Below are 56775 nucleotides of genomic sequence, written 5' to 3'. Positions count from 1 at the left end.
GGCACTGAGATCGAGTGCGTAGGTCGTTGCGTCCGGATGACGGTCGATCATCCGTGCGGCCAACGCCAACGGGTCGATCGGTTCGTCGGCCTCCAGTGCCACGCGGCGGGCGGCGACCACTTTGTCGAACTCGCCGAGTTCGAGCCGCTCGATGAGTGACCGCACCCGCGCGACATGAACGCGGGGGAGGGGGATCTGCGCAGTCATCCGCACCGTCGGCAGATCGGGGAGGCCTTCGGGGGCCTGCCATGGCCCGTCGGTGATGTCGACGGTCTCGGGTTCGGTCAGCGCGGCCGCCCGGTCCGGGTTGAACGGCAGGGCTCCGGCGATCAGATCGGCATTGCCCCGACGCAGAGCCGTCGACGCCGCGGTGACATCGGAGAACAGACGCCGCGTCCCGATGGCGTGTACAGAACGATCGGCGCGCGAGAGTAGGAATCCGTCCATGGTGAGACGACGATATCGCCCGCGCATCGTTGTCGATGTAGTGCGGGGCGATTTCTGTGATGTGAGCGTCAGCGGCCGGGCGGGACGATCAGGACCGGCCGGTGGCTGTGGCGGAGTACGTGATCGGCGACCGAGGACTGCAGCAGCGAACGGAGCCCTGTGGTGCCGCGAGTGCCGGTGACGATGATGTCGACGTCCAACTCGTCGGCGGCCTCGATGATCGCCGACCACACCGCGTTGACGACCTCGACGGTGCGGCCCTCGGCATGCAGGCCGAGCGAGTTGGCGAGTTCGAGGCCTTCCCGGTTGGTCACCTTCGCGTCGGAGAGGGCAACGTCTTCGTTCTCTTCGTCGGGCACCCACTCGGGCTGCATGACACCCGACAGTCCTGACATCCGCGCGGCCTGGCGGACCATCGGCTCCCACGCGGTGACGACGATGGCACGGCACGATTCGAGGAAGCGACCCGCGTATTGCACGGCGCGCTTGGAATTCTCGGATCCGTCGTAGGCGATGAGGATCAGGTCTGCGGCCAACGTGCACTCCTCCAGGTCGTGTACGTGAAAAGCTCTCGTTCGGCGGTGGTTGGCTGCACGATACCCCGGTCAGCGGGTGGTGGGGAGGCCCCTCACACGAGTCGACTACCGTCGAGGATCATGCGGATCCGACACAGCCTCGCCGTCGCGCTCACCTCGGCACTTGCGGTCACGGCCTGCGGTGCAGGCGACACCGCCGACGCTCCGTCAGCGGAGCCGTCCGCGACCCTGGAATCGACGGCAGCCGGGTCGACGACCGCGTCGTCATCGACGGAGGCCGGCCCGGCGACATCATCCGCCCGGCCCGAGGCCTGCGGCGACGAACTGCTCGCGTCACTGTCGCTGCGTCAGAAGCTTGCACAGCTGCTCAACGTCGGTGTCACCGGTGCTGACGATGCACTCGCGATGATCCAGGCAGAACAGATCGGCGGAATTTTCGTTGGCAGCTGGACCGACCCGGCAATGCTCGCCGAGCGCCAGATCCCGGGGGTGGCGGCGCAGAGCCCGCTGCCGCTGATGGTGACGATCGACGAAGAAGGCGGACGCGTGTCGCGGGTCGGGGAACTGCTCGGTCCCGATCCGTCGGCGCGTGTCACCGCGCAGACCATGACTGTCGACGAGACGTATCGGATGGCGCTCGAACGGGGGCAGGAACTGCGTGAGCTCGGCATCACGGTGGACTACGCCCCCGACGTCGACGTGAGCAGTCAGCCCGACAACTCCGTGATCGGCGACCGTTCCTTCTCCGACGACCCGGCCGTGGTGACCGACTACGCCGGGGCGTATGCGCGAGGGCTCCAGGACGCGGGCATCATGCCGGTGCTCAAGCATTTCCCCGGACACGGCTCGGCGTCGGGTGATTCGCACACCGGTGCCGTGACCACTCCACCGCTCGATGAACTCGTCGCGAAAGATCTCGTTCCTTATCGGGAACTGGTCTCGCCCGATGTCGCGGTGATGCTCGGCCATCTCGATGTTCCCGGCCTGACCGACGGTCTGCCCGCGAGTATCAGCCCCGCGGCAGTGGAGTTGTTGCGCACGGGCACCGGTTACGGCGGCTCGCCGTTCGACGGCATGATCTTCACCGACGATCTCTCGGGGATGCAGGCGATCACCGACTCCTACCCGATCACCGAGGCGGTCGAGGCCGCATTGGTCGCAGGTGTCGACCAGGCGTTGTGGCTGACCACCGATCAGGTTCCGGCGGTTCTCGACCATCTCGAACAAGCGGTCGCCTCGGGTGATCTGCCTTCGACTCAGGTCGACGAGTCGGTGCGCACGGTCGCGCGTGCCAAGGGTGCGCTCGACTGCTGAACGCTTCGATCGCGCGGTGGATTCCGATTCCCTACCGTAGAGTAAGAAACAGTTCGTCACGTAGGTGTTGGAGGAGTCATGGCCGGCGGTACCAAGCGACTGCCCCGTGCGGTGCGGGAGCAGCAGATGCTCGACGCCGCGGTGGATGTGTTCTCCGAGAACGGTTTTCACGATACGTCGATGGATGCGATCGCGGCGCGCGCAGCGATCTCGAAGCCAATGCTCTACCTCTACTACGGGTCGAAGGACGAACTGTTCGCCGCGTGCATCAGCCGGGAGGGGCAGGCGTTCGTCGAGGCTCTCAAGCCCGCGGGCGACCTGTCGCTGTCGCCGCGCGAACAATTGCGCGTGGCGCTGGAGTCGTTCCTCGGATTCGTCGACGCCCACCGCAACTCGTGGATGGTGCTCTATCGCCAGGCATTCGGACAGCAGGCGTTCGCGGGGCAGGTGCAGAACAGCCGCGACCAGCTGATCGAGCTCACCGCGCATCTCCTCGAATCCAGCACACGCGACCCGGAGCCCGGAACCGACTTCCAGATCATGGCGGTCGCGCTCGTCGGTGCGGGTGAAGCCGTCGCCGATCGTGTCGCAGGTGGTGAGATCGAGGTCGAGAAGGCCGCCGACCTGCTCGAGAACCTCGCGTGGCGCGGTCTCGCAGGAAAGAAGAGGTCCGACCAGCAGGGCTGATCGGACCTCTTCTTTCGGACTGTGTGCCGGGACGCCCCCATCGCGCCCCGGCACACAGAGTCTCAGCGCACCGAAACTCAGCGCAGGGTCGCGGTGAGGTGCGGGTACTGCTTCTTCGGGTGCCGTACCGCCAGATCCCATCCGCCGGTATCTCCGTCATGTTGCGCGTAGACGCTCAGCGACGACGGCAGGAGTACCGGCTTACCGAACCGCACCGAATAGGTGACCTTTCCGGGGATTCGGCCCTCCACTGCCGACAGTGTGGCTGCAGCCGTCCACATACCGTGCGCAATGGACTTCGGAAACCCGAATGCCTTGGCACCCAGCGACGATACGTGGATCGGATTGCGGTCACCCGATACCGACGCGTACTTGTCGATCGTCTTCTGGTCGACGCGCAGCGTGGAGGTGGGAACGGCGGGGATCTCCTCGGCCTTCGGTTCCGGCTTCGGCTCGCCCGAGAGTGACGTGCGCTGCTGGTGCAAGAACGTCGACGTCTGACGCCACACCGTCTCGCGTCCCACATTGACGACAGTGACGAGATCGACGAGCAGGCCCTTGCGATGTTCACGCATGTTCTCGGCGTGCACACGCAGATCGAGAGGCTCGGTCGCCGAGATCGGCCGCATCTGCTCGATCACGTTCTCGGCGTGGACCGAGCCGATCGCGGCGAACGGAAATCCCTTCGACACCATCAGTTTCATCACGAGCGGGAACGTGAGAATGAACGGGTACGTCAGCGGCAGCGTGTCGCCGAAGCGCAGTCCGCACACTTTCGCGTACTCGGCGAGGTTGTCGGGATCGACGCGCAGTCCGCGGAGGACGAGCGTGTCGTCGGGCAACGTGTCGCCGGAGGCTCCCACGACCGGCAGCGCCGACAGCACGGCGCGTCCGTAGACGTCGAGGATCGACGGGCTCGCCGTGAGTTCGATCTCGCTCATCAAGCCCCCAGCATGGACTGGCCGCAGACGCGCACGACCTGCCCGGTGACGGCGCTCGACGCAGGACTCGCGAACCACGCCACGGTCTCCGCGACGTCGACGGTCTCGCCGCCCTGGCTCAGCGAACTCATCAGGCGGCCGCCTTCGCGGGTTGCGAGCGGAATCGCGGCGGTCATCGCGGTCTCGATGAATCCCGGCGCGACAGCGTTGATGGTGATGTTCTTCTTCGCGAGCACGGGGGCGGTGGCCTGGACGAGGCCGATGACGCCCGCCTTCGATGCGCCATAGTTGGTCTGGCCGCGGTTGCCCGCGATGCCTGCGATCGACGACACGTCGATCACGCGACCGCCCTCCGAGAGTGCACCCTTCTCGACGAGGACCTCGGTGATCTTCTGCGGGGCAATGAGATTCACGGCCATCACGGAGTTCCACCTGCTGTCGTCCATGTTGGCGAGCAGCTTGTCGCGAGTGATGCCTGCGTTGTGCACGATGATGTCGGCGCCGCCGTGCCGCTCGAGCAGGTGCGCGGCGAGCTTGTCGCCCGCGTCGGGAGCGGTGACATCGAGTGGGAAGGACGTGCCACCCACACGGTTGGCGGTCTGCGACAGCGCCTCACCGGCAGCCGGGACATCCGCGGCGATGACCGTTGCGCCGTCGCGGGCGAGGACCTCGGCGATCGTTGCGCCGATGCCACGCGCTGCGCCGGTGACGACAGCGACCTTGCCTGCGAGCGGCTTGTCCCACGACTCGGGAGCAGTGGCGTCACCGTCACCGACACGGACGACCTGGCCGTCGACGAACGCAGACTTGGCGGACAGCAGGAATCGGAGTGTCGACTCGACACCGGACAGGCCGGTCGAGGCCTTCGGTGAGACGTAGACGAGTTGGATCGTGGCGCCGCGACGGAGTTCCTTGCCGAGGCTGCGGGTGAAGCCTTCGAGGGCGCGCTGCGCGATCTGCTCGTCGACGGACGCCGCGTCCTCGGGCGTGGTACCGAGAACGACGACACGCCCGCTGGGGGCGAGGCCGCGGATGGCCGGCTGGAAGAACGTGAAGAGCTGTTCGAGACCCGCGGCGTCGCTGATGCCGGTAGCGTCGAACACGAGAGCACCGAACTCGGTGTCGGCAGGGTCGGCGAGCGGGTAGTCGTGCAGCAGCGCGCGGATCGGTTCCACCAGGCGGCCGTTGCCGCCGAGGAGGACGGGCCCCGGCAATGCGGGTTCACCGGGCTGGTAGCGGCGAAGCTTCTCGGGCTGTGGCAGACCGAACTGCTTCGCGAGGAAAGAGCCGGGTGCGGACGAGATGAGCTGGGAATAGAGCTTGGGGGCGCCCTTGGCGTCAGCCACGTTTCCACCTTCTTCGAATTCGGTCGTCGATGCTGTGGTCGACAACTAACTTACTCCTGAGTAAGAATAGTAGCCACAGTACGAGTCCATCCGAATGCGGGAGATGCCAGTGACCACCAATGCCCGATCCACGCAGCTGCGTCCTACCGCTCGTTCCACGCAGCAGCGTCGTGTCGCCGTCCTCGGTGGCAACCGGATCCCGTTCGCGCGTTCCGACCGCAAGTACGCACGCGCCTCCAACCAGGACATGTTCACCGCGACCCTCGACGGTCTCGTCAGCCGATTCAACCTGCAGGGCGAGCGCCTCGGCGCCGTCGTGGGCGGGGCGGTACTCAAGCACAGCCGCGACTTCAACCTGGTCCGGGAGAGCGTGCTCGGCAGTGCCCTGAGCCCCTACACCCCCGCCTGGGACCTGCAGCAGGCATGCGGCACCGGCCTGCAGTCGATCGTCTCGGTCGGCGACGCGATCGCCGCCGGACGCATCGAAGCCGGCATCGGTGGCGGCGTCGACACCACCTCGGACGCCCCGATCGCGGTGAGCAACCCACTGCGCGAATTCCTGCTCTCACTCAACCGCGCACGTACGACCGCAGATCGGGTCAAGCTGCTCGGCAACGTGCGTCCGTCGATGCTCGGCATCGAGATTCCGCGCAACGGCGAGCCGCGCACCGGCCTGTCGATGGGTGAGCACGCTGCCATCACCGCCAAGGAATTCGGTGTCCGTCGTGAAGACCAGGACGAACTCGCCGTCGCGAGCCACCGCAACATGGCCGCCGCCTACGATCGCGGATTCTTCGACGACCTCATCACCCCGTTCCTAGGGCTCACCCGCGACGACAACCTGCGCCCTGATTCGTCGGTCGAGAAGCTGTCGACGTTGAAGCCGGTGTTCGGCAACAAGCTCGGCGACGCCACGATGACGGCGGGTAACTCGACTCCGCTCACCGATGGTGCGTCGGCGGCCCTGCTGTCGACCGAGGAATGGGCGGCCGAGCGCAACCTGCCGGTCCTCGCGTACCTCGTCGACTCCGAGACCGCCGCCGTCGACTACGTGCACGGCGGCGACGGACTGCTCATGGCACCTACCTACGCCATCCCGCGGCTGCTCGAGCGCAACGGCCTCACCTTGCAGGACTTCGATTTCTACGAGATCCACGAGGCCTTCGCGTCGGTGGTCCTCGCCACACTGCAGGCGTTCGAATCGAAGGAGTACTGCACGCAGCGACTCGGCCTCGACGCTCCGCTCGGCTCGATCGACCGCAGCAAGCTCAACGTCAATGGATCCTCACTCGCGGCGGGCCACCCGTTCGCCGCGACCGGCGGCCGTATCGTTGCTGCTCTCGCAAAGATGCTGCACGAGAAGAAGCAGGAGACGGGCAAGCCCGTTCGCGGCCTCATCTCGATCTGTGCTGCCGGTGGCCAGGGCGTGACGGCCATCCTCGAAGCGTGACCGTGCAGGACGCCGGACACATTCGGATTCTTTTCTTCCGATGCGTGTAACGCCTCTGCCGGCGCAGCGATAGAACATACGACCCTGCTGGGCTACCTGACCCCCGACCTGGTAGCCCAGCAGGGTCTTTTGCGCATTCCGCCCGTCGACCGTTCAAGTCCGGGCGTTACCCTGGAGAACCGGTATCCGGCGCGCGGTCTACGAGCGTGCCCTGTCTGAAGGGACATCGGTGAGCGGCAACAACGGGACGAACGAGCCCGAGGCTACACACGACGACGTTCGCCCGACCGAACCGCAATCGCAGGCGGCGTCCTCGGCCGATGCTGCGCCGCCGGTCGATGCTGTCGCAGAGCACGGTGACGCGGCGACACTGGACACGAGCGAAGCGGCGTCGACGGGAGACGTCGAGCCCGGACCGGAAGATCGGACCCCGGAGACGAGTGTCCCCGCCGGCGAAGCCGATTTCGACGGATCCGAGGCGGCAACGACGCCTGTTTTCCGTGCTGCGCCTACCGCACCGGCTGCTGAACCGTCCGATGAATCCGAAGCGTTCGAGCCCACTGAGACTTCTGACGCAGTTGAGGCAGTTGAGGTAGCTGACGCTCCCACCGCGGTCATTCCGGTGACGAAGGTGCCGTCCGAGCAGAACCCGCCTCCCTCGGACGCTCCCACCGAACAGATGTCGCAGATCGAGGTTCCGCCCGCCCCGACCGCCGCGATGCCGCCCGCATCACCCACCGGCGCTACCCCGCCCCCCGCAGGACCGCCGCCGGTCGCGCCTCCGCCCGGGGACGGTCCGGGTGGCCCGTCGGGTCCTGACAAGCCGTGGTCGAACCTCCCGAAGCGCACGATCGCGCTCGCCCTCGGCGGTGTGGCAGCGGTCCTCGTCCTCCTCTACGCCGCGGATGTCGCTATGAGCTCGGGCGAGGTGCCCCGTGGCGTGACCGTGGCCGGTGTCGAGATCGGCGGCGAATCGCTCGACGACGCCGAAACAACTCTTCGCGACGAACTGGGTCCGCGGCTCGACGCTCCGGTGGCGGTGACCGCCGGTGACACCAGCGGTGAGATCGTGCCGTCGGAAGCGGGGCTGGGTATCGATTGGGATGCGACCCTCGCCCGGGTGGGCGAGCAGCCTCTCAATCCGTTCGTACGTCTGGCGTCGTTCTTCGGCAACGACGAAGTCGGTGTGGCCTCCACCCGCGACGACGCTGCTCTCGCCGCGTCGATCGATCTGGTGACCGCCGCCGCAGCGCACGAGCCGCGTGAAGGCAACATCGTGTTCGAGGACGGCACCCCCGTCCCCGTGACCCCGCAGCCCGGCCAGCGTCTCGACGCGGAAGCAGCGTCGGACGTGTTCGCCGAGCGGTGGCCCTTCGGTGATGTGTCGCTACCGGTCGAGAGTGTGGAAGTCACCGTCACCCGTGAGGGCCTCGATCGTGCACTCGCCGAGATCGCGGTGCCCGCGGTCGCATCGGACCTCGTGGTCACCGGACTGGACGGCGCGGTCGCGACATTGCCACGCCAGGACATCGGCGCGGTGCTCTCGTTCGCACCCGACGGTGACGGCGGACTCGATCCGCAGTACCACCCCGAAGCTGCCATCGGGATCCTCGGGCCGCAGCTCGCCGACACGGAGACAGAACCGAAGGACGCACAGATCGTGCTCGACGGCGGTCGTCCCGCAGTTGTTCCGGGCACGAAGGGCAACCTCGTCGATTGGGAGAAGACCCTCGAATCGCTGCCGCAGCTGCTTGCAACGGAGAACGGACGATCCGTCGAAGCCCTGTACAAGTCGGCCGATCCGGAGCTCACCACGGAAGCCGCCGAGAAGCTCGGAATCAACGAGGTGATCGGTGAGTTCAGCTCCGGTGGGTTCGAGTACGCGTCCGGTGTGAACATTCGGATCGCTGCCTCCGAGATCAACGGCGCGCTCGTGAAGCCTGGAGAGACGTTCTCACTCAACGGATACACGGGCCCGCGCGGTGCAGCGGAAGGCTATGTCGAGTCCGGCATCATCGAGGCGGGCCGGCCGGGTAAAGCCGTCGGCGGCGGTATCAGCCAGCTCGCGACGACCCTGTACAACGCGTCGTACTTCGCGGGTATGGAGGACGTCGACCACACCGAGCACAGCTACTACATCTCTCGATATCCGGCTGCGCGTGAAGCGACGGTCTACGAGGGCGCAATCGATCTGGCGTTCCGCAACCCGTCGGAGACGACCGGAGTGCTGATCCAGACGATCTGGACCAACTCCGACATCACGGTGCGCCTGTGGGGCACGAAGACGGTCAACGTGCAGTCCATCACCGGCGATCGCACCAATTACACGTCGCCGAATACGATCACGCTGCCCGCGGGTGAGTCTTGCATCGCCTCCAGTGGTGCGCAGGGATTCACCGTGACGGACACGCGAATCGTCACCGACGTGAACACCGGTGCCCAGATCTCGAACAAGACCCGCACCGTTCGCTACGACCCGGTACCCATCGTCAAGTGTGTGAGCCCGGAGCCGGAACCCGGCGACGAGCCGTCCGGTGGCGACGGTCCGTCGACGCCTTCATCCGCGCCGGGGGACGACACCGCACCGGCACCTGCGCCGGCCGAACCCGAATCCGACACACCGCAGACCGACGCACCGCAGACCGACACACCACAGGCAGGGCAGCCCGCCGCGGCGCGTCCGTCTGCGGGTGATTTCGTGCCGGACTTCTCGGGTTTTCCGGGCGTCGACGACCAGTAGAAGGGCTCGCGGAGAGGCGATCTCGCTGAGCGGGAACTCGCCGTGGGTGCTGTGACAGAGCTCATAGCATCCCTGCAATGACCAATGTGATCAGTACGGATTCCGACACGAGCGAGTTGCTCGGGAATCAGCAGCAGAAGAACCGGGCGCAACGGGTGAGTTCTGCCGACGAGCGTCGTGCACGGATCCAGCGAGTGATCGACATGCTCGTAGCTCGGCACGACGCGATCGTCGACGCGATCGACGAAGACTTCGGCGGCCGGCACCCGGGCTACTCGACCGTCAACGACGTACTCGGATCGCTGACGGCCCTGAAGTACGCCCGCGACCACCTCGAACAGTGGATGCAGCCCGAGCCGCGTGCAATGTTCGCCCCGTACGATCAGCTCGGTGCCACCGCGTCGGTGCAGTACCAGCCGAAGGGCTCCGTGCTGATCATCGGGACCTGGAACGCCCCGGTCTACACGCTCATGAGCCCCCTCGCCGGAGTGCTCGCGGCGGGGAACCGGGCGGTGCTGAAGCCTTCCGAGATCGCACCGCGCACCGCGCAGGTATTGGCCGACGCAGCCGAGGAGTTCCTCGATCCCACCGATATCGCCGTCGTGACCGGTGGTGTGGAGACCGCGCAGGCGCTCACAGCTCTGCCGTTCGACCACATCGTCTTCACGGGTGGCCAGGCTGCAGGTCGATCGGTGCTCGAGAACGCCGCCCGCAACCTGGTGCCGGTCACCTTGGAACTCGGCGGTAAGTCACCGGTGATCGTCGGCCGCTCCGCCGATCTCGCAACGGCAGCGTTTCGCATCGCGATCGGTAAGGCCACCAACGGCGGCCAGATCTGTGTCAGCGCCGACACCGTGTACGTACCGGTCGAGTCTCTCGAAGCATTCGTCGACGCGATTCGTGCGTCGTACGGCGAGTTGCTGCCCACGGCCACGGGTAATCGTGACGTGACGGCAATCGTCGACGATCGGCATGTCGCGCGCATCGACGAGTATGTCCGCGAGGCAACGAAGCTGGGTGCGCGCATCGAGACGGTTCCCGATGAACCGATCGGTACCGCCGATCGTCGCCGTCCACTGCGACTGGTGATCGATCCACCGCTGTCGGCAGCGATCTCACAGGAGGAGATCTTCGGTCCCGCCATGGTGCTCCGCACCTACAGCGACCTCGAGCAGGCGCTCGGACAGATCAATGCCGGGCCGAAGCCTTTGGCCTTGTACTACTTCGGGCAGGACGAGCAGGAACAGCGCGTCGTCGTCGAATCCACCACGTCCGGTGGCGTCACGATCAACGAAGTGATGATGCATCCGGGGCTGCTCGATGCGCCCTTCGGTGGTGTCGGGGCATCCGGCATCGGGCATTACAACGGCCGCGAGGGCTTCCTCGAGTTCAGTCATGCCCGAACGGTGTTCGTGGCATCGGAGCAGGATCCTCGTCGTGAGTGGGGAATGCTTCCCCCGCACGCCGACGGGTACCGCGCGGCAATGTCTGCGCAGGTGACGGCGGAATGAGAACTCGCGGAGCGATCATCCGGCAAGCGCCCGGTACCTACGAGATCGCCGAACTCGATCTGGACGAACCGCGGCGCGGTGAGCTGATGGTCCAGATGGTCGCGGCCGGGTTGTGTCATTCCGACGACCACATCTCCTCCGGCGATCATGCTGTGGGTAGCTACCCGATCTGCGGTGGGCACGAGGGCGCGGGCATCGTCGTGCAGGTCGGGCCCGAGACGTACGGCTGGAGTGAGGGCGACCATGTGGTGTTCTCCTTCCTTGCCGCGTGCGGGCGGTGCCGGTGGTGTGCGAAGGGCTTGCAGAATCTGTGCGATCGCGGCGCCGCGATCATGACCGGAACCCGGCCGGACGATCCGACAAGTTTCCGCATGAGTCTCGACGGCGCGCCCGTCGCGCAGACGTGCGGGCTGTCCACCTTCAGTGAATACACCACTGTCAGTGTCGATTCGGTGATAAAGGTCGAGAAGGATCTACCGCTCGACAAGCTGTGTCTACTCGGGTGTGGCGTGGGCACGGGCTGGGGAGCTGCCGTCAATTCCGCTGAGGTGTATCCCGGACAGACGATCATCGTGCAGGGTATCGGCGGGATCGGTATCAACGCGGTCCAGGGCGCAGCACATGCGGGCGCTGCCAGGATCATCGCTGTGGATCCCGTGCCGTTCAAGCGCGAGAGTGCCCTGAAGTTCGGTGCCACGCACGCTGTCTCGGGCATGGCGGAGGCAACCGAGATCGCACGGTCGTTCACGAACGGGCAGGGCGCCGACGCGGCGATCGTCACGGTGGGCGTCACGACAGGGGAACACATCGCGGAAGCGTTCTCGTCGATTCGCAAGGCCGGCACCTGCGTGGTCACCGGACTGGGATCGATGACCGACGTCGGAATCCCCATCAGCCCCATGGAATTGGTGCTGTATCAGAAGCGGTTGCAAGGTTCGTTGTTCGGCGCATCTGCGCCGACCGCCGATATCCCGTGGTTGATCGACCTGTACACCTCGGGTGCATTGAAGCTCGACGAGCTGATCACGTCCACATACAAGTTCGACGACATCGCTCAGGGCTTCACCGACATGCACGAGGGGCGGAACCTGCGCGGGGTCGTCCTGTTCTGACCGCGCTACGACGACAGTGGCTCCCGCCGATTTCGGCGGGAGCCACTGTCGTGTTCTGTGCTGTCGTGTCGATCTACGCGGTCATCAGAACGCGGCTTCGTCGAGCTCCATGATGTCGAGGTCGACGTCGGTGATGATGCCTCGCGACGTGGTCAGGGTGGGCAGCACGTTCTTCGCGAAGAACGATGCTGCTGCGACCTTGCCCTCGTAGAACGCCTTGTCCTTCGCGTCCGGTCCTGCGTCGAGAGCGGTGAGCGCGACCTCGGCGTGCTCGAGGAGCAGCCAGCCGATGAGCAGGTCGCCGAACGACTCGAGGAAGCGGACCGAGCCGAGACCGACCTTGTACAGCTCGGTGGGCTGCTCCTGCGCGCCCATGAGGAACTGGGTGAGGGTCGCGACCATCGACTGTGCATCTTCGAGTGCCGTGGCCAGCAGCGCGCGCTCCGGCTTGAGGCGCTGGTCGGCGGTGTCGGAATCGAGGAACTTCTTGACCTGCCCTGCCACGTGTGCGAGAGCGACGCCGCGGTCGCGGGCGATCTTGCGGAAGAAGAAGTCCTGCGCCTGGATCGCGGTGGTGCCCTCGTACAGGGAGTCGATCTTCGCGTCGCGGATGTACTGCTCGATCGGGTAGTCCTGCAGGAAGCCCGAACCACCGAAGGTCTGGAGCGAATCAGTGAGGTACTGGTAGGCCCGCTCGGAGCCGCAGCCCTTGACGACCGGCAGGAGCAGGTCGTTGATGCGGTGTGCGAGCGCGGCATCGGCGCCCGAGACCTGCTCGGCGACGACGTCGTCCTGATGTGCGGCGGTGTAGAGGTACACGGCGCGCAGGCCTTCCGAGTAGGCCTTCTGCATGGCGAGCGACCGGCGGACGTCCGGGTGGTGCATGATCGACACGCGCGGCGCGGTCTTGTCGGACATCTGGGTCAGGTCGGCGCCCTGGATGCGTTCCTTGGCGTAGTCGAGCGCGTTGAGGTAGCCGGTCGACAGCGTCGCGATGGCCTTGGTGCCCACCATCATGCGGGCGTGTTCGATGACGTCGAACATCTGCGCGATGCCGTTGTGGACCTCGCCGACGAGCCAGCCCTGGGCGGGAACACCGTGGCCGCCGAAGGTGACCTCGCAGGTCGCGGAGGCCTTGAGACCCATCTTGTGTTCGACGTTGGTGACGAACACGCCGTTGCGTTCGCCCATCTCGTTCTTCTCGAAGTCGAAGTGGGTCTTCGGGACGAAGAACAGGGACAGGCCCTTGGTGCCCGGTCCGGCGCCCTCGGGGCGCGCGAGCACGAGGTGGAAGATGTTCTCGAACAGGTCGTCGGAGTCGGCCGAGGTGATGAACCGCTTGACGCCCTCGATGTGCCAGGAGCCGTCGTCCTGCTTGATGGCCTTGGTGCGGCCCGCTCCCACATCGGAGCCGGCGTCGGGTTCGGTGAGGACCATTGTGGCGCCCCAGCCGCGTTCGACGCAGGTGGTCGCCCACTTCTTCTGCTCGTCGGTGCCGTTGTCGAAGAGCACGCCGGCGAATGCCGGGCCTGCCGCATACATGAAGGCGGCGGGCTGCGCACCCAGCATCATCTCGTTGACCGCCCACAGGAGGCTGCGCGGCGACTCGGTGCCGCCGATTTCCTCGGGGATGCCCATGGACCAGTATCCGGCGTCCCACCAGGCGCGGAAGGCCTTCTTGAACGGCTCGGGGAGGGATACCGAGTGGGTGTCGGGATCGAAGGTCGGGGGGGTGCGGTCGGCGTCGGCGAAACCTTCGGCGGCCGGGCCCTCGGCGAGGGCTTTGACCTCGGTGAGGATGCCGCGTGCGGTCTCTTCGTCGAGGTCGCCGAACTTGCCGGCTTCGAGGACCTTCTGAATCTTCAGGAACTCGAAGAGGTTGAATTCGAGGTCGCGGAGGTTGCTCTTGTAATGGCCCATGTCTGTGCTCTGTCTCCCAGTGCGGTCCGGTGTCTGCCTAGTACCGCCCAAGTTTATTACTCGTCGGTAACATCTCTATGTTACTCGCCAGGCAACTAACTGCCAAGGCCGATTTTACGGGCAACCACGAGTGCGTCGATGGCAGTTCCGGAAACTGTTTCTCGGAATCTCCGTTCTGCTACCCGGATTTCCAGCCTGCCGTCGATTTCTTCGACGATATCGGCTGGGGTGTAAAGGATTTCACTGTCCTGAGGCCCGCCGACTCCCTCGTCGATATTCGTCCTGTCATGTCCCAGAAATATGAGGATTCCGTCATGTTCGAGTGAATTGATCGCATTGTCGATCAGTGTTCTGCGCTGCGCCGGAGGGAAGTGCAGGAATGCGGCGAGGATCAGATCATAGGGGCCCTCGAATGAGCCCTGCGTCACATCCGACTTTGTGTACCGCAAGCGGTCACGCGACCGTTTCGGCGCCTGCGTCGCGACCTGCCGTGCCTTGTCGAGGGCCACCTCGGAGAAATCCGTACCCAGTACTTCCCAGCCGCGCGTCGCGAGCCAGAGGGAGTGCCTGCCCTCGCCGCACCCCAGGTCGAGCGCGCGACCATGCGGAAGAGCGGTGGCGAACTCGACGACGACGGGGTTCGGCGGTGCCCCCCATACCAGTTCGGCAGCCTGATACTTCTCATCCCACTCACGTGCATCCATGAGGGGAAAGGTAGTCGTCCGCGACCTCGGCCCGCTTGTACTGGAACGAGTTCCAACCGGGGGTGTCGCGGACGGTTTTCTCGACCCGCGATACCGTGTCCCGACGGCGATGCTAGGGCAGCAGCGCCACGACGATGTAGAGGAGTTTTCGGGATGGGTGCACAGATCGCCGCTCCAGCGCCGTTGCGGAACAGTGTGCTGCTCGGGCTGGGTGTCCACCGCCCGGAGCGTGTCGTCACGAACGAGGAGATCTGCCGGCTGATCGATTCGAGCGACGAGTGGATCCAGTCGCGCTCCGGCATCAAGGAGCGTCGATTCGCGAAGGCGCACCCCGAGGAAACGATCGTCGAGATGTCGGTCTCCGCCGCAGAGAAGGCTCTAGAGGCCGCGAAGCTGACCGGTGCGCAGATCGATACCGTGATCGTCGCGTGCTCCACCTACGGTTTCCAGACTCCGCAGGCCGCTGCGCTCGTCGCCGACAAGATCGGCACGAACGGCGCCGCGGCGCTCGATATCCAGGCAGGCTGTGCAGGCTTCTGCTACGCGTTGGGTGTCGCATCCGACCTGGTCCGCGCGGGATCGGCGACGAACGTGCTCGTCGTCGGCGTCGAGCGGATGAGCGACGCCACCAACCCCACCGACCGCTCCGTACGATTCATCTTCGGTGACGGTGCGGGCGCCGTGGTCGTCGGCGCGTCCGACGAAGTGGGCATCGGCCCCACCGTGTGGGGATCCGACGGATCCCAGGGCAACGCGATTCGGCAGGAACCCGACTGGGTCGACTTCGCACAGAACCCCACCCAGCCGCGTCCGTGGATCATCATGGAGGGCACCGCGGTGTTCCGCTGGGCCGCCTTCGAGATGAGCAAGTACGTGCGTCAGGTCGCCGACAAGGCAGGTGTCGCGCTCGCAGATCTCGACGCCTTCGTGCCGCACCAGGCGAACCTGCGGATCAACGACGTCATCGTCCGTCAGCTCGAACTGCCCGACAGTGTGGCCGTCGCCGACGACATCATCGAGACCGGCAACACCTCGGCGGCCTCCATCCCGCTCGCCATGGAGAAGATGCTGCGCACCGGGCAGGTCGAGCCGGGCGCCACCGCGCTGCTGCTCGCCTTCGGCGCAGGTCTGTCCTTCGCGGGCCAGGTCGTCAAGATGCCGCCACTGGCCCAGTAGTCCATGGCCGGTAAGAAGAAGCCATCGATCCCTCGGTGGCTCTGGTTGCTGTGTTTCGTCGTGGTCTCCGTGGCGATGGTTCTTCTCGAACCGTACGACTCCGACTCGTCGGGGGCTGTCACCTCGCCGGGTGGCCCAGGTCCATCCTCGACCTACAGTGCTTCCTCCGCGCTGCAGGCGCTCGCCGCGCTTCCGGTGCGTGATGCAGCCTCGCAGTCCGGCTACGAACGGGAAGCGTTCGGCTCCGCGTGGACCGACAGCGTCACCGTCGAGTTCGGCAAGAACGGCTGCGACACGCGCAACGACATCCTCAAACGCGACCTCGTGCACATCTCCCTCGAGCCTGCCACCAAGGACTGCACCGTGCGCACGGGCACACTCCACGACCCGTACACCGGCAACGAGATCTTCTTCCGGCGCGGTAGCGACACCTCGTCGCAGGTCCAGATCGATCACGTCGTTGCGCTGTCGAACGCGTGGAAGACGGGCGCGCAGCAGCTCGATGAGCAGCAACGTCGCAATCTCGCCAACGATCCCCGCAATCTGATCGCGGTCGACGGCCCGACCAACCAGTCGAAGGGCGACGCCGACGCCGCACAGTGGCTCCCGCCCAATGTGGGCTACCACTGCGACTACGTGGCGCAGCAGATCGAGGTCAAGAGCGTCTACAAGCTGTGGGTCACGCCCGCCGAGCACGAGGCGATGTCGAGGGTCCTTTCGGCCTGCTGAATCGGTCGCCGGCAAGGGGGGGAGCGCAGACGGCCCTGAACCACGTCAACGGCTCTTGAATATCATCGTTGTGTCGCACGTAACCTGAGACGCGACGCGATTCCGGTGGCCACACCCGGTGCTGTTCGGAATCGGACCGATACGACGTGGGAGAACCGCCATGAGCGCCGATAAACCGAAGATCATCTACACGTTGACAGACGAGGCGCCGCTACTCGCGACGCACGCCTTCCTGCCCATCGTGCGCACCTTCGCCGGTGCCGCGGGCATCGAGGTCGAGTCGAGCGACATTTCGGTGTCGGCGCGGATCCTGGCCGCGTTCCCCGACCGCCTCACCGAGGAGCAGCGCGTTCCGGACACCCTTGCAGAGCTGGGACGTCTGACGCAGCTGCCCGAAACCAACATCATCAAACTGCCCAACATCAGCGCCTCCGTGCCGCAGCTCCTCGCCGCGATCAAGGAACTGCAGGGCAAGGGATACGCGATTCCGGACTTCCCGGAAGACCCCAAGACCGACGAAGAGCGCGACATCCGCGAGCGCTACGGCAAGATCCTCGGCAGCGCCGTCAACCCGGTCCTGCGTGAAGGCAACTCCGACCGGCGTGCACCCCGCGCGGTGAAGGAATACGCCCGCAAGCACCCGCACAGCATGGGTGAGTGGTCGATGGCGTCGCGCAGCCACGTCGCGCACATGCAGCACGGAGACTTCTACCACGGTGAGAAGTCCATGACGCTGGACAAGGCACGCAAGGTCCGCATGGAGCTGGTGACCAAGGGTGGCGAGACCATCGTTCTCAAGCCCGAGGTGAGCCTCGGCGAGGGCGACATCATGGACAGCATGTTCATGAGCAAGAAGGCCCTGCTCGAGTTCTACGAGGCGCAGATGGAGGATGCACGCAAGACCGGCGTGATGTTCTCCCTGCACGTCAAGGCAACGATGATGAAGGTCTCGCACCCCATCGTCTTCGGTCACGCAGTGAAGGTCTTCTACAAGGAAGCCTTCGCCAAGCACCAGGCACTGTTCGACGAACTGGGCGTCAACGTCAACAACGGCCTCGTCGACCTCTACGACAAGATCGAGACGCTGCCGAGCACTCAGCGTGAAGAGATCATCAAGGACCTGCACGAGTGCCACGAGCACCGTCCCGAGTTGGCGATGGTCGACTCGGCCAACGGCATCTCGAACTTCCATTCGCCCAGCGATGTCATCGTCGATGCTTCGATGCCTGCGATGATCCGTATGGGCGGCAAGATGTACGGTGCCGACGGCCGGCCGAAGGACGCAAAGGCAGTGATGCCGGAGTCCACCTTCGCGCGCATCTACCAGGAGATCATCAACTTCTGCAAGACCAACGGTGCGTTCGACCCCACCACGATGGGTACCGTCCCCAACGTCGGGCTCATGGCGCAGAAGGCCGAGGAGTACGGCTCGCACGACAAGACCTTCGAGGTCCCGGAGGACGGCGAGGCCAACTTCGTGGACGCCGACACCGGCGAGGTGCTCCTCACCCAGCACGTCGAGGCAGGCGACATCTGGCGCATGTGCACCGTCAAGGACGCGCCGATCCGCGACTGGGTCAAGCTCGCGGTCACTCGTGCACGCAACTCCGGCATGCCGGTGCTGTTCTGGCTCGACCCGTACCGCCCGCACGAGAACGAGCTGATCAAGAAGGTCGAGCTGTACCTGAAGGACCACGACACCGAGGGCCTCGACATCCAGATCATGTCGCAGGTGCGCTCGATGCGGTACACGCTGGAACGGGTGATCCGTGGACTGGACACCATCGCCGCGACCGGCAACATCCTGCGCGACTACCTCACCGATCTGTTCCCGATCCTGGAACTCGGCACCAGCGCGAAGATGCTGTCCGTCGTCCCGCTGATGGCAGGCGGCGGTATGTACGAGACAGGCGCGGGCGGCTCGGCTCCCAAGCACGTCAAGCAGCTCGTCGAGGAGAATCACCTGCGTTGGGATTCGCTCGGTGAGTTCCTGGCGCTTGCTGTCAGCCTCGAAGACCTCGGCATCAAGAACGACAACGAGCACGCCAAGATCCTGGCGGACGCACTCGACGCCGCGACCGGCAAGCTGCTGGACGAGAACAAGAACCCGTCCCGCAAGACCGGCGAGCTCGACAACCGGGGCAGCCAGTACTACCTCGCGCTGTACTGGGCACAGGAACTCGCTGCGCAGACCGAGGACAAGGAGCTCGCGGAGCGCTTCGCTCCGCTCGCCCGGACCTTGGCCGAGAACGAGGACACCATCGTGCGCGAGCTCCTCGAGGTACAGGGTTCCCCGGTCGACATCGGTGGTTACTACCAGCTCGACCGTGAGAAGGCAGACTCTGTGATGCGGCCGAGCAAGACCCTCAACGACGCGCTGGCGTCCGTGCAGGTCTGATCTCCTCCGGCAGAACGAACTGTGACACCCATTGCGGACCTTTCGCAGTCCGCGATGGGTGTCTTTCGTTCAGGGCCGCTACCGGTTGCCTCCCGAGCCGGGCCGCGATCAATCGAGAAGCGCGTCGACGATCTCGTCCTCCGACAGCAGCACATGTGTAGCCGCCGGACCCAGCGGCACGAAACTGTCGCGGCTCGTGACGCGGGTGATCTTTCCGGGATAGCGCGCGTCGATGAGCGCCGCGATCACCGATTCCGAGACCGATCCACTGCGACGCGTCTCGTCGACGACCAGGACTCGCGGGAACCGCATCGCGTGCTCGGTGAGCGCTGTCAGAGGCAGCGGCGCAAGCCACTGAAGATCGAGTACCGTCACGCAGATCCGCGGCGTGCGGCGTGCGGCGCGCAGGCTCATCCGCACACCGTTGCCGAATGTCACCACCAGGACGACCCGGCCATCACCGTAGGTCCGCACCGTGCCCGGCGCGATCGGTGCGGGGTCGGGGAACTGCTGCCACAGTCCGTCGTTCTCGTCGTACAGGTCGCGCTGATGGTAGAGCGCAATCGGTTCGACGAACACGCACACGCGATCTTCTGTGCGAGCCAAGGAGATACAGGCGCGCAGCAGCCCGCCCGCCGTCGCGGGATCGGACGGAACCGCGAGAACCAGGCCCGGAATGTCGCGCAGCGCCGCGACGGAATTGTCGTTGTGGAAGTGGCCGCCGAATCCGCGCTGATACGGCAGACCGGCGATACGCACCACCATCGGATTTCCGAAACAGCTGTCGGAGAAGAATTTCAGGGTTGCTGCCTCGCCGCGTAGCTGATCCTCTGCATTGTGTAGATAGGCGAGATACTGGATTTCGGGGATCGGGAGCATCCCGGCCACCGCGAACCCGAGTGCGGTGCCCAGGATCGTCTGTTCGTCGAGCAATGTGTCGAACACCCGGACCGCACCGAAATGCTCCTGCATACCGCGTGTCACCCCGTACACACCGCCCTTGGTACCCACATCCTCACCGAACACGCATGCCTGCGGGTGTTCCTCGAGGATGTGTCCGAGAGTGCGATTGACGGACTGTGCGAGCGTGAGCGGTTCCGGTGGCAGCGGGTGCGGGTCGTCGACCGTGTGCCCCCGCCCGTGGATGTGCAGCGGCCGCATCACCTGTGCTGCGGATTCGAGGCGCGGGGGATGGTGCAGTGTGTCGGCGACCTCGGCAACCTCGGCGCGCACCGATTCGTAGCGTTCTACGATCTCGTCGGAGGTGAAGAGATCCCGGGCGATGAGTTCGGCGGCGGTCGCGAGTAGCGGGTCGCGTGCGTAGTCGGCGACGATCTCGTCGCGACTGCGGTAGGCGCTTTCGACGTCCGATCCGGCATGGCCGAGGAACCGCACCGTTTTCAGGTGCAGGATCGCGGGGGAGCGTGTCGCGCGGACCTGCTCGACGAGTTCGCCGACGGTGACGAGTGTGGAGACCGCGTCGGCGCCGTCGACCGCGCGGTACTCGATGCCCGGATACCGCGAGAGCGCTCGCTCGATCCATCCGTCGGGGCTGCGCACGCTGATTCCGAGGCCGTTGTCCTCGCACACCAGCAGCAGCGGCACCGGCAGGCCGCGATACGTGCAGTACGCGGCGGCATTGACTGCCCCCGTCGCCGTCGAGTGGTTCGCCGACGCGTCGCCGAAACTGCACACCACCACCGAGTCCGTCGGCCAGGGGCAGCCGAGGCCGAGTTTCTGCACGCGTCCCAGTGCCAGCGCGAGGCCGAGGGAACGCGGCAGATGCGACGCGATCGTCGAGGTCTGCGGCAGGATGCTCAGCGAGGGATTGCCGAACACCTTGTGCCGTCCCGCGGAGATCGGATCGAGAGTGGATGCGGCGCACCCCGCGAGCACGTCGCGGATCGGTGTCGTCCCTGCTTTGCGCGACGCTCGCGCAGCGTAGAAGCCACCCGAACGGTAGTGCAGCAGAGCGGGGTCGGTGAGGCGGGTGAGCAGGCCGAGCGCAGCATTCGATTCATGCCCCGCGGAACCTATCGTGTAGAAACCTTCGCCGCGGCGCTGCATCTCGCGTGCCGCGAAGTCGAGGTGACGCGACTGCAGTTGCGCGTCGAAGAAGTCGAGCACCAGTGCGTCGTCGATCCTGCGGTCGGGTGCTCGCGTCCGGTGGGCCCGGATCGCCGTGAGGAAGTGGTCGTCGAGCGCCTCCGCCGTCATATCTCCGTTCTACCCCGGTGTCAGCGCACCCGGAGGTCGATCGGCTGACCGTCGTTCGGGAAGGGCAACGACGTGAAGTTCATCGGCGCGACGTAATCGGCGGGCACATGCCATCGGTAGCGCAACAACAGGTGATGCAGCACCGTTTTGATCTCGGCTCCGGAGAAATGCATGCCGAGGCAGCGGTGGGCGCCCCCGCCGAACGGCGACCACGCGTACTTGTGTACGCGATCCTCGCGGCGCTCCGGGGAGAACCGTCCCGGGTCGAAGTGTTCGGGATCGGGCCACAGGTCGGGCATGTGGTGGCTGTAGTGCAGGCCGACGTTCATCAGCGTGCCCTTCGGAATGAAATGTCCGAGGATCTCGGTGTCGGCGACCGCGCGGCGCACGATGCCGGGCACGGGGGTGACGAGACGCTGACATTCCTTGATGACGAGATCGAGCGTGGTGAGCTGGTCGAGTTGCTCGAATGTCGGGGTCCTCGTGCCGAGGGCTTCCGACTCGTCGCGGCACGCCTGCTGCCACTGCGGGAACTGACCGAGATATTGCAGTGCGGTCGACAAGGTGATCGTCGACGTGTCGTGCGCCGCCATCATCAGAAAGATCATGTGGTTGACGACGTCGTCGTCCGAGAACCGTTCTCCGTCTTCGGATTCGACGTGGCACAGCACCGAGAACAGATCGTCGCCCGCATCTGTGCGCCGCGCGGGCAGGTAGCGTCGGAAGAACTCTTCGAGTCGTGCGCGGCCCTGGACCCCTCGCCGCCACCGGCTGCCGGGCAGCGCATAACGCACGATGGCCGTCGATGCCTGGACACACCCGATGAATGCCTTGTTGACCTCGTCCATCTCGCGGGCCGACGAGCCTTCGGCGCCGCCCATGAAGATCGACGTGGCGAGGCCGAGAGTGAGTTCTTTGATGGCGGGATAGGCGCGGAAGTCCTCTCGGGGTGTCCAGGTGTCGAGTGTCTTCTCGATTGCCGGGTGCATCGCCTCGGTGTACCGGGCGATGCGGTCGCGAGTGAAGGCCTGCGACATGATCCGTCGGTGCGCGGTGTGTTCGTCGCCGTCGAGCAGCATCAGACCCCGGTCGAAGAATGGTCCGATGAGCACGCGCCATCCGGCACCGTTGACGAGCGCGCGGTCGCGGTTCTGGAGAGCGGCGCCGCACGCGTCGGGCCCGAGGAGCACGACCCACGGGTTGCCTGCGAAGTGGAACCACGACACGGGCCCGTGCTCGCGGTAGCGCTTGTCGTACGCCTTCAGCGGGTTGCGCATGTAGTCGAGGGCGTACCCGATGTACGGCAGTCCTTTGTCGCCGGGGACGGGCGTGAGGCCGGGAGGTGCGGGGGCAAGCGTCTTGGTCACGGTCGACTCCACGGTTGGCATCTGACATAGCATGTTGTCAGATAACTGTAACTCGAATCACATCTACCTGAGGGCATTTGCTCGCCATCGGAGATGCAGCACGAGCGACAGGCGCGCCCCGTCGCATCCGTGATGCAGGGCACATGACATGCTGACCGGCATGGTCGACGTCGCACGTCCGAAGCTGGAAGGCACCGTCGCGGTTGGGGGAGGACGCAGGCTCGGCTTCGCAGAATTCGGGTCCCCGCAGGGCCGTGCCGTGTTCTGGCTACACGGCACCCCGGGTGCACGCAGGCAGATTCCGATCGAGGCCAGGGCATACGCCGAACGGGAGAACGTACGGCTGATCGGGTTGGATCGTCCCGGAATCGGCTCGTCGACACCCCACACCTACGACCGCGTGCTCTCGTTCGCCGACGACCTCCGGATCGTCGCCGACACCCTCGGTGTCGACCGCATGGGCATCGTCGGTCTCTCCGGCGGTGGCCCCTACACACTCGCGTCGGCCTACGCGATGCCCGAACGTGTCGTCGGGGTCGCGGTGCTCGGCGGGGTCGCGCCGGTCGTCGGTCCCGACGCGATGTCGGGTGGTCTGATGCAACTCGGCTCCCTCCTCGCGCCCCTGCTTGCGAGGGGCGGGGTGCCCATCGGCGCGGCGACGAGCGCCGCGATCCGCGTTGTCAGACCGTTCGCGTCGCCGATCATCGACCTGTACGGGCGGCTGTCGCCGGAAGCCGATCGACGGTTACTGGCACGCCCCGAGTTCAAGGCGATGTTCCTCGACGACCTGCTCAACGGCAGTCGGAAGCAGATGGCGGCACCCTTCGCCGACATCGTCGCGTTCACCCGTGACTGGGGCTTCCGGGTGCCCGACGTGAAGGCTCCGGTGCGGTGGTGGCACGGCGACACAGACCACATAATCCCCTTCGAGCACGGTCTGCACATGGTGGATCTGCTGCCCGATGCCGAGTTCCATCATCTGCCCGGCGAGAGTCATCTCGGTGGGCTCGGTGCGTCGGAGGAGATCCTCACGACCGTGCTGAAACTGTGGGACGCCGCCGAGCACTGATCCGCTGCGTCGCCCGCCCTACCGCGACCGATCGAGCAGAGCGAGCACCGCCTTCAGTTCGGTGGCATCGACCTGCCCGGGCGCTGACGGCGTCCCCACCATCCCGAACGTCGCGGCCGACCCGAACACTTGACCCGCCAGCCGTGAGATCACGCCGAGCCCACCCATCGACATGGTGATGATCGGGCGGTTCGCGTGCTTTTCGTGCATGAGCCGGGTGGCGTCGAGCAGCGTCAGGACATCCGCGGTGGACGTCGGCATCACCGCCATCTTGCAGATGTCGGCGCCCAGATCCTGCATTGCGCACAGTCGCGCGACGATGTCGTCGCGCTCGGGGGTGCCGTCGAAGTCGTGGTTCGACGCGACCACCGCGACACCGCGCGCGTGGGCGGCCTCGATGACCCGTCGCACGGCGGCAGGGTCGCGGCGATACTCGACGTCGACGAGATCGACCGCCCCCGACGCCGCGAGCGCGACATTCAGTGCCGAGTAATCGTCGTCGCTGATCGCGGCCTCACCACCCTCGTGCGCGGTGCGGAACGTCGCCAGCAGCGGCATGCCGTCGAGTTGTTCGGCGAGGGCACGTGCCTGCGCGACGACGGCATCCGGATCTTCGAAAGCGGTGAAGAAGTCGACACGCCACTCGACGAGGTCGGTGCGGCCGGTGAGGGCGTCGACCTGGCCGCGGAGCGCATCGGGGGCGGATCCGGTGATCGGCACGAACACCTTGGGGGTGCCTTCGCCGATCGTCACACCTTTGACACGGACCGGTGTGATCGCTTCACCCATCATCGACTCCTGCGCTGGTTGCCTGTGACGGAAGCCTAGTTCGGCCGCAGGCAACCGGGACGTCAGGGTCTGCGCTCCTGCACATCCGTGTCGTGGGCGGTCCGCGCAACCTCGGTGTGCACGGTTTCCGCCGCAGCACCGGGGGCATGGACCTTGTTCGGGTCGGCCACGGCCTCCCCGCGCGCGATCATGCCCGCCTCGTCGGACAGCGGGATCTCCTTGATGAGCCACGCGAGCAGGAACGCGATGACCAGGAACGGCACCAGGTACCAGAACACGGGTGCCAGCGAGTCGGCGTAGGCGCTGACGATGCCGTCCCTGATCGGCTCGGGAAGCTGTTTCATGATCGCGGGGTCGAGCGTTGCGGTGGCCTGACCTGCCTGCTCGGGGTCGGCGCCGGCCTCGGTGAACACTGTGGTCAGGTTCTCCGCGAGCTTGTTGGTGAAGATCGTGCCGAAGATCGCGACACCCAGCGCGCCGCCCACCTCGCGGAAGTAGTTGTTGGTGCTGGTGGCGGTGCCGATCTCGTCGACGGGCACGGCGTTCTGCACGACGAGCACCACGACCTGCATGACCAGGCCCAGGCCGACGCCGAAGACGAAGAGCATTGCGCACACGACCCACAGCGGGGTGTTGCCCTGCAGGGTCGTCAGCCACAGCATCCCGCCCACCATGACCGCGGTGCCGACGATCGGATAGATCTTGTATCGCTGAGTCTTCGTGATCGCGAGACCCGACGCGATGGTCGTCAGCATCATGCCTCCCATCATCGGAAGCAACAGCAGGCCTGACACCGCCGCAGAGGTACCGGACGACATCTGCAGGAACGTCGGCATGAATGCGAGCGCCGCGAACATGCCGAGGCCGATGACGAATCCGATCGCCGTGGCGTTGACGAAGATCGAGTTGCGGAACAGCGACAGCGGGATGATCGGGTCTTCTGCGCGCGACTCGATGAGCACGAACAGGCACACGGCGATGACGAGGCCGGCCCCGAACATCCACGTCATCGGATCGGTCCAGCCTCGATCTGCGCTGCCGCCGAAGTCGGTGAAGAAGATCAAGCAGGTCGTCGCGACGGAGAGCGCCACGATACCGGGAATGTCGATCTTCTTGGTGGGCTTCTTGACAGGCAGAGTGAGCATGAACCACGAGATGAGGAACGCGATGATGCCGATCGGGATGTTGATGTAGAAGCACCACTCCCATGACAGATGGTCGACGAAGAACCCGCCGAGCAGTGGTCCGCCGACAGCGGCGAGACCGAAGATCGCGCCGAGGGGGCCCATGTACTTGCCGCGTTCGCTCGCCGGAACGATGTCGGCGATGATCGCCTGCGACAGGATCATCAGACCGCCGCCACCGAGCCCCTGCATGGCGCGGAACACCACGAAGGTCCAGAAGTCGTCGGTGAACGCGCAACCCACCGAGGCGAGTGTGAAGACCGCGATCGCAATGAGGAACAGGTGGCGGCGACCGAAGACGTCGCCGAGCTTGCCGTATACGGGCATGACGATCGTGGTGGCGAGCAGATACGCGGTGGTGATCCACGCCTGGTGCTCGACTCCGCCGAGTTGACCGACGATCGTCGGCATCGCGGTGGAGACGATGGTCTGGTCGAGGCTCGCCAGGAGCATGCCGGCGATCAGCGCGCTGAAGATGATCCAGATGCGTCTCTGGGTCAGAACCAATGGTTCGTCGGTGGTGGTGGTCACGGGGTTCCTGTCGAATCGGCGAGGTCGAGCGGTTGTCCGAAGAGCTGTGCGGCAATGGAGATGTTGTGTAACAGCAGTTCTTCGAAAGATCGGGTGTTGTCGTCGCTGAAGAATTCGTCGACGGTATTGAAGGTGAGTGAGAGGGTGACGCCCACGATCGCGCGGGGGAGCGGATCGTCTGGCAGGAGGCCTTCTCTCCGGGCCACGAGAAGTGCGAACTCGCGCTGCTGCGTTTCGCTGACGGCCAGGAGCTTGGCCAGCAGTTGCGGCTCGGTGCGGACGATGTCCCGGAACAGCTGGTGTCTTTGCCGGGTGAAGTCGTTGTGGCGGGCGCGGGTGAGTACGAGCCGGGTGATGTCACTGAGCAGGGTCGGGGACAATCCGGTGTGATCGCCTGCCCCGCGTGCGACGAAGCGGTCCTGCTCCTCCTCGGGGAATCCCACTTCGTGTTCGCCGAAGACGGCGTCTTCTTTGGTGGGGAAATAGTTGAAGAAGGTGCGCCGTGAGATACCGACGTGATCGCAGAGTTCCTCGACCGTGAACCCCGAAAGACCTCGGTCGGCCGTGAGTGCGCGTGCGTGTGAGACGAGGGCGTCGTAGGTCCGTTGCATACGCGGGCTCCGCGGACCGCTCGTCAATGTTGCACCTTCGCTCACAGGGTGCAATTTTGCACTCACTTGCTATGGAGTGCAAAAAGCGGACATCAGGTGAACCACGACCGGGTCGGAGGCTTGACCCACATGATCCGTTCGTCGAGATGGTCGCGTGCCGCCGACGGATGATCCGCATGCGTCCGAGCCCACGCGGCTTTCTCGTCGAGCAACGCCGCCACCAGTGTCCACGTCTCCATCGAGCGCGGCGGATGCGCCTCGGCGGCACGGGCCAACCTGCGGCGGTTGTCGTCGGTCATCGCGAGCAGGTCGGCGCCGGTGATACCCCGATGCCACGCGAACCGCGCGAGCCCCAGCGCCTTGTCCCGACGATTCTTCTCCGCCCGATCGGTGTGGGCGAAGTCGGCGTCGTTCATGTCTGCACCTCCTGTGTCCTTCACCATGATCCGTCGTCGGCGCCTCGATCCGCCCACCGACCGTTGACACAGCCCGCTGGACCGCTCACGCTCGTGGTGTGGGGTTTCCCGAGGGAACACCGAAAGAGGTTGTCTCGCAGGCAACCGAACCGCCGCGTGTGCCCGAATTCGATCCCACCGTCGGAGTGTCGGTGAGCGGCGCATTCCATGGCACGCCGCCGCACAAGTTCGTGGCGATCGGCGACTCGCTTCTACAAGGATTCCAGAGCGGTGCCGTCTACCGGACCGAGGTGTCGGTGCCCGCGATCGTGGCATACGAACTCGGAGTCCTCGACACCTTCCGATACCCGCGATACGGCGGACCGGGCGGGCTGCCGCTGAACATCGAACTCATGTTGCGCCGCCTCGAAGAACGTTACGGCCCGCAGTTGAAGCCGTGGGAGATTCCGCCAGCACTGTTCACACTGCGTAGTTTCATGGACGAGGTCGAGGACTACTGGGAACGCGGTCCGGGTGCGATCGCGCCGGTCATCGGCACCTACAACGACAATCTGTCGTGCTACGGGTGGGATCTGCGCGACGCCCTCGAGAAAACCGCAGCCTACTGTGCAGCCCGCATCGCGACACCCAGCGACAGCTTCCTCGACGAGATCGTGGAGAACAACGGTGACCGCGCCGCGATGCGGGTCTACCCGCACTGGGCGTCCGAGCAAGAATCGATGACGTTGTTCGATGCTGCCACAGCCCTCGGTGACGACCACGGCGACGACACCGACAGCGGTATCGAAACACTCGTCGTCTTCCTCGGTTCCAACAACGCTCTGGGTACCGTCACCGAACTGCGTGTCGCGTGGAGCGACGCCGATTACAAGGACCTCGACCGCAAGAACTCCTACACGATCTGGCGTCCCGAGCATTTCGACGCCGAGTTCGCGGCGGTCGTCGAGCAGGTGCGCCGCATCTCCGCGCGACACGTCATCCTCTGCACGATTCCGCACGTGACGATCGCGCCGATCGCACGGGGCCTCGGCGGCAAGAGCGGCTCACGTTACTTCACCTACTACACGCGCCCGTGGATCGACGAGAAACACTTCGACGCGGCACGCGACGAACACATCACCGGCGAACAAGCATGGGCGGTCGACACCGCGATCGACCACTACAACAACACCATTCAGCGGGCTGTTGCCGATGCGCGACGAGGTGGGCGCGATTGGTACCTGCTGGATGTCGCGGGTGTCCTCGAACGTCTCGCCGCCCGCCGCTATCACGACGACCTGCAGGCTCGGCCCGCCTGGTGGACGCCGTACCCGCTTCCCCCGGTCCTCGCGGCGCTCGACCCTGTGCCCGACACCCGTTTCCTCACCGCCGACGGGAAAGGCGGGCGAGCGACCGGTGGGTTGTTCTCACTCGACGGCGTCCACCCCACCACCGTCGGGTACGGAATCCTCGCGCAGGAGATCGTCTCCATCATGGTTCGCGCCGGAGTCGAGTTCCGCCATCCGAACGGGGCGGTGCGCACCGACGCGGCGGTCGATTTCGAACGCCTCATTCGTCAGGACTCGCTGGTGCAGAGTCCGCCGCAGAACATCGACAGCGCGCTGTCGATCCTCGGGTGGGCAGACGAGATTCTCGACGTGTTCCGCCACCTTCTCCGCGGTGGTGTGTCCGTGCCCTGAAAACTTTCTCGAAGTTTATTCGCTGTCGTGTCGATCGGTGTCTGCGTTGTTCGACGTGTAGGTATAGGGACCGAAACGCGGGCCCGGGGATTCACGGAACGAGGGAGATTCTCATGAAGTACATGCTGATCATGCGCGACACCGACGCCGCCATCGAGGCGTCGAAGAACATGGATTTCACCGAGATCATCAACGCGATGGGCCGGTACAACGAGTCGCTCATCAAGGCAGGCGTCCTGCTCGGTGGTGAAGGGCTCACCGAGGCGGAGGAGGGCTTCGTCGTCGATTTCGACTCCGAGACACCGCTCGTCACCGACGGTCCCTACGGTGAGACGAAAGAACTGTTCAACGGATTCTGGCTCATCCAGACCTCCACCAAGGAGGAAGCTGCCGAGTGGGCGAAGCGGTGTCCCCTCGGTCCGGGCAGCAAGCTCGAGGTACGTCGAGTGCACGAGACCGCGGAGTTCGACCAGGACAACGAGTACGTCCAGAAGGAGCACGTCTGGCGCGAGGAACTCGGCACCGATCGCCCGGTCGTCGGCTGAGTGACGACCGGCCGAATGATGGCGGATGAGGCGACGCTTCGCGCACGACGTGCGGTGGACGCGGTGTGGCGGATCGAATCGGCGAAGATCATCGCGACTCTCACCCGCAAGGTCGGGGATCTCGATCTCGCCGAGGATCTCGCGGGGCAGGCCCTGCTCGAAGCAATCGAGCAGTGGCCCGCCGCGGGAGTGCCACGTAACCCGGCCGCGTGGTTGACCTCCGTCGCCACTCGTCGCGCCATCGACACGTGGAGACGACAGGAACGTCTCGACGAACGCCACGCGCACATGGCGCGGGAACTCGAGAACGATGCGTCGCACTTCGACGATCCGTCGTGGGATCCCGATCGGATCGACGACGACGTCCTGCGCCTGATGTTCATGACGTGCCACCCGGTACTGGGACGGAAAGCGCAAGTGGCATTGACGCTTCGTCTCGTCGGCGGTTTGACGACCGAACAGATCGGTAGCGCGTTCCTGACACCGACGTCGACGGTGCAGCAGCGGATCGTCCGCGCGAAGAAGACACTCACGGCCGCGAAGGCCGCGTTCGAGGTGCCGGGACGTGACGAATTCGCGACTCGACTCTCGGCGGTGCTCGGCGTGCTGTATCTGGTGTTCAACGAGGGATACGCGGCCAGCTCGGGCGACGAATGGCTCCGTCCGGACATCAGCGCGGAGGCGTTGCGGATCGGCAGGATCCTTGCCGAGCTCGTCCCGAGCGAGCCGGAAGCCCACGGACTGGTCGCGCTGATGGAGCTCACCGCATCGCGGTTCCCCGCACGAACCACGGCGTCGGGGGAACCGATTCTGCTGGCAGATCAGGACCGCACCAAGTGGGACCGCGGGCAGATCACCCGCGGTCTCGCGGCATTGGACCGCGCCGATGCGATCGGTCGTGGTCGCGGACCCTACGGCCTGCAGGCGGCGATCGCGGAATGCCACGCGCGCGCGGCAGAATTCTCGGAGACCGACTGGAAACGGATCGTGCTGCTGTACGAGGCGCTGCAGCGTCTGGCGCCGTCGCCGGTGGTGGATCTCAACCATGCGGCGGCGGTCTCGATGGCGTACGGGCCGGGGCCCGCGCTCGAGTACGTCGACAAGATAGTTGCGTCGGGGAAACTTGCTGGATATCACCTGCTTCCGAGCGTGCGGGGGGATCTTCTCGCACAGCTGGGGAGGACTACGGAGGCCAGGGCAGAACTGCTCGCTGCGGCCGAGGCAACGGGGAACGAGCGCGAACGCGCCGTGCTCCTGGCGAAGGTGGATGATCTGGACCTGAGGTCGCTCGGGTCCGGGTCGCCAGGTGGAGGTAGCTACTAGGCCGTGTTTCAAATGTGGATCTGCCGAGGGATTCACTGCCCCGTCTGGCGTGTCATGACAACTGAATGAGCGAGGTCTCCGGTAGAGGGTTAATCGACCAAGACAAACCTGAATACCGGAGACCTCGTGCCCAGCGTAGCGGTACCGGGGCGGGCGGATCTGACCGACGCGCAGTGGGCGCGGTTGGAGCCGTTGCTGCCTCGCGGAAAGAAGGCGGGCCGGCCGCCGAAGTGGACGAAACGCCAGCTCATCGACGGGATCCGGTGGCGCATCCGCACAGGATGCCCGTGGCGGGACATTCCGGACCGATACGGACCGTGGCAGACGGTGTACGGACTGTTCCGGCGCTGGCAACGCGCAGGGGTGTGGGCGCAGATGCTCACCCGAGTGCAGGCGCTCGCCGACGCGGCCGGCGCGATCGTGTGGGATGTCAGCGTCGATTCGACCATCGCCCGGGCACACCAGCACGCAGCCGGTGCCCGCACAGACGGTGATCAGCAGGCCGAGCCACCGGGCGGTGTCGACACCGAGCCCGATGATCATGCGTTGGGACGTTCACGCGGCGGTTGGACAACCAAGATGCATCTGGCATGCGAGCAGGGCCGCAAGGTCCTTTCACTCATCGTCACTGCAGGTCAGTGCGGTGACAGTCCGCAGTTCGAGGCCGTGCTCGACGCGATTCGGGTGCCGCGGCGCGGTCGTGGTCGACCGCGCCGCCGTCCTGATGCGGTCCTGGCGGATAAGGCGTACAGCAGTGCCGCCAACCGCGCCTACCTGCGCACGCGAGGAATCAGGGCGACGATCCCGACCAAGACCGACCAGGTTGCGAATCGGAAGAAGAAGGGCTCGTCCGGTGGTCGCCCACCCGTCTTCGACGCCGAGCACTACAAGCAGCGCCACGCCGTCGAGTGCGGCATCAACCTGCTCAAGCAGAACCGTGCTGTGGCAACGCGATACGACAGACTCGCGGTCCGCTACACCGCCACCGTGCGTATCGCCGCTATCAATCTGTGGCTGCGATCAGCCACCTTTTGAAACACGGCCTAGTGTGCCGCGCCGCTAATTCGTTGCAATAGTCGCCCGATGGATTCGAGCAGATCTCGTCTGCTGTCTCGGCCCAGGCGACGCGAAAGGACCTGCCGGGGTGCGTGTCCGAGGCGTGCTCCATCATCAGCTCATGCCCCCGCATCTCGATCGCATGATCTATGTCGACGACTCCGGTCATCCACAGTCCGGACTGGCGGTCTACGGGTGGATTGAGTTCCGTTCGGACCAGTGGCGCTCGGTGCTGCGCGCATGGCTCGACACCCGTAAGGCGTTGTGGCGCGAATTCGGGGTGCCGGTGACCCGAGAGCTGCACACCACCGAGTACGTCAACGGGCGCGGCCGGATCTCGAAGAACATCCCGCAGCGGCACATCCATGACGGCCGCGAGTACTGGAAGGACTTCGGCCGCGAAGTCGCGCATGATTGTCTGGAGACGCTGCGCTGTACCGAAGGCTTGATCGTCGGGTCGGTCTATCGGCGGGGTAAGCCCAACGAGCTGGCGCGCACCAAGATGGAGTTGTACGCCGATCTCGTTGCCCGGTTCGAGACCGAACTGGCCGACAGCGATTCGCTGGGGTTGATCTTCATGGACGGGGATGGCAGCGACAGCTCGTATCGCAGCACCCACCGCGGTTTGGCCTTGGCGCAGCGGCGGGTGATCGAAGACGCCATTCACCTCGACTCGTCCGGTTCTCAGTTGGTGCAGATGGCCGATCTGGTGGCGTGGTCGGCCACCGCCATGATCGATCAACATCCGAAGAACGAATTCGCTGCCCAGTGGTATCGCGACTATTTGGCCGAGCGGGATCCTCGTCGGGCACCGTGGGAACTGTAGGGAAACCCCTACAAACAGCTAGACCCCCTGATCCACGGGTGTGGGGGGGTCTGCGCCGACAGCTTAGCACGCTCTCGGACTCGGTGAGATGGTCGAGAGGGCACGGTTGTTCTCCCGGCCCGCGAGAAAACAGGCGCGAGGCGCTCCCGCCGATAACGGTTCACCTACGGGGACGCTCAGTGTCGACGAGAAGAGTCAGATGCAGGCGTTGGACCGCTCGCAGCCGGCGTTTCCGATGATGCCGGGCATGCCGGAAAAGCGCACCCACGACTACGTCCGGCACGGCACCACCAGTTTGTTCGCCGCGATGAACGTCGAGGACGGCACCGCGAGCGCCTCTCCCATCGCCGTCACCGGGCGGGGGAGTTCACGAAGTTCCTGGCCAAGATCGACCAGAACGTCCCTGGGAATTACGGCTAGGTCAGGGTGACGATGTGTTCGTGCCCCGCGACTGCAGTCTGCAGCTTCTTGCGAGAGAGTGTGCGCGGCCCACATCCGCAGCCTGCGGGAAGTTCGTCGTCCTCGAACTGGGTGGCTTCGACGGTGTCGACGAACTTGTCGTCGAGTGAGTCGTTGCCACGGTTGTTGGCTTCGCGGTCGCGGGAGCCGTGGCCGCCCGGTCCGACTCCGCACACCACCACTGGGCCTTCGTCCGTCTTGTAGACGGCGGCGACGGTGTGGCTCTTGGGGCATCGAACCTTCAGGACAGCGTGATCGCTGCGTTGTCGCCCGAGTTCCTTGATGGCCTGGAGTGCCTTTCGGCGTCGTTCGGTGGGAGGCGTTTCAGCGATGTTCATCGCTCCATTTCACCGTAGATGGAGACATTTAACCACCGTTCCGCAGAACCGATCTTGATCGATATCCGGACGTAACCGACGATCCTCTGAAAGTGCTGCAGCGGTGACACTTTCGATCAGTATTACTTCCGGATCCCGTCGAGGAGCAGGGTCAGCCCGGCGCCGAGCAGCCAGGAGTCCTTCGCGAGTGCCGTACCGTCCTGAGTGGGCTTCGGAGAGCCGTCTTCGTGCATGCCCGGCGTCCGCCAGTACATCGTCATCATCCCGCCGCCGAATGCAGTCAGTGCGGCGCCGGCAACGAACGGCGGCACGACCGGAGCGAGGAGCGCGGCACCGATTCCGATTTCGGATGTACTCAGAAACGTACCGAACGTCTTGGAATCCATCTGCTTCAAGAACGGAAATGCATTTCCTGCCATGTTCTGCAGGGCGGTCGCGTTCTCGGCAGGGAGGTTCCGTTTACCCAGACCCGAGTTGAGGATGAATGCTCCCGTCGCAACGCGGAGCGGAATGTGGTGCAGTCGCACGTTGTACCTCTTTCGACCCTTGGCTGGTTCAGTGACGGTCAATCGATGATGGCGTGCTGGGTACGGACCAGATGCCACTTGTCCGGGCCCGGCAAGTGGAAGAGGATGCGTCCGACACTACGCTGACTTCCGCTCTCGTTCTCGCACGTTGCACTCACGGTGTGGGTCCCCTCGGTGACCCCCGTGAACTCGACCGTGCCGTACGTGACCGCATTCATGTCGACGGATTGTTTCGTTCCGACGATGTCGGCTATGCATGTGTAGGGCGCGTCCCGGTCGGGGGCATCGTGATAGTTGAACCGCACCAGTACCGAGTCGTTTCTGGTGAAGACCGACCAGCTCACGGTCGTATCGTCGTCATCCGCGGTTGCGATCGGCGCCATGCTCGCCAACAGTGCACAGGGTGCAATGAGCGTGATCAGTCCGCGCAGAATCCGTCGTGCATCCATGGTGTTCCTCCGGTCCGGCTTGCTCCGACCCGTTTCCATCATGGGTGGTGCGACCGGAGGCCGGTGTTGCGAACTCGTGGGTTCGCAAGGGACCTGTGACCGGAGGGCCTGCGCGGTGTCTCTGCTGTGATCCCGCGGGTTACGGAAGTGCAACGACGGTCACGGAATTCCAACTACGGGGATTCCCAGCAGAACCCGTCGGGGTCGGTGAAGGGCGCGGCTGCACTGCGGATGGCGACACGGTGCGATCCGGTCCCCTCGAGGGAGACGCCTGCGTTCTTCGCCAGCGCCTTGCGTCCCAGCAACGTCAACGTCGCTGGTGTACCGGGCATATCGAATTCCACGTACTTGCCACCGAAACTCTTCGCGACAGTGAGGCCTCGGTCGACATAGAACTGTTTGCTCGCCTTGACGTCTTCGACTCCGAGTTGCAGTACAAGTTCGTCGACTTTTCGTTCGGCCGAGCCCGTGTCCTTCTTCGAAGACGCCGCCAGCGTGCAGATCGTCCCATCCGGGGCTTGCACGACTCCGCCGTAGCCCCAGAGGCTCTTCTTGACGGGTTTCACTTCCGTCGCTCCGGTGTCGAGTGCGTCGGCGACCAGGTAGTCGACGGCACTCGGCTGTGCCTGGCGCGCGACAGGCCGTCAGGGAATCGTGAGAGGGCCGAGGGTGAGGTTGTCGCACGCGGCAAGAGTCAGGTACATGACGAAGAGCCCGCCGACGAGCTTCGTGGCCGTGATCAGCCAGCCACGAGGGTTGTCGTCGATGGTCGGCGGCGCTTGCGTCTGGACCACTGCTGCCGGCGGCCCCGAACTGGTGGCGAGGTGCGTATGAGCGGTCCACTGTTCGCCGTCCCACCAGCGGATGAGGCGTGCGGTCTCGGGGTCGGAATACCAGCCGGGCGGCGGGGTGGTCATGAGCTCTGGATCCTTTCGTCCGATAACTATCCGGTCTCGATCCGGCGGCGTTACACCGAAAAATTGAGGTGTGCGTCACTCCCTGAACGGGCCGTCAGGACCCTTGACAACGTGCAACCAATCGGTTGTATATTGGGGTCGTGAACGGAGATGACGAGGACCGGGCCGACGCCCTGTTCCATGCTCTTGCCGACCGGACGCGACGCGACATCATGCGCCGGGTGCTGGCGGGGGAGAGCTCGGTTTCCGCACTCGCGGCGAACTACGAGATGAGTTTCGCCGCGGTTCAGAAGCACGTTGCCGTGCTGGAGAAGGCAGGGCTGCTGACCAAGCGACGCAGTGGTCGCGAGCAGTTGGCGAGCGGCGACGTGGAGGCGGTGCGATCGGTGGCGTCCATGCTCACCGAGCTCGAACAAGTGTGGCGTGGCCGCATCGCGCGCATCGACGAACTCATCGCATCCGACTCGACCAAGGAGGGCTGAATCATGCCTGTTATCGACGTCAAGCAAGATCTCGACAACCTGACCCTGACCATCATCGCCGACTTCGCCGCACCCGTGGAGCGCGTATGGCAGGTCTACGCCGACCCGCGTCAGCTGGAGAAGATCTGGGGCCCGCCCGGATACCCCGCGACCGTGGTCGACCACGATCTGAGGCCCGGTGGCCGGACGACCTACTACATGACCGGCCCGGAGGGCGAGAAATACGCTGGGTACTGGCAGGTCACGGCAGTCGACCGGCCGCGGAGTTTCTCGTTCGCCGACGGATTCGCCGACGAGGATTTCAATCCGACTCCGGATCTGCCGGTGTCGCAGAACCACTACACCTTCGTCGAACACGAAGGCGGCACCCGAGCGACGTACGTGGGCACCTACGAATCGGCAGGTGCACTGCAGAAGGTGCTGGACATGGGTGTGGTCGAGGGGTCCACGTCGGCGATCGGCCAGATCGACGAGCTTCTCGCTTCCTCGTAGCGGCGCGCGAGTGGAGGCGGTCGGGCCATCAGCCGGGTGGCACGGCCGCCTTCACCGACTCGATCAGCTCGTAGGCGATGCGGGTCGCGTCATCGGACGATCCGCTCTCGATCGCGCGGACCAGATCCCGATGGGCGTCGCCGATACCGGGCCCCTCGGGGAATGTGGAGGCATGCATGAGGGGGCGTTCAGCATGTCGGCCACCGCGGCATGGAGGCGAGCGACTAGCGGATTTCCGCTGGCGTGAACGACCGCACAGTGAAAGTCGGTGTCGGCCTTGGTGTATGCATTGAGATCGCCGGCCTCGTGCGCACGTGTGCGTGCATCGAGTGCCGCTGACATTGCCGCGCGCGCTTCGGGCGTGGAGTGTTGTGCGGCCAGCCGTGCACTGATGGCCTCGAGTCCCGCTCGCGCGCCTCGATGCAGTGCTGCGTTCGGTTCGGGTCGGACCGACACCAGAGCACGGCTGTCGGTGGCGCATGGCACGGTTGGTCCATGCTCGAGATGACTGCCATAGCGGCACGGCGCACCGCCGTTGCCGCCCAGGGCTTTGCAGACCCGCAGCCGTCTGGGTCGACCACCCGACGGCACGTGCTCCGGACCGTCGACCGGACAGCCCTCCTGCAGATCGACTCCGCCTCCGTGGCTGTTCGCGCGCACTACATGCCGGTGTTCAGCCGGATCGGTGCCTACGACCGCGAGGTCCTCGACGCCGCAGCATGGCGCCACAGTGCGCGAGCGCCGCGAGCTCTCGTCGAGTACTGGGCGCACGAAGCAGCGCTGATCCCGGTCGACGATTGGCCGCTGATGCGGTGGCGGATGCAGCGTTACTCCGGGGGCCGATGGGCAGGCGAACGTCGTGTTCTCGAACGCAACCCCACCCTGGGCAGAGACATCCTCGACGTGATCACCGCGGTCGGTGCCGCCTCGGCGGGCGAGATCGAGAAGCACCTCCGGATCGAACCATCGGGCGGCCGCGGACCCTGGTGGGGACGCAGCGACGTGAAGGTGGTCTGCGAGCAACTGTTCGCAGTGGGCGAGTTGTCGGTGGACCGGCGGGTCGCGTTCAGCCGCTACTACGACCTCGCCGAGCGGGTGCTGCCGGCCGACGTGCTCGCCGCACGAATCGACGAGGAGGATGCCGTCCGGGAGCTGCTTCGCAGATCTGCGCGGGCGCTCGGCATTGCGACAGCCGCCGACCTGCGCGACTACTACCGGCTCTCCGCCGATCAGACGAAACCCGCTGTGGCAGACCTCGTCGACGAGGGAACTCTCGTCCCCACCACGGTCCGTGGATGGAAGGACCCCGCCTACCTGTACGCGGGTACGTCCATCCCGCGCCGCGCACGCGGCACCGCGCTTCTGTGCCCGTTCGACCCATTGGTGTTCTACCGGCCCCGCACGGAGCGGATCTTCGGCTTCCGGTACCGCCTCGAGATCTATACTCCGGCACACAAACGCGTGCACGGCTATTACGTCTTCCCGTTTCTCATGGGCGGTGAACTCGTTGCGCGCGTGGATCTCAAGGCCGACAGAGCAAAGGATGCGCTCTGTGTTCCAGGTGCCTTCGCCGAGGAAGGTGTGGAGTCCGGCGCCGTGGCAGAGGCGCTCGCGGTCGAGTTGCGCGCGATGGCGAACTGGCTCGGGCTCTCCGACGTCGTGGTCGGGGAGCGCGGCGACCTGGCCCCGAAACTCACAGCTCAGTTGTGAGGCCGATACCGTCCTGCTGTGTCGGCGGCCGACTCATGGTTCATCACCCGCACTGGCAGGACTGATCCGCCTTCATCCGGCCAGCTCATCCGGACCGATCGGATCGGTCTCCCATTCGACGGCACCGACTGCCGGACCGGAATCGAGCCGTTGCCGTACCCACGCCCCGACTACCAGCAGAGAGCCGAACGCCGCGCCTGCGACGATCTTCGCGACGGTACTCCACTTCCTCGTTGCCATCCGAAGATGATGGCACGTGCCTGCGAAGCAATCTCGGCCGGGAGAAAGCGGTCCGATCGCTAGGACAGTCGGAGTTCGGGGACCATGGCTTCATGACCTCTGCATGCCCGTCCGGTAATCCGGTATCACCACCTCGACGCCGGTATCTGCCGTGGATTCTTGCGGTGGCTACCACGACGGTGGTGCTGGATCAGCTCACCAAGTGGTGGGCCGAGTCGACCTTGAACGACGGCCGGACGATATCGGTTGTCGGGGAGCTCCTCCAGTTCGGACTCGTCTACAACCCGGGGGCCGCCTTCGGTATCGGCGGGCAGTTCACGTGGATTCTGACCGCGATCGCGGCCGTAGCCGTCGTCGCGCTCTGCATTCTTGCCACCCGGGTGCTCAATCCGCTCTGGGCGCTCGGTGTCGGAGCACTTTTAGGAGGCGCAATCAGTCATCTCGGCGACCGCGTGTTTCGCACACCAGGGTTCGCGAGAGGACACGTCGTAGATTTCATCGATTACAACGGATACTTCGTCGGCAATGTGGCCGACATAGCCCTCGTCGGAGGCGCGGGACTACTGATCGTGCTGACGTTTTCGGGGGTCGACGTCCGACCCCGAGCCGATACCGGCGCCCCTGGGGAGGGCGAACCCCCGGCCTGACGGCACGGCCCCGGCCGAGGCGGCAGCGATGCACAGTGCCGAGGAGTGGCAACCCGGCTGCGTTCTGGTGAACTGGACTTATATCGAAATTAGGTGCGGTGCGATACAGGAAGGAGAAGCGCAATTTTGACGCAGATACGCCGAGGGTGGACGAGCACGCCTGGACTGCTCCGGCAGAGTGGGTCCCTGTGCGACGGCCGGCGCCGCCCCAATCTACGAGTCGGCACACAATCGCAGGAGCGGATGGAGAACAATGTCGCCCGATAAGCGATCGCGTCGCAGTCGTACGCCCAGGTCTCGCGATATTCTCCCTGCGCAGAGTCGACCGTCGTCCGATGATCCTCACCGCATCGTCTACTTCCGTCGATCCGATGGATCCGGCTCGAGTCCGGGCCGCGAGTTTCTTCGAGGACTGCCGCCCAAAGTCCGCGCGACGATGAACGCGTGTGTGATCGCCGTTGCGAAGGCGCCGCCGAAACGGTTTGCCGGCGGCGGTTATTGGGAAGCTATGCATGGCGAGATGACCGGATGGTTCGAGGTGCGCGTCGATGGCCCGGTCGCGTCCATCACCGGTTGTTCTGCCGTCTGGACTATGAGGCCGAGGACAGCGATCAGCCCTTGCTCGTGATTATCACAGGGATGAGCAAGCCGTTTCGAACGACGTTCAGTGACAAGGACTATGCGGTTGTACGGGCGCTGGGTGAGGAATACTTTGCCAAGAATCCACGCTCGATCATTTGACGCCGATTCGACCGAACTCGTTGATGGCAGCATGAAGTGCGGGAAGGTCCTGGACTTCGCCCGCGACCAGGGTGCTCGCCAGTGCTGAGCCGTGTCGGTCATCGAGAGGTTCGAGGGTCAGTCGGAAACCCAGTGCAGCGGCTAATTCGGACACTGTTCCCAGCGTCGGGTTCGAGCCCGTGGTGCTCAACAGGCGACGCACGGTCGCAGGCTCTGTGGACACTGCCCTGGCTAGAGCTGCCTTGCTCAGATGGGCAGCTTCGCGCGCCTCGTCGAGCTCGTTGATGATCGAATCAACGGTCGTGATGCGCACGGATTCCAGTAGGAATGCGCGTAGGAACTCGGGATCTTCGAGATCCTCTGCCAGGTCGTCCCAGAAGACGCTGTCGGCTCCCATGGGTGCCTCCCATCCAATACAGAAAACGTATCATTTATGTTACACAGGATGGGCTTCGTGCGCCAAACTACGACACGGCATATCGGTCGACATGATGTGCCTGGGAGATGTGCTGCCGCGCATTTGTGCACTCCGTCATGCTGGCGGCGTTAACAGCAGCACACCGATAGGGCGGACCAGCACCACTAGATGGCGCGCCCGGGTGATTGCCACCCGCAACAGGCGCCTGTCGGCCTCCTTGGTTTTGGAGGCAGGGTCTGGATCGAGAAGGGGGAGGCCATGTCGTGGCTCCACGATCACGACTGCGTCGTATTCATTGCCTTTGGATTGGTCCATGGTCATCAGCGGTCTTGCCCCGAGGCCGTCGAAGGCTTCATTGCCAACAGACAAGGATCCCTGAGGATCTTCGACGCTGGTGCGGTCCCCGGAACCACCGCGAGGTCACACCCGCCCCCGGTCGGGTCCGGGATTCACTGCCAATTCCGAGTCCTTCACGACAACCTCTCGGGCCCGCGGATTCTGTGCCTCACGCGGCAGCCGCGGAAACCCTTGTGGCCGGCGTTGCCGCCGTTGGCGATCCCGCATCGGGGCACCTGATCGATTCCGCGAGCCGTGGATGCGCGGCTGGTCCGTCGGATCCACCGGCTCATCCGACTTGCCTACGCCCGAGAGACCCCCGCCTGCCCCAGCTGGGCAGGATCGAGGTCGAGGCGACGCAGCAACTGTGCATTGAGCGCGACGACGATGGTGGACACGGACATGAGCACCGCCGCGACAGCCGGGGAGATCGCGACACCGGCGAATGCCAGCACCCCGGCAGCCAGCGGCACAGCGACAATGTTGTAACCGGCGGCCCAGATCAGGTTCTGCCACATCTTCCGGTAGCTGGCATGCGACAACTCGATGATCGACAGCACCGCCCGCGGGTCGTTCGCCGCGAGCACCACACCGGCGGATTCGATAGCCACATCGGTGCCCGCGCCGATCGCGACCCCCACATCTGCACGGGCGAGCGCGGGAGCGTCGTTGACACCGTCACCGACCATCGCGACTTTGTGGCCGCGGTCCTGGAGCGCGGCGACTTCGGCGTCCTTGCGTTCGGGCAGCACCTGCGCGAAGACTTCGTCGATACCCAGATCGGCGGCTACAGCGTCCGCCACCTGCTGAGCGTCACCGGTGATCATCGCGACCTTCACACCTCGGGCGTGCAGAGCGTCGATGGCCTGACGGGACTCCTCGCGGACGGCGTCCTCGAGCGCAACCGCGCCGAGCACCCGACCGCCATGGGCAACATGCAGCACGGATGCGCCGCGCTGCACCCACCCGTCGGTAACAGCGGTGACGTCCTCGGGTGCAGACAATCCCAGCTCGCTCAGCATGGTGGGGCCACCGACCGTGGCGTCGGAGCCGTCGATGGTTGCGCGAACCCCGCGCCCGGGCAGTGATCGGAAGTCGGCGGCGATGAGCTGCTGATCGCCGGGCACACGTGCCTCGGCCGCAGTCACGAGGGCGTGCGCGACCGGGTGCTCGCTGTCGCTCTCGACGGCCGCCGCGACGGCCAGCAGATGCGTTTCGCTGACCTCGGCGGTGGCGGCGACACCGGTGACCTGGTGGCGACCTCGGGTCAGGGTGCCGGTCTTGTCGAAGAGCACCACATCGACGGTGCGCATGCGTTCGAGGGAGAGTCGGTCCTTCACCAGCACACCGGCTTTGGCGGCGCGTTCGGTGGAAATCGCGATCACCAGCGGGATCGCCAACCCGAGCGCGTGGGGGCAGGCGATGACCAGCACGGTGACGGTGCGCACCACAGCCTCGTCGACATTTCCGAGTGCCGACCACACCGCGAAGGTGAGGATGCCCGCAGTCGCCGCGAAGTAGAACAAGAACGCTGCGGCCTTGTCGGCCAACGCCTGCGCACGCGAGGAGGAGGCCTGAGCGTCGGCGACCATGCGCTGGATTCCGGCCAGAGCGGTGTCCTGCCCGACCGCGGTGACCCGCACTCGCAGCGTGCTGTCGGTAGCGACGGTGCCCGCCACCACGGTGTCGCCGCTCTCGCGGGTGACGGTCTTCGATTCTCCGGTGATCATCGCTTCGTCGACCTCGGCGCGGCCGTCGACGACGGTACCGTCGGCGGGCATCCGCGCCCCGGCGCGGACGAGTACCAGGTCCCCTCGGGACAATTCGGTCAACGGCACTTCACGGTTGCCTTCGTCGGTGATCTTCTCGGCGGTGTCCGGCAGCATCGCGGCGAGTGCGTCGAGGGCGCCGGAAGCCGAGCCGAGCGCCCGCATCTCGAGCCAGTGGCCGAGCAGCATGATCACGATCAGCAGCGCCAGCTCCCACCAGAAGTCCAGGTCGAAGCCGCCGAGCTCGAGGGTGGTGATCCACGAGGCGACGAACGCAACAGTGATCGCCATCCCTATGAGCAGCATCATCCCGGGCTGCCGGGATCTGAGCTCGGACCAGGCGCCGGTGAGGAAGGGACTGCCCCCGTAGACGAAGATCACCGTGCCCAGCACGGGCGGGATCCACATGGAGCCAGGGAAATCCGGGATGTGGTAGCCGAGCAGATCTGCGACCATGTGGCTGAACGCGACGACCGGGATGGACAGGATCAGACTGATCCAGAATCGGCGGCGGAACATCTCCCCGTGCGCGCCGTGTCCGGCGTGCTTGTCGTGGCCGTTGTGCTCACCCGGCCCGATGCGCGGATCACGCTCGTCGTAGCGCCGACTCTGGGTGAACGTGGCGTGGTCGTGCCCGGCCGGTGACGGACGGGAGTGTTCGTGCTCCGGGTGCGACATCGAGAGAGCTCCTGACTACGGCAGGCCGACTGGGGCGAGGGCGGGCGATTACAGGGTGGTCTGCAACTGGTGCATGGTGTCGATCTCCTGCTGCTGGGTTTCGACGATGGTACGGGCCATGCTCACGGTGTCGGGGTACTGTCCGTCGTCGATCTCGGTCTCGGCCATGGCGACTGCGCCTTCGTGGTGGGCGATCATCTGGGTCAGGAACAGCCGGGCCGCCTCAGTGCCCTGCGCATCCGCCAGAGCGTGCATGTCCTGCTCACTCATCATCCCTTCCATACCGGCCATGTTGTCGTCCATGCCGGGCATGTCGTGGTCTTCGTGCGGCATCAGGGTAGGTTCGCCCCACTGTTCGAGCCAGGACTCGAGCTGCTCGATCTCCGGGCCTTGAGCGGCCTTGATCTGCTCGGCAAGCGCGGTCACCGCGGTCGGGATGTCCGCTTTGGCCAGCATCATGTCGCTCATCTCGATGGCCTGAGCGTGGTGCGGGAGCATCATCTGCGCGAACATCACGTCAGCGTCGTTGTGCGCTGCTGCCTCTTCGGCGGCGGAAGTGGTGGCCGAGGACGTGGCGGGAGACGATGTGGCTGTGGCGTCGGTACCGGAGTCGCTGCACGCGGCCGCGGCGAATACCACCGCGAGCGCGGTTGCGCCGACGGCAAGAAACTTCTTGGGATCCATGAAATGTGTTCCTTTCTCGAACGGTCACATACCGCCGTACCCCATGCTTCGCGGCACAGCATCTCCAGCTTCGCGCGCGCACCGCCGGGTTTCGGTCGAGGTCGTATGAAGATTTGCTCAAGAAGCCACACCGCGGCGCGAAGGCAGGGAGGCACTGGCGATGATGGATGCCATGGTGCCCTCTACACACACCCCTGTCGCGGACGGCGATCCGGTGGTGCCGCGACGACCACCGACCGGATTGCGAGCGATGGTCGTCGAAGACGAGGCGCCGCTGGCCGCTCTGGTGGGCACCTATCTCGAACGCGACGGATTCGAGGTCGCGATCACCGGCGACGGATCCGAGGCCGTCGCACTTGCGCGGCAGGTCGACCCTGACGTCGTGGTCCTCGATCTGGGCCTACCCAGCTTGGACGGGGTGGAGGTATGTCGGCAACTGCGCACCTTCTCCGACGCCTACGTGGTGATGCTCACCGCCCGCACCGAGGAAGTCGACACCCTCATAGGGCTGTCCGTCGGCGCCGATGACTACCTGACCAAACCGTTCAGCCCCCGCGAGTTGATGGCCCGCATCCAGGCGATGCTGCGCCGCCCTCGTACCACCGCCGCGCCGGCCGATCCGGTCCCGCCCGCGCTGTCTCGCAGTTTCGGGGGCCTGGTTCTCGACATCGACGGCCGTGAAGTCACCGTCGACGGAGCACCGATAGCACTGACCCGCACCGAATTCGATGTTCTCGCCGCGTTGGCACGTGACCCGGGTGTGGTGCTCACCCGAGCGCAACTGATCGAGACGGTGTGGGGGCCGAACTGGATTGGCGACGACCACCTGGTCGATGTCCATGTCGGTCATCTGCGCCGCAAGCTCGGCGACGACGCCGCTCGCGGCCGTTATGTGCGCACCGTGCGTGGTGTCGGTTACCGGATGGGCACCGGACGATGAACGGCCGAACCCGCGAGTTCCGGCCGTCGCCGCGACAGGTCCTGACCGCTTCGAGTTTCGGGACCCGTATGTTTGTCGCGCTGACCGTGGTGGTGGTCGGCTGTGCAGTCAGCGCCTGGCTTGTCGCTTCCGCGCTTGCGCCCGGTATCTTCCACGATCATCTGGGTCAGGCAGGCATCGACCACGACTCCAGCCAAGCCGCTCATGTCGAGGAGGCCTTCACCTGGGCGATCATCTTGGCCTGGGGCCTGGCAATCGCCATCGCGGTGCTGCTGGCGCTCGCGGTGAGCTGGTACATCGCTCGCCGAGTCCAACGTTCGGTCTCCGCCGTCACCGCCTCCACCGCGCGGATCACCGGCGGCCGGTACGATACCCGTGTGGCCAGTCCGGGTCTGGGCCGCGAATTCGATGAACTCGCCGCCGGGGTCAACGAGCTCGCCCGCCGTCTCGGGGACACCGAGATCACCCGCAGGCGCATGCTCGCCGATCTCGGCCACGAGATGCGTACCCCCCTCGCTACCCTCGACTCCTATCTCGAAGCACTCGAAGACGGTGTTCGCAGTCTCGACGACCCCACCGTGCAGGTCCTGCGCGCTGCCACCCACCGGCTCGAGCGACTCGCGGCGGACATCGCGGCCGTGTCGCGCGCAGAGGAACGCCTCACCAGTCTGCGGCCCGTGCCGTCGGCTACGGGAGCGCTGGTCGCAGAGGCTGCCCGCAGCGCACGCGAGCAGTTCGACGACAAGGGTGTGGAACTGCGCGTCCACGTCGATGATTCGGTGCCGGTGATGGTCGATCCCGACCGGCTCGGGCAGGTGCTGGGCAATCTGCTCGACAATGCGCTGCGGCACACCCCCCGGGGCGGGACGGTCACCGTCACCAGTGCGCTCGCAGGCCACAGCCGGGTGGAGATCGGCGTCGCCGACACCGGGGACGGCATCGCACCCGAGCACCTGAGCCATGTGTTCGATCGGTTCTACCGGGTCGACACCGCCCGCGACCGTCGCAACGGCCGCAGCGGCAGCGGCATCGGGTTGACCATCACCCGCGCGCTCGTCGACGCACACGGTGGCCGAATCCGGGTGGACAGCGAGGGACTCGGTCACGGTGCCCGCTTCACCATCGACCTTCCCGTCGTCACACTCTGATCCCGGCATGTCGAAGCTTATGTGCCTGCGTTCAGGATCGGAGTTTCGTGCGGCCTCTCCGATGGTTTCGTGACGAAACTCGATGCACGAGAAAGAACCAGATGATGAACCCGCGGGACGCACGTTGTGCACTGGGCGACAGGCGTAGGGCGCTGACAGTGGTCGACGAGGACGCGAGGGGGTTGTCTTTCACCGCGATCGACACATGAGATCTATCGCAGCGTCATGACAGACACACTGTGCCGACGCGATAAGAAGTATTTCGTCAGTGGAGGATTGGTACTTCGGGCCGTACCGGAGTGGTCCGGCGGGATCGGTACCGGCTCGGCAAACGGATCTCGTTGCAGACTTGCGCCGGTCTACTCCCCAACCTACCCGAAAAGGCAAAGTGCACAGTTGTATTCGAGCGTATTTGCTCATGCCGATAGATGCACGGTGTGCGCTGCTCTACTTTCGCTGCAAGGCAGGAGATTCGGAAGGAAGCGGCATCAGATCCGGGACGCTTCACCTGGCGAGAATCACTCCCCGTCCATTTCGAGGAGCGAAACGCCCCGCCCTGTGAGCCGGAAACGCAGCGGTTTCCTCGTAACCGTCTCAATGATCCCGGCATCGTCCAGGCGCCGAAGTCGCGGGCGGACGAACTGACTGGATCGGCCCACTGCGTCGGCCAGGGTGTTCAACCTGACGGCGCGGTTCGCATCGAAGTGGTGGGCTTGACCCAAGGTGAAGAGGACTTTACCGATGTCGTCGCCATCAACCGGCGGTGCCGACTCGCGATCAAGTCCCACGTTCAGCGGAAACTGCTCATCCTCCAACAGGACCTGGATTCGCGTCGCGAGTGTCTCGATCTTCCGCCGACGCTTGGACAAGTCTAGCAGCAGGCGATGTTGCGCCTCGGCGATGATCTCCAGCATGTCGACCAGATAGGGCGTCAGATCTCCGCGATTCAAAGTATTCTCCGCGTCGGAGAACGCTCGGTAGTAACGATCCTTGTTGTCTGCGACCGTCGCCGACAATGCGAGGCTCGCATAAGGAGCCAACACCTGTCGAAGGTCCAGTGCGAGAAGATAGCGCCCGGTTCGACCGTTGCCGTCGTAGAACGGGTGTGTGTACTCAAAGATGAAGTGCGCGACCACTGCTCTGATCAGCCGGGGAATCGAGTCGTCGCGGACCTGGCTCAGCATGAGCGTCAGCGCGTCGTCGATCGCTGATTCGGGATACACGCCGGTGTGCACGACCTTGATTCCTGATGTGATCGACACCGGTCCTTGCCGGAAGCGCAGCCCGTCGGGGGCGTCTTCATCGTGAATCTCGCCCCGAGTTACCGCGTCGTAGACGGCCCTGATGTCGTCGAGCGTTTGCGGACTCTCGGCCTGGTCGCTGCCGATGTCGAGGTAGAGTCGCACCATCTCCGCGAACCGCTTGGTCGCGAGGGGCTGTTCCGACCGCACCACTTCGATTGCCTCGCTGATCTCCTTTCGAGTCGAGCGGACCTGTTCGATCTCGTTCGTTGCCTGGATCTCGTCGATCACCATGCGATGCAGGTAGTGGCGGCGCGCGCGGCCCGGAAGGCCGTCCCACTCGGCCTGAATCTTGGGCTCGAAGCTCATGATCCGTTAAATCAGCGCTGCGACTTCGGGTGTCATCAGCGCGAACATCGAGTGCTCGCCGATCAGTAGGTCCCGGTGGACGGCGGCGGGAGACTCTCGTCGCGCTCGTTCCTCAGCGTCGGCACCAGCACGATCTCGTTGGTGAAAGATCGATTTCAACGTCCTGTACGCCATCTGGTGTTTCGCGGTCTCCACGCCATATAGCGGCCTCGCCTGTCACGGCTATTTTATCCAGAATGGGATCTGGATAAAATAGGACTGCGGCGCGGGTGTCATTTCATGATCAACGTGGGCTGCACGAGCAGATGTGGCAATAGCTTCCCGAACGGGGACCAGGGCGTCGGCGGGCCACCTCGGAGTCACGCAGCAGCCTTCCGATGTGGAGCACTGCGCGGCCGGTGAAGAAGGCGATGCGAGAGGCGGAAGTGGGGGCTTTGGTTCCACGCCAGGTTGTCACCGGGGCCGCGTTCGCGGAGGCTTTCGACAAGCTGCGCCACGACATCAACGGCAAGGCGGTGGAGGTCATCCGAAGTCGGAGAGCTCCTGCGGCAGGCTCCTGCCACCCGCTGCCGCTGACTGCGCTGCTGAAGGCTGCACTGGAAGCGGCCCAGTGGCGTCAAAGCGCGAACGGTTCGCGCTCGGTCCGGACTACGGCTCAGGGGAGTACGTCGTCAGCAACGAGGAGGGGCGAGCCGTACAACCCTTGTGGTCCTCTCGCGCTATTGGGCACCACCTGTGGGGCGTCCCAGTCGCTGTGATTGCGGCGTGGATTGGCATGCCGATGCGTCGTTCACGATGAAGGTGTACGCGCACAGCCAGAACGACGCCCTGAAGGATGCGGTGAGCGTTCGTGGGGCGGTAGTGACATCGTCGTGACATGGCGGCGCTGATCGAACCACTGTGCGATAGCAGAAAACCTGCTCCGATGCTGGTCGGAATGGGTCCTGTGGGGGGAGATATTGACGCATTGATTGAATTGGGAGATTGAGATTGATCGATCGATCGGGAGAGGTGGGTGGAAGGGTGTTCACCTATGCAGTATTGCCCCGGTCCGAACACAGGTTCGCGAAGCTGACCAGTCGGTGGTCACAACGAGCCACACCACCGATCGCGTAGATCCGAACGCTGTCGTCGTAGCCCGGTCGGTCGAGAGCTCACGAGCCGGCGGATGCGCCGGAACGGCACTCCCAGCAGATCGGTCGCCATCTTGCGGACCTACTCCGGTGGTGTTGCTGGAGACTTGCAGGCGCTCGACACCTCGGCGCGCAACTTCGCCCCACTATCCTCTGCGGCGTTTGGCGCGAGCAGCAAACTCGTCCAGGACGCGGACCACGTCTTTGGCTTGCCAAATCCGGTTCCGGCGGCCACCGGTGATCTGGTCGAGTATCTCCGCGTCCACCAGCCGATCGATCGCGATCTGCGCGTTGGCGCCGGTGACCTCGAGGGTCGAAGCGACAAGCTTGCTGTCGACGGCCGGTTGACGAAGAAGGAGGTCGACCAGCCGGTGCACAGCTGAGTCGCGCCGCGCAGCTACGCGGGTGCGCCAGTCGGCACGAACAGTTTCCAGGTCTCGGACGAGGTGACGACCATTGGCGATCGCAGCAAATGATGCGTCCACTATTGAACGCACGATCGGTTCGACGTTACCCGATCGGTACTCGCCGAGCGCCTCGAAATACTCTGCAGTGTTGTGGAGTAGACCCGCGGAGACCGGAACGGTAACGCTGCGCGTGAGTCGTCCACCACGAAGCATCGTCTGAATCAGTGCACGACCGACACGTCCATTCCCGTCAGGGAAGGGGTGGATGGTTTCGAACTGCGCATGCGCGATCGCTATTTGCACCATTACCGGCAGATCGACTCGATTGGCGAAGACGATCAAGTCGTCGATCAGTTCCGAAACATGGTCATGATGCGGGGGCACGAACTGTGCGGTGTGTGGCCCGAGATTCCCGCCGCCGATCCACACCTGCTCCCGTCGCCAATGACCGGCTATGGTCGGATCGTCGTGCTCGAGCAGTGCCCGATGAATCCGCAAAACCGCCTGGGCGTCAATGGAATCGGACAACTCCAACGCGGCATGCATGGCCCTGGCGTTTCCGACTATCAGACGGGCATTGCGGGAAGCACGCTCACCGAGTTCGGCTAACGCGATCTGCCGCGCTCCGCTCGTGAGCCTCCGGCCCCTACCGTGCGGCAGTGCGCTGAAGGCCTCGGGCAACTTGAATTTGACGCTCGTGGGGCGTCCTGCAGGGAGCCGTACGCGGTCCGAAGGCTGTTTCCGTCAGTAGCCCAAAGCTTGTCGGACAATGGTGGCCTGCTCGAGGTCGGAAGTGGTGGGGGTTCCGTTGAGCTGGATGTAGCGACCGCCGTCTCCTGAGGTGATCTCGATTGCGTGGGCGCGGAGTGCTGTTTCGTCTAGCGGGATGTTGTCCTTGACGTAGGTGAGCCAGCCGGCGCAGATCTGTCCGGGTTTGCAGCCGATCGACCGACGGTGCTTCTTGGGGGCGACATAGATGTAGTCGGGTTCCCATGCACGGACCAGGATATGGAGATGGTCGGCAACGAGTGCTGGGTCGATTACACCGGAAGCGTCGTCCGCGGGATCGTCGAGGGAGAAGTGGACATGGTTCTTCAATCCTGTCCCGTCGAATCCCACACGCACCGAGTACTTGCGGTAGCTACCCTCGCACATCCGGATTAAGTCGGGTGTGTACCCGGTCTTGACCATGGCCAGTCCATCGTCTCCACGGAGGATCGAGTCGGCTACTACCTGTTCGATGCCGTCGATGTCATTCGGGAGATGCACGAAGGTGCCGTCGTCCTTGACCCCGTTGAGAAGCCAGGGAGAGTAGAGATGGGACAGGTCGGGCATCTCCTGTAGCGAGCGCTGTAAGCGATCTGCACCGTCGCGAGGCGATTCGACCCGTCCGCCCCAGCCACCAATGAAATCCAGTACCACCGTGTTCCTCCCTGTCTACCTGTGGTTGCCTGCTACTCCGGCGGGACGTACTTGACCGTAATGTTCTCGTATCCAGCTTCGTCGATCATGTCCTCGATGGCTTCAGCTACTCGCTCTTCGGCGACACGCCACTCGATCTCGGTAACGCAACGGTGCCGCCACGAGTCGTTCCTCTGTGCAGGGTTCAGATCTTTCAGGTAGATACGAATGCCCCGTCACGCACACCGTGCTCGTCTCCCAATGCCAGGCTGAAGGCGTTGGCTGCTGATTGGTCGACAACAGTGATCGTGGCAATCCCTGCGACCTGTCGTGCGGTCAGATTTACAATGTCATCAAAGGAGTATGTACTCGGTGAAAAGGCGGCAAAACGGCTTGGATCGTCCACGAACACCACAATGGGTACAAGCCTGCTGAAGTCACTCACGGTCTCGGCGAGAGCTGTACCTGCGTCCGAGCCGCAATGACGCGTCGGCGTTGTCGATTACGGCATGTCGCCGAGCATGTCGCCGAGCCGGATATTGGTCCAGAGTCGATCAACCGACGGGCGAGTCGAGGCGCAGCAGGCGATAGGCGCTGGACATGCCCCCGGCGAGTGAAGTGAACCATGGCCTGAATGTCCGGAGTAGTCGTACGGGACGTACCGGGCCAGGAGTTGTACCTGACTCGTACCTGCAGTGCTGACCGGTGCCGACAACAAAGGCCCCAGTCGGTCCGAATCCAATCGGTGACCAGGGCCTTTTGTGTGTGAGCCGATGACGGGAATCGAACCCGCGTATTCAGCTTGGGAAGCTGATGTTCTACCATTGAACTACATCGGCACGCTGGGCTTTTGCCGATTCTCACCGGCTCCGGCCCTCGCTCGGAGCAAACTGTAGCAGACTCTCCGGCGACTACTGCACACCGCTATACCAACGCGCGTCCGGCCTTGATTCGCCACCGCATGTCGGCGAGGAGCAGTCGGTACGGCGCTTCGCGCACCGCGAGCGGAAGTCGCTTGTTGACCTTGCCGATGGCGCGCATCACGCGGTCGAACCGACGCTGGTCGCGAGGTGTCCACGCCAGCATCATCTCGTCGCGGAATCGCTGCGGCAGGAATCCTGCGGTGAGGAACATGTTGATCGGACCTGCCACCAGCGACACGGGCTTGGGGAGGAACTCCATCCGCGCGATGGAAATCAGGTGTTCGCGGATGACGTCGTCGATGTGGACCTTGGCGAGACCTTCGTTCCAGTACTCCTCGAACAGTTCGCGGTCGGCCGGCCACATGTCCGGTTTGACCTGCAGTGTTGTACCGAAGGTTGCGCCGCGCTGATAGAAGTAGTCGACGGCATGTTCGGGGATCGGCCCGTACAGCGCGCGATGCACGTCCTCGAATCCGCGGTAGATGCACGCGGCCACCCACAATTGGAGTTCGGGATCGAACGCGTTGTATTTGACGGGACTTGCTCCGGTCGAGCGAACCTGGGCGTGCGCCTTGTTCACGCCGTTGCGGAACAGCCGTTTCTCTTCGTCGGTGCCCTTGGCTGCGACAGCGAGGTAGCCGAGGGTGGTGCGGCTCCGTTTGTACGGATGGTCGAACAGGCGGCCCGACTCGACGCGGCTTTCGAAAACGCCGTAGCCGACCCCCGGCCACGACAATTGCATGATGATGTTCGCAGCGCCTGCGGCTAGGCCGATGCCGTCCATCGCGTCATCGAGATCTGCGGGTTCTTCGATCGTGGCCATGCTGAGCTCTCCTCTGAGATCGCAAATTGCTTACGACTGTACTCAGATGAAAGTCGGGCGTAAAGGACCATTGCTGAGATGATGTCTGCATGGCGACAGGACGGATCTACGGTGGACGCGCTGGCGAGGAACGATTGGCAGACCGAAGGGCCAAGCTGATCGACGCCGGCCTCGACCTGCTCGGAGCTGCCGACGGCGACGCAACTCTGTCCGTCCGCGGCGTCTGCAAACTCGCAGGCCTCGCATCGCGATACTTCTACGAGAGCTTCGCCGACCGCGACGAGCTGACCGGAGCGGTGTACGACTACGTTGTCCAGCGCATCGCAGAAAGCACGCTGGCGGCAATAGCCGCGGCGCCCCGTGAGGACCGGGCGCTCGTCCGAGCGTGTGTCGAGAACATCGTCCACGAGATCGGCGAGGATCCCAGGCTCGGCCGCATGCTGTTCTCCGTCAGTCAGGCCAACCCCCAGCTCGCAAAGCGGCGACTCGACTCGACCCGGATGTTCGCGGGCCTGGTGATGCTGCAAGCCGAGGACTTCTACGAGGTCGAACCGAGTCCGCGCCTGGATCTGGCCGCCCACTACGTCGTCGGTGGTCTCGCCCAAGCGCTTACCGCGTGGCTCGACGAAACCGTGCCGTTGAGCCGGGACGACGTGATCGAGGAGTGCACCGAGCTGCTCCTCGCGATGGCCTCCCACCTGAACAGGAGCTGAGCTCCCACAAGCGAGGTTGTTAACCTCTATCCGTGCTGCTCTCCGATCGCGACATCCGCGCCCAGATCGCCTCCGGACATCTGGGGATCGACCCCTACGACCCGGACCTCGTGCAGCCGTCGAGCGTCGATGTGCGCCTGGACAGTCTGTTCCGCGTCTTCAACAACACCCGCTACACCCACATCGACCCCGCAAGACAGCAGGACGAGCTCACCTCGCTGGTCGAGGTTCCCCAGAACGAGTCATTTGTGCTGCACCCGGGGGAGTTCGTCCTCGGTTCGACGATGGAACGCTGCTCACTGCCGTCCGATCTCGCGGGCCGGCTCGAAGGTAAGTCGTCGCTCGGGCGCCTCGGCCTGCTCACGCATTCGACGGCGGGATTCATCGACCCGGGCTTCGACGGCCACATCACCCTCGAGCTGTCGAATGTCGCGAACCTGCCGATCACGTTGTGGCCGGGAATGAAGATCGGGCAGTTGTGTCTGTTCCGGCTGACGAGTCCGGCCGAGCACCCGTATGGCAGCGCGCAGGTGGGCTCGAAATATCAGGGCCAGCGGGGCCCGACGCCGTCGAAGGCGTACCTGAACTTCGTGCACGAGCATCCCGACGCGCGTCCCAGCTGAGTACGGCGGCGCCGGCGTTCGTCCGGGCAGGATCTCTCACCGCGCCGGTCTCCTCCGGAAGGTTCGAGGGTTGCGGTGCTCAGGTCGACCCGGATGCCTTCTTCGGTTCACTTCCGCCGAGTTCGCTCACTCGCTTCGACGCGTTTCAGTCACACGCCATCCATCGCGACACGGGACGGTCGACTTCACGGCGATCGACGCGGTCTTCGATGCCGCTGCGCGCCATCACCCGATCACACTGGGAGCAATCGGCGGAAACCAATACGGCACAGCGGGGGAGGGATTCGTTGTGGCGGCGTCGGATTCAGGCGCGGCCGGATCCTGTGCGCATGCGAGAGCCGGGCACGCGAGGAGAATCATCGCCGCCGATGCCGTCGCGAGCACGGGCCGCATGCCGAACCTGCGGGTGTTGTCGGCCGTCGCAAGTGCCACATAAGCAGACCCGGACTCGATTTGCTGGCCGAGTGAAAATCTTGCTTCCGGTTGGTGACCCGGTTTCGGGCACTCCACGCAGACCGGACGACTTACCTGCCCAGTCGGGTAGTTTTCCGGTAATACTCGCGAGTAGCAATCTTGGTCGATAGACTCCGAAACGAGTCGTCCTCCTGTCCCCCCTGCGAGGACGACCGCGCGGGCCGGTACCCCCCATCTCCGGCCTGCGTCGAAGCCCCGCCGATCCCCACCACGATCGGCGGGGCTTCCTTCATTCGCGAAACCTCGTCTCCAGGCTGTTGCCGGAGTTCGGATCGACGACGTGACGGCGTGGGATCGCGGACGGGGCAGGGTTTTTCCTGATGTCGGCACTCTGGAGCGTCGTGTCCTGACTCTGGTGGATCCCGCATGCGGCCCCGGAAACGCCACGTGCGGGTGACGCTGCAACGATCGAACGTATGATCGATAGGTGAAGCTGTATCGAACTGCCGGTGGATGGGCGGAGCCTGCGCCTTCGCGCTGTCCGAACGGGCATGAACTCGGCCCCGATCGGGTGCTGGTGGGATCGCAAGCGTGTAATTGCGGCAGCAGACACCGCACACATACCTGCCGAGCGTGCGACGCAACCATCTACTCGCCGCCGATGGGATCGACATGCCGCCTCCGTGCATTCGACGAACGATGACCGCTATTCAGTGCACAAGAGTGAGCAGATTGTTTTATGGTCGAACAGCAGTCGCCGCCAGTGGCCGGTTCGGAGTCGGGGAGGTTCAGAGCCGCTGCGCAGGCCGTCGGGGAGGCCGGGCGACTGGTAGGGGAGCCCCGCCGGCGAATTGAGGGGGAGGAGCCGGCGGGGCCCTGAACTGCATCTCCTGTGTCGGGGAGGACTTCCAGGAAGAAGCGTCGCGTCAAAGCGACGGGCGCCACTGTATGGGAGCGTGGCCGACCCCGTCCACTTCCGATGCCGAAATGATATTTAGCGCCACAACTATTCGTGCCTGCGTCATCGGCGCGAACAACTGACCCAGTCGTTCAGCTGCGTTTCCATTCCGGTTACCTGACGTGAAGTTGCCCGTACAACTTGCTCGACCATGGTCGATAGCGTGACGGAGCGCAACGGTTACCACAAGATCGCCGGTGAGCTCGCAGACGAGATCGCCCAGCTGGAACCGGGCACCAAACTCGCGAGCGAGCACGAGCTGATGGCACGGTTCGGCGTGGGACGGGCATCTGCCCGCTCGGCGGTCCAGGAGCTGGAGCGTCGCGGACTCGTCCGCAGGCTCCGCGGCTCGGGCACCTACGTCAACCGCCGCATCGACTACGTCGTCTCAAAAGAGAAACGACCGTCGTGGCATCGGACCGTCGAAGCGGCAGGAGCGGTGCCGCGTTCGACCGTACTGCTGTCCGAGGTCCGCCCGATTCCGGAATCCAGCGCGCACTACCTCGGAATCGAATCCGGAACTCCCGCCCACTACATGCGCCGGCTGCGTTACGTCGACGACCAGGTGGCCGCGCTCGGAGAGGAGTGGGTGCGGTGTGAGGCTGTCACCGAGCTCGGTTCCGCCATGCGCGTGGAGGAGTCGCTCGACGAACTCCTACGTCAGATGGGCAGATTCGACGTCGTGCGGTCGTGGTGCCGCACCTCGATGGAACTGCCGCCACCCGAGATCTGCACAGCGCTCGAGATGACCTACGTCGCTCCCATCTGGATCATCGAAAGCATCAACCGTGACGCCGAAACCGGCGTCGCCGTCACCTACAGCTCCTCCTGGACGCGCGCCGACATGATCCGCGTGGTCATGGAGATCGGCGACCATCCTCCCGTTTCGACCTGTGAAGGAAACTGATGACGACCCACACCTACACCCGGGAGCGGCTCGCCGAGCTGCTCGCCGCGGCCCCCGAGCAGGATCTGGTGGGTGCAGCCGACATGTGCCTGTCCGATGGTGCGGCGCTGACCGTCCTGACCACCCCGGAGATCGGGTGCATTGCCACCCAGGTTCGTGAACCCATCGGTCACGCCCGCTTCTTCCTCGGCAATGTCCTGGCATGCCACGCAGAAGTACGGCTCGACGACACCCGCGGCTGGGCCATGCGCATGGGCGACGACCGCGCCGCGGTCCTCGCCGCCGCCGTGTGCGACGCCGAGGTCGCTGGAAACCGGCCGAACGCCGATCAGGTACTCGAGCTGTGCGCCCGCATGGAAGCCGAGCTCGCTCGCGCCGACGCCGAGGAATGGGCACACATCGCCCCCACCATCGTTCAATTCGAGGAGCTGACGTGACCCTCTCCGCCACCGACAAGGTCTTGGGTATCGGGCTCGACCCCGTTGTTGCACAGCAGGTCTACCGTGCGATGCTCCAGGCATTCAGTCGCCCCGGCCTGCCGCAGACGTTTCCGTCGACGGACTTTCCGCCCGCCCTGCTTCCCGCACTCGCCCTCGCCGACCTCGAAACCGGCGTCGCCGTACTCGAAGACGGATCCGATTGGCTCAAGGTACTCACCGTCGCGACCGGCGCCCCCGTCGCGGTTCTCGGCGAGGCGAAGTACATCACCGCGCTTCGTCCCCCCACCGCCGACGAACTGCTCTCCGCCGCACGCGGCACCGCATTGTCACCGGAATCCGCTTCGACGGTGATCTGCTCGGTGCCTTCCCTCGAGGGGGGAGCGCCCGTCGAACTCACCGGGCCCGGTGTGAACGGCACCGAGACCATCGCACCGCTGGGCTTCGACGCAACACTGCGCGACGCCCGCTCTGTCGCCGTCGCCGACTTCCCCGCAGGCATCGACATTCTGCTCGTCGCCGACGACGGCACCGTCCTCGGGTTGTCGCGCACCACCCGCACCAGCACCCCGAGTTCGCGCACCGCACAGGAGAACTGACATGGGATACTCAGGAGCCCGCGGCGGACTCGACGCAATCCTCGCCGCCGAAAGCCTCGTCCGCACTGCGCGTGAAGCCGACAACTCACCGCGCCTGACCACCGAACAGATCACGGGCCGCATGCGCCTCGCCGTCGACCGTGTGATGGGTGAAGGGTCGCTCTACGACCCCGAAACCGCAGCCGACGCGCTCCGCCAGGCGGAAGGTGACGTCATCGAGGCCACCCA

At 64.9% G+C, this 56775-nt stretch carries 55 protein-coding genes, 1 tRNA gene and 4 pseudogenes (2 of these 60 cut by a window edge); 29 read left to right on the top strand and 31 right to left on the bottom strand.

Annotation, left to right across the window (positions count from 1 at the left end; genetic code table 11):
* Together HCA61_RS06125 and HCA61_RS06120 are read right to left on the bottom strand one after the other, a co-directional pair.
* Window positions 1-447, bottom strand: partial view of an isochorismate synthase gene (locus HCA61_RS06125; protein WP_169687266.1) — the beginning only. It extends 636 nt beyond the left edge of the window; 447 of the gene's 1083 nt are visible here — the first part of the coding sequence; its start codon is at window positions 445-447; its stop codon lies beyond the left edge, outside the window.
* Window positions 448-515: 68 nt separating this feature from the next.
* The gene (locus tag HCA61_RS06120) at window positions 516-983 is read right to left on the bottom strand and encodes a universal stress protein (protein ID WP_169687265.1); all 468 of its coding nucleotides are present in this window, start codon (window positions 981-983) and stop codon (window positions 516-518) included.
* Window positions 984-1103: 120 nt separating this feature from the next.
* On the opposite strand from HCA61_RS06120, the gene HCA61_RS06115 reads away from it, so the two are divergent.
* Together HCA61_RS06115 and HCA61_RS06110 are read left to right on the top strand one after the other, a co-directional pair.
* On the top strand, window positions 1104-2297 hold the full coding sequence (locus HCA61_RS06115; protein ID WP_169687264.1) for a glycoside hydrolase family 3 N-terminal domain-containing protein: 1194 nt from the start codon (window positions 1104-1106) through the stop codon (window positions 2295-2297).
* 78 nt (window positions 2298-2375) lie between these two features.
* The gene (locus HCA61_RS06110) at window positions 2376-2984 is read left to right on the top strand and encodes a TetR/AcrR family transcriptional regulator (protein ID WP_169687263.1); all 609 of its coding nucleotides are present in this window, start codon (window positions 2376-2378) and stop codon (window positions 2982-2984) included.
* Window positions 2985-3061: 77 nt separating this feature from the next.
* On the opposite strand, the gene HCA61_RS06105 is transcribed toward HCA61_RS06110, so the two are convergent.
* Entirely contained in the window at window positions 3062-3925 is an 864-nt protein-coding gene (locus tag HCA61_RS06105) for a MaoC/PaaZ C-terminal domain-containing protein (protein ID WP_169687262.1), read from the bottom strand.
* On the bottom strand, window positions 3925-5271 hold the full coding sequence (locus tag HCA61_RS06100; protein WP_169687261.1) for a 3-oxoacyl-ACP reductase: 1347 nt from the start codon (window positions 5269-5271) through the stop codon (window positions 3925-3927). Before HCA61_RS06100 ends, HCA61_RS06105 begins: the two co-directional genes overlap by 1 nt.
* 136 nt (window positions 5272-5407) lie before the next feature.
* On the opposite strand from HCA61_RS06100, the gene HCA61_RS06095 reads away from it, so the two are divergent.
* The 4 genes from HCA61_RS06095 to HCA61_RS06080 all read left to right on the top strand — a co-directional run bounded on the left by HCA61_RS06095 (window position 5408) and on the right by HCA61_RS06080 (window position 12084).
* Window positions 5408-6721: an acetyl-CoA C-acetyltransferase gene (locus HCA61_RS06095; RefSeq protein ID WP_169687466.1), complete on the top strand. Its 1314-nt coding sequence runs from the start codon at window positions 5408-5410 to the stop codon at window positions 6719-6721.
* A gap of 871 nt (window positions 6722-7592) precedes the next feature.
* The gene (locus HCA61_RS06090) at window positions 7593-9461 is read left to right on the top strand and encodes a VanW family protein (RefSeq protein ID WP_169687465.1); all 1869 of its coding nucleotides are present in this window, start codon (window positions 7593-7595) and stop codon (window positions 9459-9461) included.
* Between the two features lie 77 nt (window positions 9462-9538).
* Window positions 9539-10972, top strand: coding sequence for an aldehyde dehydrogenase family protein (locus HCA61_RS06085; RefSeq protein ID WP_169687260.1), 1434 nt, complete (start codon window positions 9539-9541; stop codon window positions 10970-10972).
* Window positions 10969-12084 (top strand): NDMA-dependent alcohol dehydrogenase, encoded by a 1116-nt coding sequence (locus tag HCA61_RS06080; protein WP_169687259.1) that lies wholly within the window; start codon window positions 10969-10971, stop codon window positions 12082-12084. The genes HCA61_RS06085 and HCA61_RS06080 overlap by 4 nt, the downstream gene beginning before the upstream one ends.
* An 84-nt stretch (window positions 12085-12168) precedes the next feature.
* Here HCA61_RS06080 and HCA61_RS06075 read toward each other — a convergent pair whose 3' ends face one another.
* Together HCA61_RS06075 and HCA61_RS06070 are read right to left on the bottom strand one after the other, a co-directional pair.
* Window positions 12169-14004, bottom strand: coding sequence for an acyl-CoA dehydrogenase (locus HCA61_RS06075; RefSeq protein ID WP_169687258.1), 1836 nt, complete (start codon window positions 14002-14004; stop codon window positions 12169-12171).
* Between the two features lie 95 nt (window positions 14005-14099).
* Entirely contained in the window at window positions 14100-14708 is a 609-nt protein-coding gene (locus HCA61_RS06070; RefSeq protein WP_169687257.1) for a class I SAM-dependent methyltransferase, read from the bottom strand.
* A gap of 153 nt (window positions 14709-14861) precedes the next feature.
* Between HCA61_RS06070 and HCA61_RS06065 the strand changes: the two genes are divergently transcribed.
* From HCA61_RS06065 to HCA61_RS06055, 3 genes are all read left to right on the top strand, one after another.
* Entirely contained in the window at window positions 14862-15884 is a 1023-nt protein-coding gene (locus HCA61_RS06065) for a beta-ketoacyl-ACP synthase III (RefSeq protein WP_169687256.1), read from the top strand.
* 3 nt (window positions 15885-15887) lie between these two features.
* Window positions 15888-16613 carry an HNH endonuclease family protein gene (locus tag HCA61_RS06060; RefSeq protein WP_169687255.1) on the top strand — a complete coding sequence of 242 codons (726 nt, stop codon included), beginning with the start codon at window positions 15888-15890 and terminating at the stop codon, window positions 16611-16613.
* Between the two features lie 160 nt (window positions 16614-16773).
* The gene (locus tag HCA61_RS06055; RefSeq protein WP_169687254.1) at window positions 16774-19011 is read left to right on the top strand and encodes an NADP-dependent isocitrate dehydrogenase; all 2238 of its coding nucleotides are present in this window, start codon (window positions 16774-16776) and stop codon (window positions 19009-19011) included.
* 108 nt (window positions 19012-19119) lie between these two features.
* On the opposite strand, the gene HCA61_RS06050 is transcribed toward HCA61_RS06055, so the two are convergent.
* Both HCA61_RS06050 and HCA61_RS06045 read right to left on the bottom strand, forming a co-directional pair.
* Window positions 19120-21228 carry a thiamine pyrophosphate-dependent enzyme gene (locus tag HCA61_RS06050; RefSeq protein ID WP_169687253.1) on the bottom strand — a complete coding sequence of 703 codons (2109 nt, stop codon included), beginning with the start codon at window positions 21226-21228 and terminating at the stop codon, window positions 19120-19122.
* 20 nt (window positions 21229-21248) lie between these two features.
* Complete coding sequence (locus HCA61_RS06045; RefSeq protein WP_169687464.1) at window positions 21249-22595, bottom strand: cytochrome P450; 1347 nt, start codon at window positions 22593-22595, stop codon at window positions 21249-21251.
* Between the two features lie 160 nt (window positions 22596-22755).
* Here HCA61_RS06045 and HCA61_RS06040 point away from each other — a divergent pair, with 160 nt between their 5' ends.
* Window positions 22756-23664, top strand: coding sequence for an alpha/beta hydrolase (locus tag HCA61_RS06040; protein ID WP_240958968.1), 909 nt, complete (start codon window positions 22756-22758; stop codon window positions 23662-23664).
* An 18-nt stretch (window positions 23665-23682) separates the two neighbouring features.
* Here HCA61_RS06040 and aroD read toward each other — a convergent pair whose 3' ends face one another.
* The 4 genes from aroD to HCA61_RS06020 all read right to left on the bottom strand — a co-directional run bounded on the left by aroD (window position 23683) and on the right by HCA61_RS06020 (window position 27195).
* Window positions 23683-24453: a type I 3-dehydroquinate dehydratase gene (gene aroD / locus HCA61_RS06035; protein WP_169687251.1), complete on the bottom strand. Its 771-nt coding sequence runs from the start codon at window positions 24451-24453 to the stop codon at window positions 23683-23685.
* A gap of 62 nt (window positions 24454-24515) precedes the next feature.
* A complete protein-coding gene (locus tag HCA61_RS06030; RefSeq protein WP_169687250.1) occupies window positions 24516-26168 on the bottom strand; it encodes an MDR family MFS transporter in 1653 nt (550 codons plus the stop codon).
* Window positions 26165-26779 carry a TetR family transcriptional regulator gene (locus HCA61_RS06025; protein ID WP_169687249.1) on the bottom strand — a complete coding sequence of 205 codons (615 nt, stop codon included), beginning with the start codon at window positions 26777-26779 and terminating at the stop codon, window positions 26165-26167. The genes HCA61_RS06030 and HCA61_RS06025 overlap by 4 nt, the downstream gene beginning before the upstream one ends.
* 92 nt (window positions 26780-26871) lie before the next feature.
* A complete protein-coding gene (locus HCA61_RS06020) occupies window positions 26872-27195 on the bottom strand; it encodes a hypothetical protein (protein WP_169687248.1) in 324 nt (107 codons plus the stop codon).
* 98 nt (window positions 27196-27293) lie between these two features.
* Here HCA61_RS06020 and HCA61_RS06015 point away from each other — a divergent pair, with 98 nt between their 5' ends.
* From HCA61_RS06015 to HCA61_RS26190, 6 genes and pseudogenes are all read left to right on the top strand, one after another.
* On the top strand, window positions 27294-28874 hold the full coding sequence (locus HCA61_RS06015; RefSeq protein ID WP_169687247.1) for a hypothetical protein: 1581 nt from the start codon (window positions 27294-27296) through the stop codon (window positions 28872-28874).
* Between the two features lie 113 nt (window positions 28875-28987).
* Entirely contained in the window at window positions 28988-29419 is a 432-nt protein-coding gene (locus HCA61_RS06010; RefSeq protein ID WP_169687246.1) for a YciI family protein, read from the top strand.
* A 15-nt stretch (window positions 29420-29434) separates the two neighbouring features.
* Window positions 29435-30742 (top strand): RNA polymerase sigma factor, encoded by a 1308-nt coding sequence (locus HCA61_RS06005; protein WP_169687245.1) that lies wholly within the window; start codon window positions 29435-29437, stop codon window positions 30740-30742.
* A gap of 126 nt (window positions 30743-30868) precedes the next feature.
* Window positions 30869-31777: an IS5 family transposase gene (locus tag HCA61_RS06000; RefSeq protein ID WP_169687244.1), complete on the top strand. Its 909-nt coding sequence runs from the start codon at window positions 30869-30871 to the stop codon at window positions 31775-31777.
* 142 nt (window positions 31778-31919) lie between these two features.
* A complete protein-coding gene (locus HCA61_RS05995; RefSeq protein WP_169687243.1) occupies window positions 31920-32624 on the top strand; it encodes a DUF3800 domain-containing protein in 705 nt (234 codons plus the stop codon).
* A 175-nt stretch (window positions 32625-32799) separates the two neighbouring features.
* A pseudogene (locus HCA61_RS26190) lies at window positions 32800-33029 on the top strand (IS630 family transposase); the annotation flags it as partial.
* Between the two features lie 11 nt (window positions 33030-33040).
* Here the strand turns inward: HCA61_RS26190 and HCA61_RS05990 are convergent.
* The 5 genes and pseudogenes from HCA61_RS05990 to HCA61_RS05970 all read right to left on the bottom strand — a co-directional run bounded on the left by HCA61_RS05990 (window position 33041) and on the right by HCA61_RS05970 (window position 35314).
* Window positions 33041-33421: a hypothetical protein gene (locus HCA61_RS05990; protein ID WP_169687242.1), complete on the bottom strand. Its 381-nt coding sequence runs from the start codon at window positions 33419-33421 to the stop codon at window positions 33041-33043.
* A gap of 122 nt (window positions 33422-33543) precedes the next feature.
* Window positions 33544-33948 carry a hypothetical protein gene (locus tag HCA61_RS05985; protein ID WP_169687241.1) on the bottom strand — a complete coding sequence of 135 codons (405 nt, stop codon included), beginning with the start codon at window positions 33946-33948 and terminating at the stop codon, window positions 33544-33546.
* 38 nt (window positions 33949-33986) lie between these two features.
* Window positions 33987-34397: a hypothetical protein gene (locus tag HCA61_RS05980; protein WP_169687240.1), complete on the bottom strand. Its 411-nt coding sequence runs from the start codon at window positions 34395-34397 to the stop codon at window positions 33987-33989.
* A gap of 173 nt (window positions 34398-34570) precedes the next feature.
* Window positions 34571-35023 (bottom strand): annotated as a pseudogene (locus HCA61_RS05975) (glyoxalase); the annotation flags it as partial.
* 18 nt (window positions 35024-35041) lie between these two features.
* Entirely contained in the window at window positions 35042-35314 is a 273-nt protein-coding gene (locus tag HCA61_RS05970) for a DUF2510 domain-containing protein (RefSeq protein WP_169687238.1), read from the bottom strand.
* Between the two features lie 140 nt (window positions 35315-35454).
* Between HCA61_RS05970 and HCA61_RS05965 the strand changes: the two genes are divergently transcribed.
* Together HCA61_RS05965 and HCA61_RS05960 are read left to right on the top strand one after the other, a co-directional pair.
* Window positions 35455-35796 (top strand): metalloregulator ArsR/SmtB family transcription factor, encoded by a 342-nt coding sequence (locus HCA61_RS05965; protein WP_169687237.1) that lies wholly within the window; start codon window positions 35455-35457, stop codon window positions 35794-35796.
* Between the two features lie 3 nt (window positions 35797-35799).
* Window positions 35800-36288: an SRPBCC domain-containing protein gene (locus tag HCA61_RS05960; protein WP_169687236.1), complete on the top strand. Its 489-nt coding sequence runs from the start codon at window positions 35800-35802 to the stop codon at window positions 36286-36288.
* 28 nt (window positions 36289-36316) lie between these two features.
* Here the strand turns inward: HCA61_RS05960 and HCA61_RS26185 are convergent, their stop codons facing one another.
* Complete coding sequence (locus HCA61_RS26185) at window positions 36317-36466, bottom strand: hypothetical protein (RefSeq protein ID WP_240958967.1); 150 nt, start codon at window positions 36464-36466, stop codon at window positions 36317-36319.
* Window positions 36467-36783: 317 nt separating this feature from the next.
* Here HCA61_RS26185 and HCA61_RS05950 point away from each other — a divergent pair, with 317 nt between their 5' ends.
* Window positions 36784-37998: a crosslink repair DNA glycosylase YcaQ family protein gene (locus tag HCA61_RS05950; RefSeq protein WP_169687234.1), complete on the top strand. Its 1215-nt coding sequence runs from the start codon at window positions 36784-36786 to the stop codon at window positions 37996-37998.
* Between the two features lie 72 nt (window positions 37999-38070).
* Here HCA61_RS05950 and HCA61_RS05945 read toward each other — a convergent pair whose 3' ends face one another.
* The gene (locus HCA61_RS05945) at window positions 38071-38238 is read right to left on the bottom strand and encodes a hypothetical protein (RefSeq protein WP_169687233.1); all 168 of its coding nucleotides are present in this window, start codon (window positions 38236-38238) and stop codon (window positions 38071-38073) included.
* Window positions 38239-38330: 92 nt separating this feature from the next.
* Here HCA61_RS05945 and HCA61_RS05940 point away from each other — a divergent pair, with 92 nt between their 5' ends.
* Window positions 38331-38885: a signal peptidase II gene (locus HCA61_RS05940; protein ID WP_169687232.1), complete on the top strand. Its 555-nt coding sequence runs from the start codon at window positions 38331-38333 to the stop codon at window positions 38883-38885.
* Between the two features lie 733 nt (window positions 38886-39618).
* Here the strand turns inward: HCA61_RS05940 and HCA61_RS05935 are convergent.
* The 4 genes from HCA61_RS05935 to HCA61_RS05920 form a co-directional block, all read right to left on the bottom strand.
* A complete protein-coding gene (locus tag HCA61_RS05935; RefSeq protein WP_169687231.1) occupies window positions 39619-40023 on the bottom strand; it encodes a helix-turn-helix domain-containing protein in 405 nt (134 codons plus the stop codon).
* Window positions 40024-40158: 135 nt separating this feature from the next.
* Window positions 40159-40413 carry an ATP-binding domain-containing protein gene (locus tag HCA61_RS05930; RefSeq protein WP_169687230.1) on the bottom strand — a complete coding sequence of 85 codons (255 nt, stop codon included), beginning with the start codon at window positions 40411-40413 and terminating at the stop codon, window positions 40159-40161.
* A gap of 269 nt (window positions 40414-40682) precedes the next feature.
* A complete protein-coding gene (locus HCA61_RS05925; RefSeq protein WP_240959014.1) occupies window positions 40683-42668 on the bottom strand; it encodes a copper-translocating P-type ATPase in 1986 nt (661 codons plus the stop codon).
* Window positions 42669-42875: 207 nt separating this feature from the next.
* Entirely contained in the window at window positions 42876-43511 is a 636-nt protein-coding gene (locus HCA61_RS05920; RefSeq protein WP_169687228.1) for a DUF305 domain-containing protein, read from the bottom strand.
* A 250-nt stretch (window positions 43512-43761) separates the two neighbouring features.
* On the opposite strand from HCA61_RS05920, the gene HCA61_RS05915 reads away from it, so the two are divergent.
* Window positions 43762-44451: a response regulator transcription factor gene (locus HCA61_RS05915; protein WP_169687463.1), complete on the top strand. Its 690-nt coding sequence runs from the start codon at window positions 43762-43764 to the stop codon at window positions 44449-44451.
* Entirely contained in the window at window positions 44448-45599 is a 1152-nt protein-coding gene (locus tag HCA61_RS05910; protein WP_169687227.1) for an ATP-binding protein, read from the top strand. Before HCA61_RS05915 ends, HCA61_RS05910 begins: the two co-directional genes overlap by 4 nt.
* 518 nt (window positions 45600-46117) lie before the next feature.
* Here the strand turns inward: HCA61_RS05910 and HCA61_RS05905 are convergent.
* The 7 genes and pseudogenes from HCA61_RS05905 to HCA61_RS05880 all read right to left on the bottom strand — a co-directional run bounded on the left by HCA61_RS05905 (window position 46118) and on the right by HCA61_RS05880 (window position 51896).
* The gene (locus HCA61_RS05905) at window positions 46118-47209 is read right to left on the bottom strand and encodes a Fic family protein (protein WP_240958966.1); all 1092 of its coding nucleotides are present in this window, start codon (window positions 47207-47209) and stop codon (window positions 46118-46120) included.
* A gap of 1279 nt (window positions 47210-48488) precedes the next feature.
* A complete protein-coding gene (locus HCA61_RS26760) occupies window positions 48489-48839 on the bottom strand; it encodes a hypothetical protein (RefSeq protein ID WP_346777504.1) in 351 nt (116 codons plus the stop codon).
* Window positions 48840-49016: 177 nt separating this feature from the next.
* Window positions 49017-49295, bottom strand: a pseudogene (locus tag HCA61_RS26755) (Fic family protein); the annotation flags it as partial.
* Between the two features lie 198 nt (window positions 49296-49493).
* On the bottom strand, window positions 49494-50084 hold the full coding sequence (locus tag HCA61_RS05895; protein ID WP_169687226.1) for a hypothetical protein: 591 nt from the start codon (window positions 50082-50084) through the stop codon (window positions 49494-49496).
* A 280-nt stretch (window positions 50085-50364) separates the two neighbouring features.
* On the bottom strand, window positions 50365-50595 hold the full coding sequence (locus HCA61_RS05890; RefSeq protein ID WP_169687225.1) for a hypothetical protein: 231 nt from the start codon (window positions 50593-50595) through the stop codon (window positions 50365-50367).
* Window positions 50596-50918: 323 nt separating this feature from the next.
* Window positions 50919-50989, bottom strand: a tRNA-Gly gene (locus HCA61_RS05885).
* Between the two features lie 85 nt (window positions 50990-51074).
* A complete protein-coding gene (locus tag HCA61_RS05880) occupies window positions 51075-51896 on the bottom strand; it encodes an oxygenase MpaB family protein (protein WP_169687224.1) in 822 nt (273 codons plus the stop codon).
* A gap of 89 nt (window positions 51897-51985) precedes the next feature.
* Here HCA61_RS05880 and HCA61_RS05875 point away from each other — a divergent pair, with 89 nt between their 5' ends.
* From HCA61_RS05875 to HCA61_RS26180, 3 genes and pseudogenes are all read left to right on the top strand, one after another.
* Entirely contained in the window at window positions 51986-52609 is a 624-nt protein-coding gene (locus tag HCA61_RS05875; protein WP_169687223.1) for a TetR/AcrR family transcriptional regulator, read from the top strand.
* A gap of 32 nt (window positions 52610-52641) precedes the next feature.
* On the top strand, window positions 52642-53232 hold the full coding sequence (gene dcd / locus HCA61_RS05870) for a dCTP deaminase (protein WP_169687222.1): 591 nt from the start codon (window positions 52642-52644) through the stop codon (window positions 53230-53232).
* 68 nt (window positions 53233-53300) lie between these two features.
* Window positions 53301-53458 (top strand): annotated as a pseudogene (locus tag HCA61_RS26180) (beta-mannosidase); the annotation flags it as partial.
* On the opposite strand, the gene HCA61_RS05865 reads toward HCA61_RS26180, so the two are convergent.
* Window positions 53458-53664 carry a hypothetical protein gene (locus HCA61_RS05865; protein WP_169687221.1) on the bottom strand — a complete coding sequence of 69 codons (207 nt, stop codon included), beginning with the start codon at window positions 53662-53664 and terminating at the stop codon, window positions 53458-53460. The pseudogene HCA61_RS26180 and the gene HCA61_RS05865 sit on opposite strands and share 1 nt — an antisense overlap.
* 1103 nt (window positions 53665-54767) lie before the next feature.
* Between HCA61_RS05865 and HCA61_RS05860 the strand changes: the two genes are divergently transcribed.
* The 4 genes in view from HCA61_RS05860 to HCA61_RS05845 are tightly spaced (at most 1 nt apart) and all read left to right on the top strand, a layout consistent with a single transcriptional unit that may run on beyond the window.
* The gene (locus HCA61_RS05860) at window positions 54768-55511 is read left to right on the top strand and encodes a GntR family transcriptional regulator (protein WP_169687220.1); all 744 of its coding nucleotides are present in this window, start codon (window positions 54768-54770) and stop codon (window positions 55509-55511) included.
* Complete coding sequence (locus HCA61_RS05855; protein ID WP_169687219.1) at window positions 55511-55948, top strand: phosphonate C-P lyase system protein PhnG; 438 nt, start codon at window positions 55511-55513, stop codon at window positions 55946-55948. Before HCA61_RS05860 ends, HCA61_RS05855 begins: the two co-directional genes overlap by 1 nt.
* Entirely contained in the window at window positions 55945-56547 is a 603-nt protein-coding gene (gene phnH, locus HCA61_RS05850) for a phosphonate C-P lyase system protein PhnH (RefSeq protein ID WP_169687218.1), read from the top strand. Before HCA61_RS05855 ends, phnH begins: the two co-directional genes overlap by 4 nt.
* A gap of 1 nt (window position 56548) precedes the next feature.
* A protein-coding gene (locus HCA61_RS05845; protein ID WP_169687217.1) for a carbon-phosphorus lyase complex subunit PhnI crosses the window boundary here: on the top strand, window positions 56549-56775 show its 5' end (the start). It continues 883 nt past the right edge of the window; 227 of the gene's 1110 nt are visible here — the first part of the coding sequence; the start codon lies at window positions 56549-56551; its stop codon lies off the right edge, out of view.

Source organism: Rhodococcus sp. HNM0563 (assembly GCF_012726195.1).
Taxonomy (GTDB): domain Bacteria; phylum Actinomycetota; class Actinomycetes; order Mycobacteriales; family Mycobacteriaceae; genus Rhodococcus.
The sequence above is the reverse complement of the archived record's forward strand: the minus strand, read 5'-3'. Positions and strand labels throughout refer to the sequence as shown.

Coding starts and splice junctions, on each gene's coding strand:
- HCA61_RS06070 (WP_169687257.1), bottom strand. CDS start 14,708: ATGGATGCACGTGAGTGGGATGAGAAGTATCAGGCTGCCGAACTGGTA.
- HCA61_RS05940 (WP_169687232.1), top strand. CDS start 38,331: ATGACCTCTGCATGCCCGTCCGGTAATCCGGTATCACCACCTCGACGC.
- HCA61_RS06060 (WP_169687255.1), top strand. CDS start 15,888: ATGGCCGGTAAGAAGAAGCCATCGATCCCTCGGTGGCTCTGGTTGCTG.
- HCA61_RS05925 (WP_240959014.1), bottom strand. CDS start 42,668: ATGTTCCGCCGCCGATTCTGGATCAGTCTGATCCTGTCCATCCCGGTC.
- HCA61_RS06065 (WP_169687256.1), top strand. CDS start 14,862: ATGGGTGCACAGATCGCCGCTCCAGCGCCGTTGCGGAACAGTGTGCTG.
- HCA61_RS05935 (WP_169687231.1), bottom strand. CDS start 40,023: ATGGGAGCCGACAGCGTCTTCTGGGACGACCTGGCAGAGGATCTCGAA.
- aroD (WP_169687251.1), bottom strand. CDS start 24,453: ATGGGTGAAGCGATCACACCGGTCCGTGTCAAAGGTGTGACGATCGGC.
- HCA61_RS06105 (WP_169687262.1), bottom strand. CDS start 3,925: ATGAGCGAGATCGAACTCACGGCGAGCCCGTCGATCCTCGACGTCTAC.
- HCA61_RS06025 (WP_169687249.1), bottom strand. CDS start 26,779: ATGCAACGGACCTACGACGCCCTCGTCTCACACGCACGCGCACTCACG.
- HCA61_RS05855 (WP_169687219.1), top strand. CDS start 55,511: ATGACGACCCACACCTACACCCGGGAGCGGCTCGCCGAGCTGCTCGCC.
- HCA61_RS05950 (WP_169687234.1), top strand. CDS start 36,784: ATGCTCGAGATGACTGCCATAGCGGCACGGCGCACCGCCGTTGCCGCC.
- HCA61_RS06020 (WP_169687248.1), bottom strand. CDS start 27,195: ATGAACGACGCCGACTTCGCCCACACCGATCGGGCGGAGAAGAATCGT.
- HCA61_RS06055 (WP_169687254.1), top strand. CDS start 16,774: ATGAGCGCCGATAAACCGAAGATCATCTACACGTTGACAGACGAGGCG.
- HCA61_RS05875 (WP_169687223.1), top strand. CDS start 51,986: ATGGCGACAGGACGGATCTACGGTGGACGCGCTGGCGAGGAACGATTG.
- HCA61_RS06005 (WP_169687245.1), top strand. CDS start 29,435: ATGATGGCGGATGAGGCGACGCTTCGCGCACGACGTGCGGTGGACGCG.
- HCA61_RS06085 (WP_169687260.1), top strand. CDS start 9,539: ATGACCAATGTGATCAGTACGGATTCCGACACGAGCGAGTTGCTCGGG.
- HCA61_RS05880 (WP_169687224.1), bottom strand. CDS start 51,896: ATGGCCACGATCGAAGAACCCGCAGATCTCGATGACGCGATGGACGGC.
- HCA61_RS06010 (WP_169687246.1), top strand. CDS start 28,988: ATGAAGTACATGCTGATCATGCGCGACACCGACGCCGCCATCGAGGCG.
- HCA61_RS06040 (WP_240958968.1), top strand. CDS start 22,756: ATGGTCGACGTCGCACGTCCGAAGCTGGAAGGCACCGTCGCGGTTGGG.
- HCA61_RS06050 (WP_169687253.1), bottom strand. CDS start 21,228: ATGACGGCGGAGGCGCTCGACGACCACTTCCTCACGGCGATCCGGGCC.
- HCA61_RS05920 (WP_169687228.1), bottom strand. CDS start 43,511: ATGGATCCCAAGAAGTTTCTTGCCGTCGGCGCAACCGCGCTCGCGGTG.
- HCA61_RS05945 (WP_169687233.1), bottom strand. CDS start 38,238: ATGGCAACGAGGAAGTGGAGTACCGTCGCGAAGATCGTCGCAGGCGCG.
- HCA61_RS05990 (WP_169687242.1), bottom strand. CDS start 33,421: ATGAACATCGCTGAAACGCCTCCCACCGAACGACGCCGAAAGGCACTC.
- HCA61_RS06110 (WP_169687263.1), top strand. CDS start 2,376: ATGGCCGGCGGTACCAAGCGACTGCCCCGTGCGGTGCGGGAGCAGCAG.
- HCA61_RS05970 (WP_169687238.1), bottom strand. CDS start 35,314: ATGACCACCCCGCCGCCCGGCTGGTATTCCGACCCCGAGACCGCACGC.
- HCA61_RS05915 (WP_169687463.1), top strand. CDS start 43,762: ATGGTCGTCGAAGACGAGGCGCCGCTGGCCGCTCTGGTGGGCACCTAT.
- HCA61_RS05905 (WP_240958966.1), bottom strand. CDS start 47,209: ATGAGCTTCGAGCCCAAGATTCAGGCCGAGTGGGACGGCCTTCCGGGC.
- HCA61_RS26185 (WP_240958967.1), bottom strand. CDS start 36,466: ATGCATGCCTCCACATTCCCCGAGGGGCCCGGTATCGGCGACGCCCAT.
- HCA61_RS05910 (WP_169687227.1), top strand. CDS start 44,448: ATGAACGGCCGAACCCGCGAGTTCCGGCCGTCGCCGCGACAGGTCCTG.
- HCA61_RS05960 (WP_169687236.1), top strand. CDS start 35,800: ATGCCTGTTATCGACGTCAAGCAAGATCTCGACAACCTGACCCTGACC.
- HCA61_RS06075 (WP_169687258.1), bottom strand. CDS start 14,004: ATGGGCCATTACAAGAGCAACCTCCGCGACCTCGAATTCAACCTCTTC.
- HCA61_RS05895 (WP_169687226.1), bottom strand. CDS start 50,084: ATGCCCGACCTGTCCCATCTCTACTCTCCCTGGCTTCTCAACGGGGTC.
- HCA61_RS06115 (WP_169687264.1), top strand. CDS start 1,104: ATGCGGATCCGACACAGCCTCGCCGTCGCGCTCACCTCGGCACTTGCG.
- HCA61_RS05995 (WP_169687243.1), top strand. CDS start 31,920: ATGCCCCCGCATCTCGATCGCATGATCTATGTCGACGACTCCGGTCAT.
- HCA61_RS05980 (WP_169687240.1), bottom strand. CDS start 34,397: ATGGATGCACGACGGATTCTGCGCGGACTGATCACGCTCATTGCACCC.
- HCA61_RS06080 (WP_169687259.1), top strand. CDS start 10,969: ATGAGAACTCGCGGAGCGATCATCCGGCAAGCGCCCGGTACCTACGAG.